This is a genomic window from Sinorhizobium sp., from assembly GCF_059070375.1.
Window position 1 is genome coordinate 286,806 of the sequence record NZ_JCACWC010000004.1, and the last position, 55,695, is coordinate 342,500.

The 55,695-nt window shown below is 63.1% G+C and carries 43 protein-coding genes and 1 tRNA gene (1 of these 44 cut by a window edge); 20 read left to right on the forward strand and 24 right to left on the reverse strand.

What is annotated here, in order from left to right; all coding sequences use genetic code 11:
- The 4 genes from AC5J09_RS27680 to AC5J09_RS27695 form a co-directional block, all read right to left on the reverse strand.
- Nucleotides 1-776, reverse strand: the 5' portion of a protein-coding gene (locus AC5J09_RS27680; RefSeq protein ID WP_018097260.1) for an ABC transporter ATP-binding protein. The gene continues 295 nt to the left of window position 1, outside the view; only the first 776 of its 1,071 coding nucleotides appear in the window; its start codon is at nucleotides 774-776; its stop codon lies beyond the left edge, outside the window.
- A 24-nt stretch (nucleotides 777-800) separates the two neighbouring features.
- Nucleotides 801-1,871 carry an ABC transporter ATP-binding protein gene (locus tag AC5J09_RS27685; RefSeq protein ID WP_018097259.1) on the reverse strand — a complete coding sequence of 357 codons (1,071 nt, stop codon included), beginning with the start codon at nucleotides 1,869-1,871 and terminating at the stop codon, nucleotides 801-803.
- Between the two features lie 38 nt (nucleotides 1,872-1,909).
- Complete coding sequence (glpD, locus tag AC5J09_RS27690) at nucleotides 1,910-3,421, reverse strand: glycerol-3-phosphate dehydrogenase (RefSeq protein WP_494299042.1); 1,512 nt, start codon at nucleotides 3,419-3,421, stop codon at nucleotides 1,910-1,912.
- A 128-nt stretch (nucleotides 3,422-3,549) separates the two neighbouring features.
- Nucleotides 3,550-4,314 (reverse strand): DeoR/GlpR family DNA-binding transcription regulator, encoded by a 765-nt coding sequence (locus AC5J09_RS27695; protein WP_018097257.1) that lies wholly within the window; start codon nucleotides 4,312-4,314, stop codon nucleotides 3,550-3,552.
- A 165-nt stretch (nucleotides 4,315-4,479) separates the two neighbouring features.
- Here AC5J09_RS27695 and AC5J09_RS27700 point away from each other — a divergent pair, with 165 nt between their 5' ends.
- From AC5J09_RS27700 to AC5J09_RS27730, 7 genes are all read left to right on the forward strand, one after another.
- Nucleotides 4,480-5,250, forward strand: a complete 771-nt coding sequence (locus AC5J09_RS27700; protein ID WP_494299043.1) for an SDR family NAD(P)-dependent oxidoreductase — start codon at nucleotides 4,480-4,482, stop codon at nucleotides 5,248-5,250.
- A gap of 119 nt (nucleotides 5,251-5,369) precedes the next feature.
- Nucleotides 5,370-6,266, forward strand: a complete 897-nt coding sequence (locus tag AC5J09_RS27705; RefSeq protein ID WP_010970351.1) for a LysR family transcriptional regulator — start codon at nucleotides 5,370-5,372, stop codon at nucleotides 6,264-6,266.
- Between the two features lie 174 nt (nucleotides 6,267-6,440).
- Complete coding sequence (locus tag AC5J09_RS27710; protein ID WP_494299044.1) at nucleotides 6,441-6,920, forward strand: formate dehydrogenase subunit gamma; 480 nt, start codon at nucleotides 6,441-6,443, stop codon at nucleotides 6,918-6,920.
- Nucleotides 6,917-8,473 (forward strand): formate dehydrogenase beta subunit, encoded by a 1,557-nt coding sequence (locus AC5J09_RS27715; protein ID WP_494299045.1) that lies wholly within the window; start codon nucleotides 6,917-6,919, stop codon nucleotides 8,471-8,473. Before AC5J09_RS27710 ends, AC5J09_RS27715 begins: the two co-directional genes overlap by 4 nt.
- Before the next feature lie 376 nt (nucleotides 8,474-8,849).
- Nucleotides 8,850-11,729, forward strand: coding sequence for a formate dehydrogenase subunit alpha (gene fdhF / locus AC5J09_RS27720; protein ID WP_018097252.1), 2,880 nt, complete (start codon nucleotides 8,850-8,852; stop codon nucleotides 11,727-11,729).
- Nucleotides 11,730-11,737: 8 nt separating this feature from the next.
- Nucleotides 11,738-12,610, forward strand: coding sequence for a formate dehydrogenase accessory sulfurtransferase FdhD (fdhD, locus tag AC5J09_RS27725; RefSeq protein ID WP_494299046.1), 873 nt, complete (start codon nucleotides 11,738-11,740; stop codon nucleotides 12,608-12,610).
- 17 nt (nucleotides 12,611-12,627) lie between these two features.
- Complete coding sequence (locus tag AC5J09_RS27730) at nucleotides 12,628-12,861, forward strand: formate dehydrogenase subunit delta (protein ID WP_018097250.1); 234 nt, start codon at nucleotides 12,628-12,630, stop codon at nucleotides 12,859-12,861.
- Nucleotides 12,862-13,162: 301 nt separating this feature from the next.
- Here the strand turns inward: AC5J09_RS27730 and AC5J09_RS27735 are convergent, their stop codons facing one another.
- The 3 genes from AC5J09_RS27735 to rocF form a co-directional block, all read right to left on the reverse strand.
- On the reverse strand, nucleotides 13,163-14,944 hold the full coding sequence (locus tag AC5J09_RS27735; RefSeq protein WP_494299047.1) for a methyl-accepting chemotaxis protein: 1,782 nt from the start codon (nucleotides 14,942-14,944) through the stop codon (nucleotides 13,163-13,165).
- Nucleotides 14,945-15,225: 281 nt separating this feature from the next.
- Entirely contained in the window at nucleotides 15,226-15,705 is a 480-nt protein-coding gene (locus tag AC5J09_RS27740; protein WP_003528560.1) for a chemotaxis protein CheW, read from the reverse strand.
- 174 nt (nucleotides 15,706-15,879) lie between these two features.
- The gene (gene rocF, locus AC5J09_RS27745) at nucleotides 15,880-16,803 is read right to left on the reverse strand and encodes an arginase (RefSeq protein WP_100674604.1); all 924 of its coding nucleotides are present in this window, start codon (nucleotides 16,801-16,803) and stop codon (nucleotides 15,880-15,882) included.
- A gap of 155 nt (nucleotides 16,804-16,958) precedes the next feature.
- On the opposite strand from rocF, the gene AC5J09_RS27750 reads away from it, so the two are divergent.
- Entirely contained in the window at nucleotides 16,959-17,393 is a 435-nt protein-coding gene (locus AC5J09_RS27750) for an Lrp/AsnC family transcriptional regulator (RefSeq protein WP_100674603.1), read from the forward strand.
- A 205-nt stretch (nucleotides 17,394-17,598) separates the two neighbouring features.
- Complete coding sequence (locus AC5J09_RS27755) at nucleotides 17,599-18,078, forward strand: VOC family protein (protein ID WP_275597239.1); 480 nt, start codon at nucleotides 17,599-17,601, stop codon at nucleotides 18,076-18,078.
- Between the two features lie 54 nt (nucleotides 18,079-18,132).
- Here the strand turns inward: AC5J09_RS27755 and AC5J09_RS27760 are convergent, their stop codons facing one another.
- The 4 genes from AC5J09_RS27760 to AC5J09_RS27775 all read right to left on the reverse strand — a co-directional run bounded on the left by AC5J09_RS27760 (nucleotide 18,133) and on the right by AC5J09_RS27775 (nucleotide 27,462).
- Nucleotides 18,133-18,525: a hypothetical protein gene (locus AC5J09_RS27760; protein WP_494299050.1), complete on the reverse strand. Its 393-nt coding sequence runs from the start codon at nucleotides 18,523-18,525 to the stop codon at nucleotides 18,133-18,135.
- 143 nt (nucleotides 18,526-18,668) lie between these two features.
- The gene (locus AC5J09_RS27765) at nucleotides 18,669-24,278 is read right to left on the reverse strand and encodes a translocation/assembly module TamB domain-containing protein (protein WP_494299052.1); all 5,610 of its coding nucleotides are present in this window, start codon (nucleotides 24,276-24,278) and stop codon (nucleotides 18,669-18,671) included.
- A 122-nt stretch (nucleotides 24,279-24,400) separates the two neighbouring features.
- Nucleotides 24,401-26,314, reverse strand: coding sequence for an autotransporter assembly complex protein TamA (locus AC5J09_RS27770; protein ID WP_494299053.1), 1,914 nt, complete (start codon nucleotides 26,312-26,314; stop codon nucleotides 24,401-24,403).
- A 272-nt stretch (nucleotides 26,315-26,586) separates the two neighbouring features.
- Nucleotides 26,587-27,462, reverse strand: a complete 876-nt coding sequence (locus AC5J09_RS27775; RefSeq protein WP_494299054.1) for an alpha/beta fold hydrolase — start codon at nucleotides 27,460-27,462, stop codon at nucleotides 26,587-26,589.
- A 206-nt stretch (nucleotides 27,463-27,668) separates the two neighbouring features.
- On the opposite strand from AC5J09_RS27775, the gene AC5J09_RS27780 reads away from it, so the two are divergent.
- Complete coding sequence (locus AC5J09_RS27780) at nucleotides 27,669-29,441, forward strand: adenylate/guanylate cyclase domain-containing protein (protein ID WP_324762433.1); 1,773 nt, start codon at nucleotides 27,669-27,671, stop codon at nucleotides 29,439-29,441.
- Nucleotides 29,442-29,518: 77 nt separating this feature from the next.
- On the opposite strand, the gene AC5J09_RS27785 is transcribed toward AC5J09_RS27780, so the two are convergent.
- Nucleotides 29,519-29,770, reverse strand: a complete 252-nt coding sequence (locus AC5J09_RS27785) for a YMGG-like glycine zipper-containing protein (RefSeq protein ID WP_003528572.1) — start codon at nucleotides 29,768-29,770, stop codon at nucleotides 29,519-29,521.
- A gap of 421 nt (nucleotides 29,771-30,191) precedes the next feature.
- Here AC5J09_RS27785 and AC5J09_RS27790 point away from each other — a divergent pair, with 421 nt between their 5' ends.
- The 4 genes from AC5J09_RS27790 (at nucleotide 30,192) to hemA (ending at nucleotide 35,506) form a co-directional block, all read left to right on the forward strand.
- Entirely contained in the window at nucleotides 30,192-30,680 is a 489-nt protein-coding gene (locus tag AC5J09_RS27790) for a (2Fe-2S)-binding protein (protein WP_324762432.1), read from the forward strand.
- A 101-nt stretch (nucleotides 30,681-30,781) separates the two neighbouring features.
- On the forward strand, nucleotides 30,782-33,127 hold the full coding sequence (locus AC5J09_RS27795; protein WP_494299055.1) for a xanthine dehydrogenase family protein molybdopterin-binding subunit: 2,346 nt from the start codon (nucleotides 30,782-30,784) through the stop codon (nucleotides 33,125-33,127).
- A 15-nt stretch (nucleotides 33,128-33,142) separates the two neighbouring features.
- Nucleotides 33,143-33,940 (forward strand): FAD binding domain-containing protein, encoded by a 798-nt coding sequence (locus tag AC5J09_RS27800; protein ID WP_494299056.1) that lies wholly within the window; start codon nucleotides 33,143-33,145, stop codon nucleotides 33,938-33,940.
- Between the two features lie 351 nt (nucleotides 33,941-34,291).
- Entirely contained in the window at nucleotides 34,292-35,506 is a 1,215-nt protein-coding gene (gene hemA, locus AC5J09_RS27805) for a 5-aminolevulinate synthase (protein ID WP_198516909.1), read from the forward strand.
- A gap of 153 nt (nucleotides 35,507-35,659) precedes the next feature.
- On the opposite strand, the gene dxr is transcribed toward hemA, so the two are convergent.
- Nucleotides 35,660-36,835, reverse strand: a complete 1,176-nt coding sequence (dxr, locus tag AC5J09_RS27810) for a 1-deoxy-D-xylulose-5-phosphate reductoisomerase (protein WP_494299058.1) — start codon at nucleotides 36,833-36,835, stop codon at nucleotides 35,660-35,662.
- A gap of 158 nt (nucleotides 36,836-36,993) precedes the next feature.
- Between dxr and AC5J09_RS27815 the strand changes: the two genes are divergently transcribed.
- The gene (locus AC5J09_RS27815) at nucleotides 36,994-37,719 is read left to right on the forward strand and encodes an META domain-containing protein (protein WP_494299060.1); all 726 of its coding nucleotides are present in this window, start codon (nucleotides 36,994-36,996) and stop codon (nucleotides 37,717-37,719) included.
- Nucleotides 37,720-38,126: 407 nt separating this feature from the next.
- On the opposite strand, the gene AC5J09_RS27820 is transcribed toward AC5J09_RS27815, so the two are convergent.
- The 5 genes from AC5J09_RS27820 to AC5J09_RS27840 all read right to left on the reverse strand — a co-directional run bounded on the left by AC5J09_RS27820 (nucleotide 38,127) and on the right by AC5J09_RS27840 (nucleotide 41,008).
- Complete coding sequence (locus AC5J09_RS27820; protein WP_018097235.1) at nucleotides 38,127-38,294, reverse strand: hypothetical protein; 168 nt, start codon at nucleotides 38,292-38,294, stop codon at nucleotides 38,127-38,129.
- 194 nt (nucleotides 38,295-38,488) lie between these two features.
- The gene (locus AC5J09_RS27825) at nucleotides 38,489-39,679 is read right to left on the reverse strand and encodes a calcium-binding protein (protein ID WP_494299061.1); all 1,191 of its coding nucleotides are present in this window, start codon (nucleotides 39,677-39,679) and stop codon (nucleotides 38,489-38,491) included.
- Nucleotides 39,680-40,056: 377 nt separating this feature from the next.
- Nucleotides 40,057-40,380, reverse strand: coding sequence for a BrnA antitoxin family protein (locus AC5J09_RS27830; protein WP_494299062.1), 324 nt, complete (start codon nucleotides 40,378-40,380; stop codon nucleotides 40,057-40,059).
- Nucleotides 40,377-40,622 carry a BrnT family toxin gene (locus AC5J09_RS27835; RefSeq protein WP_100674587.1) on the reverse strand — a complete coding sequence of 82 codons (246 nt, stop codon included), beginning with the start codon at nucleotides 40,620-40,622 and terminating at the stop codon, nucleotides 40,377-40,379. The genes AC5J09_RS27830 and AC5J09_RS27835 overlap by 4 nt, the downstream gene beginning before the upstream one ends.
- A 309-nt stretch (nucleotides 40,623-40,931) precedes the next feature.
- Nucleotides 40,932-41,008 (reverse strand) — tRNA-Arg (locus AC5J09_RS27840).
- A gap of 301 nt (nucleotides 41,009-41,309) precedes the next feature.
- Here AC5J09_RS27840 and AC5J09_RS27845 point away from each other — a divergent pair.
- The 4 genes from AC5J09_RS27845 to metH all read left to right on the forward strand — a co-directional run bounded on the left by AC5J09_RS27845 (nucleotide 41,310) and on the right by metH (nucleotide 47,900).
- Nucleotides 41,310-42,206 carry an ROK family protein gene (locus tag AC5J09_RS27845; RefSeq protein ID WP_026169173.1) on the forward strand — a complete coding sequence of 299 codons (897 nt, stop codon included), beginning with the start codon at nucleotides 41,310-41,312 and terminating at the stop codon, nucleotides 42,204-42,206.
- Between the two features lie 73 nt (nucleotides 42,207-42,279).
- Nucleotides 42,280-42,774, forward strand: coding sequence for a heme-degrading domain-containing protein (locus tag AC5J09_RS27850; protein ID WP_494299064.1), 495 nt, complete (start codon nucleotides 42,280-42,282; stop codon nucleotides 42,772-42,774).
- Nucleotides 42,775-42,784: 10 nt separating this feature from the next.
- Nucleotides 42,785-43,948: a mannose-6-phosphate isomerase Pmi gene (pmi, locus tag AC5J09_RS27855; protein ID WP_494299066.1), complete on the forward strand. Its 1,164-nt coding sequence runs from the start codon at nucleotides 42,785-42,787 to the stop codon at nucleotides 43,946-43,948.
- Nucleotides 43,949-44,126: 178 nt separating this feature from the next.
- Complete coding sequence (metH, locus tag AC5J09_RS27860) at nucleotides 44,127-47,900, forward strand: methionine synthase (protein WP_494299067.1); 3,774 nt, start codon at nucleotides 44,127-44,129, stop codon at nucleotides 47,898-47,900.
- 148 nt (nucleotides 47,901-48,048) lie between these two features.
- Here metH and AC5J09_RS27865 read toward each other — a convergent pair whose 3' ends face one another.
- From AC5J09_RS27865 to AC5J09_RS27890, 6 genes are read right to left on the reverse strand one after another with little or no spacing between them, the layout of a single operon-like run.
- Nucleotides 48,049-49,644, reverse strand: coding sequence for a GMC family oxidoreductase (locus AC5J09_RS27865; protein WP_494299069.1), 1,596 nt, complete (start codon nucleotides 49,642-49,644; stop codon nucleotides 48,049-48,051).
- Nucleotides 49,645-49,691: 47 nt separating this feature from the next.
- Complete coding sequence (locus AC5J09_RS27870) at nucleotides 49,692-50,684, reverse strand: branched-chain amino acid ABC transporter permease (RefSeq protein WP_100674582.1); 993 nt, start codon at nucleotides 50,682-50,684, stop codon at nucleotides 49,692-49,694.
- 1 nt (nucleotide 50,685) lies between these two features.
- Nucleotides 50,686-51,573 carry a branched-chain amino acid ABC transporter permease gene (locus AC5J09_RS27875; protein ID WP_018099717.1) on the reverse strand — a complete coding sequence of 296 codons (888 nt, stop codon included), beginning with the start codon at nucleotides 51,571-51,573 and terminating at the stop codon, nucleotides 50,686-50,688.
- A gap of 3 nt (nucleotides 51,574-51,576) precedes the next feature.
- Nucleotides 51,577-52,278 (reverse strand): ABC transporter ATP-binding protein, encoded by a 702-nt coding sequence (locus AC5J09_RS27880; RefSeq protein ID WP_100674581.1) that lies wholly within the window; start codon nucleotides 52,276-52,278, stop codon nucleotides 51,577-51,579.
- Nucleotides 52,275-53,063 carry an ABC transporter ATP-binding protein gene (locus AC5J09_RS27885; protein WP_324762424.1) on the reverse strand — a complete coding sequence of 263 codons (789 nt, stop codon included), beginning with the start codon at nucleotides 53,061-53,063 and terminating at the stop codon, nucleotides 52,275-52,277. The genes AC5J09_RS27880 and AC5J09_RS27885 overlap by 4 nt, the downstream gene beginning before the upstream one ends.
- A gap of 11 nt (nucleotides 53,064-53,074) precedes the next feature.
- Nucleotides 53,075-54,280 (reverse strand): beta-hydroxybutyrate-binding protein, encoded by a 1,206-nt coding sequence (locus AC5J09_RS27890; RefSeq protein ID WP_004435262.1) that lies wholly within the window; start codon nucleotides 54,278-54,280, stop codon nucleotides 53,075-53,077.
- A 251-nt stretch (nucleotides 54,281-54,531) separates the two neighbouring features.
- Between AC5J09_RS27890 and AC5J09_RS27895 the strand changes: the two genes are divergently transcribed.
- On the forward strand, nucleotides 54,532-55,479 hold the full coding sequence (locus AC5J09_RS27895; RefSeq protein ID WP_494299070.1) for a LysR family transcriptional regulator: 948 nt from the start codon (nucleotides 54,532-54,534) through the stop codon (nucleotides 55,477-55,479).
- Nucleotides 55,480-55,695: the final 216 nt, after the last annotated feature.

Here is a 55,695-nt window from a genome sequence, read left to right on the forward strand (position 1 = left end):
GCGGCCGTGTTGCCGGCGATCTCGGCCGGCAGGACGTTCATGCCCGGCGAGCCGATGAAGTAGCCGACAAAGGTGTGACGCGGCCGCTCGAAGAGCTCGGCCGGCGTGCCGATCTGGACGATCTGGCCGTCATACATGACGACGACCTTGTCGGCGAAGGTGAGCGCCTCGGTCTGGTCGTGCGTCACATAGACCATGGTGAAGCCGAACTGCTTGTGCAGCCGCTTGATCTGCGAGCGCAGGACCCATTTCATTTCCGGATCGATGACGGTCAGCGGCTCGTCGAAGAGGATGGCGCTGACGTCCGAGCGCACGAGGCCGCGGCCGAGCGAGATCTTCTGCTTCTGGTCGGCGGTCAGCCCGCGCGCAGTCTTCCTGGCCCAGCTGCCGAGTCCGGTCATCTCGAGGATTTCCTTGACGCGGCGGTCGACCTCGGTTTCGGGAACATGCCGGTTGCGCAGCGGAAAGGCGAGGTTGTCGTAGACGGTCATCGTGTCGTAGATGACCGGGAACTGGAACACCTGGGCGATGTTGCGCTGCTGCGTCGTCAGATGGGTGACGTCGGTTCCATCGAAGAGAATGCGCCCCTCGGAAGGGTTGATCAGCCCCGAAATGATGTTGAGCAGCGTGGTCTTGCCGCAGCCGGAGGGCCCGAGCAGAGCGTAGGCGCCACCGTCGTTCCACTCGTGATGCACTTCCTTCAGCGCGTAGTCCGCTTCCGATTTGGGCCTGGCGCCGTAGGCGTGGCGGATGTGTTCGAGATTGATGCGTGCCATGGTTTCCTCCCCGACGCCCTTTCCTCAGGCCGTCCCGCCGACCGCCCTGCCGTCCGGCCCGAAGGCCATGAGGTGGCGTGTGTCGACGAAGACATTGAGCGTTGCGTCCGGTTCGATCTCGTGAATGCCGGGTGCGAGCATGACCCAGCGTGCGCCCGCGAAGGCGACGTGAATGAAGCTTTCGGACCCGGTGATTTCCGAGATCGCCGTCTTGACCGTCAGCGGTTCGTCGCTGCCGTTCGGCTGGCCGAAAGAAAGATGGTGCGGCTGAAAGGCCACCGTGCAGGGGCCATCCCCGAGGGAACGAAGATGTGCGGGAACGGGAAGCACCGGCTTGCCCTCGAGCGCAAAATGCGTTCCCGCCTTCACGAGGCCGATGGTGTTCAGCGGCGGATCGGCGAATGTGCGGGCCGTGACGATGTCGACCGGCCGGCGATAGACGTCGATGGTGCGGCCGAACTGGGTGATCCTTCCCTCGCTCAGCGTGGCGGTGTTGCCGCCGAGCAGAAGCGCTTCCGACGGCTCTGTCGTGGCGTAGACGAAGATCGCGCCGGATGCGGCGAAGATCTTCGGCAGTTCCTCGCGCAATTCCTCCCGCAGCTTGTAGTCGAGATTGGCAAGCGGTTCGTCGAGCAGCACCAGATCGGCATTCTTGACGATGGCGCGGGCGAGCGCGGTGCGTTGCTGCTGACCGCCGGACAGGTTGAGAGGCGTGCGGTCGAGATAGGGCGTGAGCTTCAGGAGTTCCGCCGCCTTTCGCACTTCGCGGTCGACGGCGGCGCTGTCGGCGCGCTTGATCCGCATCGGCGAGGCGATGTTCTCGTAGACCGTCATCGCCGGATAGTTGATGAACTGCTGATAGACCATGGCGACCGAGCGTTTCTGCACGGGAACGCCGGTCACGTCGGCACCGTCGAGATGGATCGAACCGGAGGCGGGCTTGTCGAGACCGGCCATCAGCCGCATCAGCGACGTCTTGCCGGAGAGCGTCGGGCCGAGCAGCACGTTGAGCGACCCCCTCTCCAGCACAAGGTCGGTCGGGTGGATGTGCGTCTCTCCACCCACGACCTTGGATATCTTCTTCATTTCAAGCATTGAATTCTCCACCCCAACGGCAGTTCAGCCGTGGTACCTCAGGCGGCCGCGTTGACCGCGCCCCGCATATATTCCTCCAGTTCCGCGGTTTGCGCCCGCGAAAACTTCAGTCCCAGTTTCGTGCGGCGCCAAAGCACGTCCTCCGCGCGCAATGCCCATTCCTGACCGATCAGCCAATCCACTTCCGCCGCATAGAGATCCGCCCCGAAGTGCTTTCCGAGGTCGGCCTCGCTCGCGGCATTGCCGAGAAGCTGCGCCGCCCGCGTGCCGTAGAGCCGTACCAGCCGGCGGGCGTGGGAGGCGGCCAGAAAAGGATAGCGCGTCTTGAGCTTCGCGACCTCGTCGTCATAGCCGCCGGCCGGAAAATCGCCCCCCGGAAGCTGCGATCCGGCCGTCCACTTCCTGCCCTTTTCCCCGATGGTCTCGCCGATCTTCTCGAGCGCCGATTCCGCAAGCCGCCTGTAGGTGGTGAGCTTGCCGCCGAAGACGTTGAGCAGGGGTGCATCGCCGTTCTCGACGCGCAGCACATAGTCGCGGGTCGCCTCCTGCGCCTTGCTCGCGCCGTCATCGAAAAGGGGGCGCACGGCGGAATAGGTCCACACGATATCCTCTCTGCCCACCGGGTCGCTGAAATATTCGCTCGCCGCTTTGCAGAGATAATCGATCTCTGCATCGCTGATGCGCACGTCAGCCGGATTGCCGGTGAAATCGCGATCGGTGGTTCCGATCAGCGTGAACTCGTCCTGGTAAGGAATGGCGAACATGATCCGCCCGTCCGGGTTCTGGAAGAAATAGGCGCGCGGATCGTCGAACTTCTTCTTAACGACGATATGACTGCCCTGGACCAGGCGGACATTGCGGACGTCGTTGTTGCCGACCGCTTCGGAGAGAACCCGGTCCACCCAGGGGCCCGCGGCATTGACGAGCATGCGGGCGCGTATCGTCTCGCGCGCGCCTGTCGCCGCATTCTCGATTTCGATCGCCCAACGGCCGCCCTCACGGCGCGCCGAGACGACGCGGGTGCGCGCCATGATCCTCGCGCCGCGGTCGGCGGCGTCGCGCGCGTTCAGCACCACGAGGCGAGCATCGTCGACCCAGCCGTCCGAATATTCGAATGCTTTGGTGAAGAGGCGCTTCAGCGGTGCGCCTGCGGGATCGCGCGTCATGTCGAGCGTCTTCGTCGCCGGCAGAAGCTTGCGGCCGCCTATGTGATCGTAAAGAAAGAGGCCGAGGCGGATCAGCCAGGCCGGCCGCGGACCACCCTTGTGGAAGGGAAGCACGAAGCGCATCGGCCAGATGACGTGCGGCGCCATCGCCCAGAGGACTTCGCGCTCCATCAGGGCTTCGCGCACCAGGCGGAATTCATAATGCTCGAGATAGCGCAAGCCGCCATGGATGAGCTTGGTCGAGCCGGAGGATGTTCCGGAGGCGAAATCGCTCATCTCCGCAAGCGCGACGGAATATCCGCGGCCAGCCGCATCACGCGCGATGCCGCATCCGTTGATGCCGCCGCCTATGACGAAGACGTCGAATATCGTCTGCTCTGACACTCTTGTTTTCCCCTCCACACTCCGCGACACAAAATTTGTGCAATCGCGAAAGTGAAAGCAGTTAAAGCGAAAATATTTCGAATGTCAAACGAATGTTCCGGCTTCGCGCTCGGGAATCGGGGACCGGATCACACCTCGGTCTCGACCAGCCTCACATCCTGGTCCGCACAGATTTTCCGAACGTTTTCAACGATGCAGCGGTCGGTGATGAATGTCTGTACCTGCGAAATATGGCCGATGCGCACCGGCGCGGTGCGTTCGAATTTCGTCGAATCCGAAACGAGGATGACATGGCGCGCATTGGCGATGATCGCCTGCGCGACTTTCACTTCGCGATAATCGAAATCGAGCAGGGCTCCGTCGGGGTCGATCGCCGAGGCGCCGATCACCGCGAAATCCACCTTGAACTGCTTGATGAAGTCGACGGCGGCCTCTCCGACGATGCCGCCGTCGGAGCCGCGGACAACCCCGCCGGCGATCACCACCTCGATCGAGGGGAAGACCCGCAACCGGTTGGCTACGTTGATGTTGTTGGTGATGATCATCAGTTCCCGGTGGTCGAGGAGCGCCTCTCCCACCGCTTCCGTCGTGGTGCCGATATTGATGAAGAGCGAAGAATTGTCGGGGATGAGCGCGGCCGCGGCACGGCCGATCGCCTGCTTTTCCGCCGCGGCGATCTGGCGGCGGGATTCGTATCTGACGTTTTCCTTGCCGCTCGGAAAAATGGCGCCGCCGTGAATGCGGTTCAAAACCCTGGCGTCGCAGAGATCGTTCAGGTCCTTGCGGATCGTCTGCGGCGTAACGGAAAAGCGCTGGGCGAGATCCTCGACCAGCACGCGGCCTTCCGTTTTCGCCAGTTCCAAAATCTCCGCCTGTCGTCCGGTCAGATACATCCGCCCCTCGCGTTTCGTTTTCTTTCATAATATGCAAAAACGAAAGCGGCGCAATTTCAGATTAGAAATATCCGGCGCGTTCGATTTTCGTTGCGGCTCGCGCCCGATCTGCGCTGTAATCGGTGGGGGCACGCCAGTCTGACGTTATCGGGAGGAAGAAAGCGCATGTATCATCCGGCCTTGTTCCAGGGCATAAACGTGGTGGTTACCGGCGGCGGGAGGGGCATCGGCCTCGAGGTCGTGCGGCAGTTCCTCGATTGCGGTGCGCGCGTGGTGGTGCATATGGGGCGGACGATCGCCGCCGACCGCCCCGAATATCTCGACCTTGCAGCGGCCGAGGGCAGGGCGTTCCTCGCGGCGGCGGATTTCGTTGCCGACGGAGGCGTCGAGAGCCTCGCCGATGTGGTGAGGAGCCGCTTCGACAGCGTCGATGTCCTCGTCAACAATGCCGGCACGATGGTTGGCCGCTTTCCGGCGTCCGATCTCACCGATGAGCAATACCGCACGGTCGTGCAGCTCAACCAGACCTCGGTCGTCGAGATGACCCGGACGATGCTGCCGCTCCTGCGCAAGGGCAGACATCCTGCGATCGTCAACACGGTTTCGATCTCGGCGCGCATGGGCGGCAGTCCCGGCTCCTCGATCTACTCTGCCACCAAAGCTTTCGTCGCAACCTATTCGAAGGCGCTGGCGCGTGAACTTGCGCCGGACGGCATCCGTGTCAACTGCGTCTCGCCCGGCACGATCACGACGGATTTCCACGAGCGCTATTCGACCCCGGAGAAGCTGGAGGCGACGCGCAAGACCATCCCGCTCGGCCGGCTTGGGACGGCGGAGGATTGCGCGCCGGCCTATCTCTTCCTCGCCGCGCACGCGCTTTCGGGCTATATCACCGGCCAGGTCCTGGAGGTGAATGGCGGGCAGCTCATCGCTTAAGCGCGCGTCCGCCCCTCATCCGCTTGCCGGCACCTTCTCCCCGCCTGCAGGGAGAGGGCCAGTCCTCGGGTCAAACTCGAGGGAGAGGCGCAAAAACGTGTGCACTGAGTGATCCGGATATGATCGACAAGCTGGAATTCTTTCTCGCACTGGCCCGCGAACGGCATTTCGGCCGGGCGGCGGAGGAGTGCGGGGTGACCCAGCCGACGCTTTCGGCAGCGATCCGGCAGCTCGAAGAACAGCTCGGCGTTATTCTGGTCAATCGCGGATCACGCTTCCAGGGACTGACGCCCGAAGGGCAGCGGGTGCTGGAATGGGCACGGCGGATCGTCAGTGACAGCCGTACGATGCGCGAGGAGATGCGTGCAGCGCGAAAAGGTCTTTCGGGGCATATGCGCCTCGCCGCGGTGCCGACGACGCTCTCCATGGTGCCGCTCATCACCGCGCCCTTCCAGGAGAAGCATCCGGACGTCACCTTCTCGGTGCTTTCGACCACCTCGCTGCAGATCCTCGCGCTTCTCGAAAACCTGGAGATCGATGCCGGTCTGACCTATCTGGAGAACGAGCCGCTCGGCCGGGTGACGAGCGTGCCCCTGCAGATCGAGCAATATCATCTGGTTACGGCCGCCGGTACGGCGCTTTCGGATCGCGAAAGCGTGACCTGGAAGGAAGTGAGCGACATTCGGCTTTGTCTATTGACGGCCGACATGCAGAACCGTCGCATCATCAATCAGCACTTTGCCGAGGCGGGCGCGGTCCCGAAGCCGACCCTCGAATCGAATTCGATGATCGTGCTCTTTTCCCACGTCCGGACCGGACGGTGGGCGAGCATCATGCCCTATAACGTTGCGAAATCATTCGGTTTTCACGAGGACATACGGATGATCCCGATCGTCGATCCGGACGTCCGCCATACGGTCGGCCTGGTCGCCACCTATCGTGAGCCGTTCACGCCGCTCGTCTCCGCGCTGTTGCACGAGGCGCGTATCCTCGGTGAGCGCAACCAGGTTCAATAGAAATTTTCTATCGATCGACGGAACAGCCATATTGACCCATGAAAGCATAAGCGCGAAGCTTGTTTCATGGGCAAAGAGCGTGAAATCTCCGACCTTTGCCAACTGGTTGAGACAGCGGCACGACGACGGTGGGAGATCCTAGCGGCGCGGCCGCGAGCCGGGAGGGCTCCTTCAGTGAATATCCATCTGCCGCGCGCAGACGTGACCGAACGGACGCTGGCGATCGTCGGCGAGCTCAAGGGGCTCGAAGGCCCGCTTCTTCCCATCTTGCACGAAATCCAGGACGAGTTCGGCTATGTGCCGGAGGAGAGCCTGCCGGTGATCGCGCGGGAACTCAATCTGTCGCGCGCCGAAGTCTATGGCGTGGTTACCTTCTATCACGATTTTCGCGAGCACCCGGCCGGGCGCCATGTGCTGAAGCTCTGTCGCGCCGAGGCCTGCCAATCGATGGGCGGCGACCGGCTTGCGGAGCGCGCCAAGGCGCTTCTCGGGATCGATTTCCATGAGACGACGCCGGACGGCGCCGTGACGCTTGAGCCGGTCTACTGTCTCGGGCTCTGTTCCTGCTCGCCGTCGGCGATGCTTGACGGCGAGGTTCATGCGCGCCTCGACGAAACAGAGCTCGAGGCGCTGGTTGCGGAGGCGCGCCGATGACCGTCAGGATCTATATTCCCCGGGATGCGGCGGCCATTGCGCTAGGCGCCGAAAAGGTGGTGGAGGCGATGGCCGGCGAGATCGCCGCACGCGGGCTCGACGCCACGATCGTGCGCAACGGCTCGCGCGGCATGCACTGGCTGGAGCCGCTGGTTGAAGTCGAAACGGCCGCAGGGCGCGTCGCCTACGGTCCGGTGAAGGCGCGCGACGTCGCCTCTCTTCTCGATGCCGGGCTGATTTCGGGTGGCGCGCATCCTCTCTGCCTCGGCAAGACCGAGGAAATTCCGTTTCTCAAGCGACAGACCCGGCTTACCTTTGCCCGTTGCGGCGTCATCGATCCTCTCTCGCTCGAAGACTATCGCGCCCATCGGGGCTTGCTCGGTCTCGAGCGGGCGATCGCAATGCAACCGGCGGAGATCGTTGCCGAGGTCACGGAAAGCGGCCTTCGCGGCCGCGGCGGCGCCGGCTTCCCGACCGGCATCAAATGGAAGACCGTCCTGGAAGCACGAGGGCCGCGGAAATACATCGTCTGCAATGCCGACGAGGGCGACAGCGGGACCTTTGCGGACCGGATGATCATGGAAGGCGATCCCTTCGTGCTGATCGAGGGTATGGCGATCGCCGGTATCGCGACCGGTGCGACCAAGGGCTACATCTATACCCGTTCGGAATATCCGCATGCGATCGCGGTGATGAGCGCGGCGATCGAGATCGCCCGTGCCGCCGGTGTGCTCGGTGCTTCGGTGCTCGGCTCGGCGCACGCCTTCGACATGGAAGTGCGCACCGGCGCCGGCGCCTATGTCTGCGGCGAGGAGACCTCGCTCCTGAACAGCCTCGAAGGCAAGCGCGGGCTCGTGCGCGCCAAGCCGCCGCTGCCGGCACACAAGGGCCTTTTCGACCGCCCGACCGTCATCAACAACGTCATCTCGCTCGCCTCCGTGCCGGTGATCCTCGACAGGGGCGCCGGTTACTATCGCGATTTCGGCATGGGCCGGTCGCGCGGAACGATCCCGCTGCAGATCGCCGGCAACGTCAAGCATGGCGGCCTCTTCGAGACCGCATTCGGCCTGACGCTCGGCGAGATCGTCGACGAGATCGGTGGCGGCACGGCGAGCGCCCGGCCGGTCAAGGCCGTCCAGGTTGGCGGCCCGCTCGGTGCCTATTTCCCGCGGGCGCTGTTCGATACGCCTTTCGACTACGAGGCATTTGCCGCCAGAGACGGGCTCATCGGTCATGCCGGCATCGTCGTCTTCGACGACACGGCCGACATGTTGAAACAGGCGCGTTTCGCCATGGAGTTCTGTGCGGTCGAAAGCTGCGGCAAGTGCACCCCTTGCCGCATCGGTTCGACGCGCGGCGTCGAGGTGGCCGACAGGATCGCCGCCGGCATCGAGCCGGAGAAGAACCGCGAACTGCTCGCCGATCTCTGCAACACGATGAAATTCGGCTCCCTCTGCGCCCTTGGCGGCTTCACGCCCTATCCGGTGATGAGCGCCATGACGCATTTTCCGGAAGATTTTTCACCGGTGCCGTTCGCGGAGGCTGCGGAATGATGGCTGCGATGGCACTTGAATTTTTGCCCCTCACCCTAACCCTCTCCCCGCAGGCGGGGAGAGGGGACCGGAAGGGCACGGCATACCCCTTCTCCCCGCGTGCGGGGAGAAGGTGGCGGCAGCCGGATGAGGGGCGGAAGCCGGTATCGGCGGCGGCGCGTACCCCCCTCTGGCCTGCCGGCCATCTCCCCCACATGGGGGGAGAATGGATGCGGCGCGCTCGGCGTATTGACCGGAGCGCCCCACGTGCAGAAGCGTTTGTTTTGGAGCGAGTGGCCGGCCACGAGTCGATCTCCCCGCTTGTGGGGGAGATGCCCGGCAGGGCAGAGGGGGGTGAAGCCGCCCCCTTGAACGCAATTTCTCAGGAGGCCCGCTAATGTCTCTCATTCACGAAATCGACTACGGCACCCCTGCCTCCAAGTCCGAGAAGACGGTGACGCTGACGATAGACGGGCGCGAGATCACGGTTCCGGAAGGCACGTCGATCATGCGTGCGGCAATGGAAGCGGGCATCGAGGTGCCGAAGCTTTGCGCTTCCGACATGATGGATGCCTTCGGCTCCTGCCGGCTCTGTCTCGTAGAGATCGAGGGACGCGCCGGCATGCCGGCTTCCTGCACGACGCCGGTGGCGGCAGGCATCAGCGTTTCGACGCAGACGCAGCGGCTGAAGGATGTCCGCCGCGGCGTCATGGAGCTCTATATTTCCGACCATCCGCTCGACTGCCTCACCTGCGCAGCCAATGGCGATTGCGAGCTGCAGGACATGGCCGGTGCCGTGGGCCTGCGCGACGTGCGCTACGGCTATGACGGCGAGAACCATGTGACGGCGCGCAACAATGGCGAGATCAACGCAAAATGGGCGCCGAAGGACGAGTCGAATCCGTATTTCACCTATGATCCGGCGAAGTGCATCGTCTGTTCGCGCTGCGTGCGGGCCTGCGAGGAAGTGCAGGGCACCTTCGCGCTGACGATCAGCGGCCGCGGCTTCGATTCGCGCGTCTCCGCCGGCATGAACGAGGATTTCGTTTCCTCCGAATGCGTCTCCTGCGGCGCCTGCGTGCAGGCTTGCCCCACGGCGACGCTGACGGAAAAATCGGTGATCGAGATCGGCCAGCCGGAGCACTCGGTCGTCACCACCTGCGCCTATTGCGGCGTGGGCTGCTCGTTCAAGGCGGAGATGCGCGGCGAGGAGCTGGTGCGCATGGTGCCCTGGAAGGACGGCCAGGCGAATCGCGGCCATTCCTGCGTCAAGGGCCGCTTCGCCTATGGTTATTCCAACCACAGGGACCGCATTCTCAATCCGATGGTCCGCGAGAAGGTCACCGATCCCTGGCGCGAGGTCACCTGGGAAGAGGCTTTCGCGCATATCGCCTCCGAGTTCCGCCGCATCCAGTATCAGTATGGCCGCGATTCGGTCGGCGGCATCACGTCTTCGCGCTGCACCAATGAGGAAACCTTTCTGGTGCAGAAGCTGGTGCGCGCCGGCTTCGGCAACAACAATGTCGACACCTGCGCCCGCGTCTGCCATTCGCCGACCGGTTACGGCCTCAACCAGACCTTCGGCACCTCCGCCGGTACGCAGGATTTCGACAGTGTCGAGCACACGGATGTTGCGGTCATCATCGGTGCCAACCCGACCGACGGCCACCCGGTCTTCGCCTCGCGGCTGAAGAAGCGACTGCGCCAGGGCGCCAAGCTGATCGTCATCGATCCGCGCCGGATCGATCTCGTCCGCTCCGCCCATGTCGAAGCGTCGTACCACCTGCCGCTGAAGCCCGGCACCAACGTTGCCATCCTGACGGCGATTGCGCATGTCATCGTCACGGAAGGCCTTGCCAACGAAGCCTTCATTCGCGAGCGCTGCGACTGGTCGGAATTCGAGGATTGGGCGGCCTTCGTGGCAGAGCCCCATCACAGCCCGGAAGCAACCGAAGCCTATACCGGCGTTTCACCGGAACTTGTGCGCAGGGCTGCGCGGCTTTACGCCACCGGCGGCAACGGCGCGATCTATTACGGCCTTGGCGTCACGGAGCACAGCCAGGGCTCGACGACGGTGATGGCGATCGCCAACCTCGCCATGCTCACCGGCAACATCGGCCGGCCGGGCGTCGGCGTCAATCCGCTGCGCGGCCAGAACAACGTCCAGGGCTCCTGCGACATGGGATCCTTCCCGCACGAGCTTCCCGGTTACCGACATATTTCGGACGATGCGACGCGCGAGATCTTCGAGAAGCTCTGGGGCGTGACGCTCAATCACGAGCCCGGCCTGCGCATCCCCAATATGCTCGACGCCGCCGTCGAGGGCACCTTCAAGGGCCTCTACGTGCAGGGCGAGGACATCCTGCAGTCGGATCCGGACACCAAGCACGTCGCCGCCGGCCTTGCGGCGATGGAATGCGTCGTGGTGCACGATCTCTTCCTCAACGAGACGGCCAACTACGCCCATGTCTTCCTGCCCGGATCGACCTTCCTCGAAAAGGACGGAACCTTCACCAATGCCGAGCGCCGCATCAACCGCGTCCGGCGCGTCATGCGGCCGAAGAACGGCTATGCCGATTGGGAGGTGACGCAGAAGATGGCGCAAGCCATGGGGCTTGCCTGGAACTATCGCCATCCGTCCGAGATCATGGACGAGATCGCGGCGACGACGCCGAGCTTTGCCATGGTCTCCTACGACTATCTGGACAAGATGGGCTCGGTGCAGTGGCCGTGCAATGAGAAGGCGCCGCTCGGCTCGCCCATCATGCATGTCGACGGTTTCGTGCGCGGCAAGGGCAAGTTCATCCGCACCGAATACGTGGCGACCGACGAAAGGACCGGTCCGCGCTTCCCGCTGCTTCTGACGACCGGCCGTATTCTCAGTCAGTACAATGTCGGCGCCCAGACGCGTCGCACGGAGAACGTCGTCTGGCATGCGGAAGACCGGCTGGAAATTCACCCGCACGACGCCGAGCAGCGCGGCATCCGCGACGGCGACTGGGTCAGGCTCGCCAGCCGCTCGGGCGATACGACGCTCCGCGCGTTGATCACCGACCGCGTCGCGCCGGGTGTCGTCTATACGACCTTCCATCACCCCTCGACTCAGGCGAACGTCATCACCACCGACTTTACCGATTGGGCGACCAACTGCCCGGAATACAAGGTGACCGCGGTGCAGGTCTCGCCGTCGAACGGTCCCTCCGACTGGCAGCGCGATTATGACGAGCAGGCTCGCCGGTCGCGTCGCATTTCCGGCAAGCTGGAGGCGGCGGAATAGGAGCGAGAATGGCGGGCAAGCGAGTTTCGTCCTCTCCATCCGGAACGACGGCGACGGTGCCGGAGGCTGCACGGCGCGGCGGCATCCTCGTCGCGCAGGCGCGCGTCGTGCCCGAGGAAACGCCGGTCGCCTTCACCTATGGCGGTTCGACGCATGCGGTGATGATGGCGACCCCTGCCGATCTCGAGGATTTCGCCATCGGCTTCAGCCTGACCGAAGGGATCATCACCCGTCCAGAACAGATCGACGACATAGACATCGTCGTCGAGGACAAGGGCATCGATCTGCAGATCAGGCTCGAGGAAGAACAGAACGACACTCTGCGCCTCAGACGTCGCCACATGGCCGGGCCCGTCGGTTGCGGTCTCTGCGGTATAGAGTCGATCGAGGAGGCCGTTCGCCCGACGCCTGATGTCTCCGCCTCGCTGCTTCGCCTTTCCGATCAGGACGTGGTGGACGCAGTTGCGCTTCTCAATGGACAACAGCCGCTGCATTTCGAGACACGGGCGGTGCACGGTGCCGCTTTCTATGTGCCCGGACGCGGACTGATCGCGGTCCGCGAGGATGTCGGGCGTCACAACGCGCTGGACAAGCTGACCGGAGCGGCCGCGCGCGCCGGGTTCAGGGGCGCTCAGGGCGCGGTTGTCGTCACGTCCCGCGTATCGGTCGAGATGGTGCAGAAAACCGCGATCGTCGGGAGCCCGGTGATCATTGCCATTTCTGCGCCGACGGCGCTCGCCATCCGCACGGCGGAAGGGGCGGGCATGACCCTCATCGCACTTGTCCGCGGCGACGAGTTTGAAATCTTCACCCATGCGGAGCGCATCATCCGGAATGACGAGGAGCCTGCGTCCTTGTCCGCCCGCGTGCCGCTATTCTGAATGCGGAGCAATCGTCCATGTCTGAAAACCACCCCAACGCCAAGCTCGTCTATATGGCGAACCAGATTGCCACCTTCTTCCTGACCCAGCCGGCGGAGGGGGCGGCCGAGGGCGTGGCCACGCATATCAACAAATATTGGGAGCCGCGCATGCGCCGCAAGCTCTTCGAGCATATCGCGCATGGCGGTGAAGGGTTGAACCCGCTGGTGCTCGAGGCGGCTGAGAAGATCCGCCGTCCGGAGGCGGTTTAAGGCCTGTTGGTCTGGCTGGATTCCTGTGACAAGCACAGGAATGAGGAAATCAAATAAGCGGCGGCGGGTAGCCCGAATCTCGACACGCCCTTAGAGCGCTTCCAGGAAGTTTGTCCTTCGATCCTCGTTCCTGTGCCTTCACAGGAATCGAGCCAGCCCAAGTCCTTGGGCTGGAAAAGACCCTTTCCGCCCCACAGGCGCGTCGCTGCCCTCATCCCGGTGACAGGTAGAGGAGGGAGAAGCTTGTGCTCTTCCCGACGGGAGCCGTTGCGTTCGAAGAAGAGCGCGGGCGGGAGTGCGGTCAGAAATTCTCCCAGTTGTCCGAGGCGGGAGCGAGGGCGAGATTGGACCTCGTGCCGCTACGCAGCGCCTTTGCAGTTGCGTGCAGACGCGTGGGCGAATGGGGCGCTTCCATCCTGTTGTCGCTTGCGGGCGAAGCGTTCCGTCCGATGCGGAACTGACGCAGCAGGGCGTGCAACGCGTCCGCCTCCTGCGACATCCGATGGCTCGCGGCCGTGCTTTCCTCCACCATGGCGGCGTTCTGCTGCGTCGTCTGATCCATCGCATTGACCGCCTGGTTGATTTCCTTGAGACCGGTCGACTGTTCGCGGGCGGCTTCCACGATCGCCGAGACGTTGTGATTTATCTCCTGCACCTGCGCCAGGATGGTTTCCAGGGCGGTGCCGGTCTGGCCGACCAGCGAGACGCCGTTCCTCACATGCTCGCCTGAAGCGGTGATCAGGGATTTGATGTCCTTTGCCGCGCTGGCCGATCGCTGCGCCAGTTCGCGGACCTCCTGGGCCACGACGGCGAAGCCCTTGCCGGCTTCTCCGGCACGAGCCGCCTCGACACCGGCATTGAGGGCCAGCAGGTTCGTCTGGAAGGCGATGTCGTCGATGACGCCGATGATGTTGCTGATTTCGCGCGAGGATTGCTCGATCTGGCCCATGGCGCCGATCGCGCTTTTGACGACAAGTCCGGAGCGCTCGGCGCCATCCTTCGTCTTTGCGACCAGATTACCCGCTTCCTCGGCACGGCGGCTGGAATCCGCGACGGTCGTGGTGATCTCGTCCAGCGCTGCGGCCGTTTCTTCGACGGAGGCCGCCTGCTGTTCTGTACGTTTCGACAGATCGTCGGCTGCAGACCGGATCTCGCGTGCGCCGCCGGCGATCGCGCTTGCATTTTCGCCGACCGTCTGCATGGCCCGACAGAGGCGGACAAGCGCTTCGTTGAAGTCCTTGCGAACCATTTCCATGCTGGGAACGAAGGGCGTGTCGAGCGATTGAGCCAGATCGCCGTCGGCAAGCGCTCGCAAGCCGGCTCCGAGCGCATTGATCGCGGCCATGCGTTCGGTCACGTCTGTCGCGAATTTGACCACCTTGTAAACCCGACCGTTCGGATCGCGAATGGGGTTGTAGGCGGCCTGGATCCAGACCTCCTTGCCGGCCTTGCCATAGCGCACGAATTCGTTGGAGATGAATTCGCCCTGGGCCAGGCGCTTCCAGAAATCGGCATATTCGGCCGTGCCGGTATAACCGGGCTCGCAGAACATGCTGTGGTGTCGGCCCTGGATTTCGGAGAGCTGATAGCCGAGCGTGTTGCAGAAGTTCTCGTTGGCTGTGAGCACCTCGCCGGCAGGCGTGAACTCGATCATCGCCTGCGAGCGGGAAATGGCGTCGAGCTTGCCCGCATCTTCCGTGGCCCGCATCTTGACGGCGGTGATGTCGGTTGCGAACTTCACCACCTTGTAGGGCTTGCCGTTTCGGGAGACCGGGTTGTAACTCGCCTGGATCCAGATCTCCCGTCCGCCCTTGGCGAGGCGCCGGTAGCTGTTGCTGTCGAATTCGCCGCGGCCGAGGCGTGCCCAGAACTCACGATACTCCTCAGTCGCCACGTATTCCGGCGCGCAGAAGATGCGATGGTGCTGTCCGACGATTTCCTGCAGACTATAGCCGAGAGCCTTGCAGAAGTTCTCGTTGGCGTCGAGGACGTTGCCGGCGAGGTCGAACTGAATGATGGCCTGCGATTTGGACAAGGCTTCGATGATCTGCCGTGCGTCACGGCTTCTGGTAAATGAAAACATGATCCCCTCTGAAATTTTCGCGTCGAAACGGCCGCGGAGCGGACGCTTGTGATCTGCTTCGCCGTCCTTCAGGAAAGGGCGGCTGGCGGTTGCTGGGGAGATTTCGAAATCACGAAGGGCTTCATGCCGCTGTGCGATAAATTAGTAAAGCGAGCTTAAAATCGCGTTAAAATAGAATTTTTGCTTACATACTCGCAATAAGATGTGGTCCTTTGCCGCGCAGAGCGACTTAACTGTTTCAAGGAAATAGTGAGTCGCTCCCGATATGCAGATGCGCAGGCTCAGGCCGCCAGTTCTTCGGTTTCCCGCTCCTTGAACATGCGGGCGAGATTGAGGAAGCAGATCATGCCCGATTCATTGGCGATGATGCCTTCCGCAAAGCTCTTGTCGAAGGATGCGGTGACTTCAGGCACAGGCTGTACCTGACTGCCCTGCACGGTCAGAATGTCGGAAACGCGGTCGACGACGAGACCGATGACCATGTTGTGGACCTCGGCGACGACGATCGCGCTGCGTTCGTTGGTGACGGTCGATTTCATGCCGAGCTTATGGGCGAGATCGATGATCGGGATCACCGTCCCGCGCAGGTTCATCACGCCGATCACTTCCGGCGGGGCATGCGGGATGGGCGTCGAGGGGGCCCAGCCGCGTATCTCGCGGATCGTCGTGGTCTTGACGCAAAATTCCTGATCGTGGAGGCGAAACGCTATGATTTCGAGCGTCTCGCCGTCAAATCCGGCTGCTCTCTGCGTGCTTGTCATCGAAGGTCCTTCCAGCTTTCCGATCGTGGTGGTCCGCCGATGACATCCGGCGAGGCGCAAGCCGCTTCATGCGCGGAAAATCCGCCTTGCGCGCTGTATGCCTATACTAGGCGCGGATTCGTTAAGCCTTTGCTGAACGTTCCCCCCTCGCAGGAGAGTAGGCGGAGCATGGCTTCAGGCCGCGCGTGTCGGCCGGTCGAGGATACGGCGTCCGAAGAGGCTTGCCGTCAGTTCGACCAGGATGCGTGCGCTCTTTCCCCGGTCGTCGAGGAACGGGTTGAGCTCGACCACATCGAGGGAAGAGACGAGGCCGCTGTCGCACAACACTTCCATGATGAGGTGAGCCTCGCGGAAGGTCGCGCCGCCCGGGACCGTCGTCCCTACGCCGGGGGCAAGTTCCGGATCCATGAAATCGACGTCGAGGCTCACATGCAGCAGACCGTTGGCCGCGCGAACCTCATCGACGATCTGGCGGATGATATGGGCCATGCCCATCTCGTCGATGGTCCGCATATCGAAGACATTGACGCCGTGCTCGGCAATTTCCTCGCGCTCACGTGCGTCGACCGAGCGGATTCCGACCTGATAGACCTTCTTCGGGTCCACCAGCGGCCGGTCCTTCGGGAGGATCGGAGCGAACTCCGCTTCGCCGCAGAAGAAGGCGACGGGCATGCCGTGCATGTTTCCCGAGGGCGAGGTCGCCGGCGAGTTGAAGTCGGCATGCGCGTCCAGCCATAGGACGAAGAGGGGCCGGCCGACGTCCTGGGCATGACGCGCCATGCCGGAGACGCTGCCCATCGAGAGCGCGTGGTCGCCGCCGAGAATGATGGGGAAATGTCCCTTGCGCGCGGTTTCATGCACGGCTTCGTCGAGCGCGCGCGCGAAAGCTGCGACGGATTGCAGATTGTTGGCGCCGGGATGATTGGCGAGATCGCGTGCCGGCAGCGGCCTCAGATCCCCCTCGTCATTGACCGTATGGCCGAGTTCGGCGAGGACCGTGTCTATGCCTGCGATTCTGAGCGCCGTCGGCCCCATGGCCGCGCCACGGCGGCCCGAGCCTTCCTCGATGGGTGCGCCGATCAATGTGATGGTTTTCATGTCCGCCTCGTCCCTTCGCCCGGTTGCCGGGAAGCTCGGTTCCCGTGAAGTTCGGCGGATTATCGTCAAAAAGCGTGGCGGCAAAAAGATGGAAAACTGTCGATTGGAAAGATAAGATGCGCAAAGTGTAAAGGCTCTTTTGACGAAGTGATAAGATGGATGATCTCGATCAGGCGCTCATCGGCGCTCTCCGGCAAAATTCCCGTATGCCCGTCTCCGCGCTTTCGGCGATGACCGGCGTCTCGCGTGCCACGGTCGCTGCGCGCATCGACCGGCTCGTCGCGAATGGGACCATTGCCGCTTTCACCATCCGCACGGGCGCGGAAATCCCCGCCTCCGGAGTCAGGGCCGTGGTGATGATCGAGGTTCACGGAAAGATGGCGGACCGCGTCGCCGAACAATTGCGCGGGCTGCCGCAGGTCCGGGCGCTGCACAGCACCAATGGAAGGTGGGATTTCATTGCCGAACTCGAGGACCGGGATCTCGCGAGCTTCGATGAGACCTTGCGGCGCATCCGTTTGATCGACGGCATCAACGTCACCGAAACGAACATTCTGCTGAAGACCAGCAAGTTGACCGGGTCTTCGTGAGGCGATCGCCGCGGCGCGAATTGGAGACGCGCGGCCGTTTTTGTTCTTGATTTGTTCTTATCTTCGGATAAGATGTTCCTCTCAGCAAACAAGAGAGGCATGAGCACCGGCGCGGTCTCCGCGGCATTCGGTCTCATTTTGAACGATGGCGTATTTGATCGCGGGTTCCACCCGCGAGACATCATTGCGATCCAGGGAGATTGCCATGGCTAGTTATTCCGGCGGCCCGTCGGTGCGGCAGATCTGCATAAAGCTCTTCGTCAGGCATGGTGACGAGGAGCGGGCGATTGCGTTCTACCGCGATGTCTTCGGCGCCGAGTTGCTGCAGCGGCACGAGTGGAGCGGCATTCTGACGAGTGCCGACCTCTGCATCGGCGACTCGGTCTTCCGGGTGGCCGGCGCCAATCCACGCCGGGACGCCGAACCGAGGCTCGGCGGGCCGCGATCGCCGCACGCGCTCGGAACAACCGCGGCGATCCTGGAACTGCACGTCGACGACGTGGACCGCGTGCTCGAAAGGGCGATGGGCTCCGGCGCCAGTCTGCGCAATGTCGCCGAAACGCTGCCGACCGGCGACCGGGTCGGCGCCCTCATCGATCCGTTCGGTCATATCTGGGCGCTGTTCACGGCAACGGACGAGAGCGAGGTACTGGATGCGTTCGGGGTCGATCGCAACGCGGCGTGAAGGGGCGCTCCTTCACGCCTGACCCGAGCTCGCCTGTTCGCGGACGGAAAACCGTTACACACTTTTCCTGGAAGTGCTTTGGAAGCGGGTGAATCCCGCAAGTGGTTTCATGATGTGTCCGCGGCCGTCGCCGAAGAATTGGGATAGGCCGGCTGCGACCTCGTTGCTCGGATTGCCGTAGACCTCGAACTTCTCGACGCTGCAATGCTTCGATACCGCTCGGATGTGGGGGTCCGATATTTCCCAATGGCGCAGAACGTCTTCGCTATTCCGGTAGAGCTGAAAGCTAACCGCACGCATCTCCTGCTCGTCGACAAATGTCTGGACCATGAGTTGAGGTCCGTTTCGCTCGACGAACTCGATCGCTTGCTTCACCGCTTCGCGAAAAGGTTCCAGGCTGCCTTCGGTGATCTTCATCACGTTCCGGAAGAGTATCTGCTCAGTCATATCGTACCTCCGTGTCCGTTACACGGAGTGATTTCTGCGACCTCAACCGTGCTTGAGGTCAAGACTCCGGTTCGAAAAATAATGGGACGACCCAGACGATGAACCCGTCCGCCGGATCGGCCGGCGGGCGGCATCGTCAGGCCTCAATACTCCCTTTCGAAGAAGATGCCTCCGGCGGCCGAGCCGTCGCCGGCCGCTTCTCCCTTCAGCTTCACGCCGCGGCCGATGTCGAGGTTGATGACCGCCTTGCTGGAAGCGGAGTCCGAGCCCTGCTGCAATTCGAGATAGGTGCGGTCGTTGAGATATTTGCCGGCGCGGACCTGGGCGCCGCCGCTCTCGTCGGTCGTGATGTCGAGATCGTCGACGCCGAGCTTGTTGCGCAGGCCGTCGAGCAGCGACGTCGATCCGCCGCCGGCAAGCTGGCCCACGGCCGAGGCGAGCTGCGCGATCTGGAAGGCGGAGAGATTGTTCAGCGACCGGTTGAAGATGAGCTGCGCCAGGATCTCGTCCTGCGGCAGGGCGGGCGACGAGGAGAAGGTCACCGTCGGGTTGTTGGCCGGGCCTGCAACGTTGACCGTGATCGTCGTCGATCCGGCGCTCGAGGTCGCGTCGAGATCGAGCGTCGGGATGAGGTCGCCGCCGAAGCCGATGTGACCGTCGGTGAAGGTCAGGCGCTTGCCGAGAATCTCCAGGCGCCCGCGACGCATGTCGAATCCACCGGAAACGATCGGCTGGACGGCGGTGCCGCGGATGGTCAGATCGCCGCCGAGTTCGGCATCGATGCCGCGACCGCGTACGAAGAACTGGCCCGGGGAACTGACGGCGAGATCGAAGGCGATCGCGCCGCTTGCCTCGGTGCCGGCGGACGTATCCCGGCGCAGATCTTTCGTCATCCGCTGTACGCGTGCCGGGGCGTTGCGGTGCTTGATGTCGATCTGCGAGAGCGAGGCCGGCAGCTTCTCCGGTATGGTGATCGCGGCCCTGCGGATCGTCAGCCTTCCGCCAAGTACGGGCGTCGAGACGAGCGGCCCGTTGAGCGTCAGGTCGCCTGCAAGGTTGGCGGTGAACAGCGTGCCGTCGACATAGGTCGCATCGTTGAGCCGGATTTTGAGGTCCGCCGGGAAACCTGAACCGGGAACGATGCCCACGGTGCCGCTCGCCTCGATCGATCCGCCGCTGGCCAGATTGGCCGAGAGCCGAGAGATGGTCGCCTGCCTGCCGTCCAGTGCGACATTGGCGGTGAGGTCGTTGAGGGCGAGATTGCGGCGAACGTCCACGAGCCGGGCGCCGGCGGTCGAGACCGTGCCGGCAATCTGCGGCGCCCTGGCCGGGCCGGAGAGCGAAAGGTCGACCTTGGCCGATCCGGTCAGGGTGAAACCCTGTTGCGCCATGATATTGGCGAGCAGCGCGAAAGGTACGTCGCCGGCGAATTTCATCGAGATCGGCATGTCGCCGCCAAGCTCGACATTGCCGCCGCCCCGGAAGGAAAGGTCTCCGGGCCCGGAGACCGTGGCATCGACGGTGACCCTGTTGTCGGCGAAGCGCCCGTTTGCAGCAATCGCCAGCGACGATACGCCGGCGCCGCGCGCCGCTGCGACCGAGGCGTTGCTCCATCTGAGGTCGTAGACGACCACCGGAGCCGCCGCAGTTCCGTCCACGTCCACCGTCCCGGCGATCGTGCCTTCCGCCCCGAGCGTCGGGGCGAAGGTGTTGATCAGTGCGGCAGGCAGCTCGTTGAGTCTTGCCGAAATATCGAGCGTCGGTCCGGCAGAGCCGGCGACGGTGATCGTTCCCTTCGAAGCCTCGATGGTCAGGGCATCGAGGAGCACCGTGCCGTTCTCGATCGCGACGACGGTCGGGCGTGCAAGCTTCAGCGGTATCCGCTTGGGCGTTGCCGCGAAAGAGGCGAGACGGACTTCGGTGCGGCCGCCGCTTGCGACCATGTCGCCTTTGGCCGAAAGAGGGCCGCCGTCATATCTGCCGTCGACGGTAAAGCCGGTTCTGCCGCCCTGCTGATCGAAGGTGAGATTGAAGCCGGTGACACGGTTTTGACCCTGAGCGACGTTTTCCGCCTTGACGCTTCCCCGGATCGCGAGTGCCGCCACATCGGCGACGCTGATATCGGCGACCGGCTTTGTGATCGTCAGATCGCCACGCTTGATTCCGCTGCCGTTCGCTTTCAGCGTAAGGGAGGTCACACCGCCCACCGTTTTGATCGCTGCCGAGCCGGAGAGGTCTCCCGAGACCTTCTCGCCGGCCATGGCGGCAAGAAGGCCGAGATCGGGCAGATTGAAGTCGATCGTGCCCTCGGGCTTGAAGTCTGCCGTCAGATCGATCGCACCCGTCAATCTGTTGTCGCCGACCTTCGCCTCCAGGGTCGGGATCGAAGTGCGGCCGTCCTTCGAGACCACCTCGGCCTTCACGTCGATCGCCTGGCCGTCCAGAGCTCCCGTCGCCGTCAGCTTCGCCTGCGGACTGCCGGCTTTCGCCGTCGCATCGGCTGTGATCACGAAATCCGAAAGCGTGCGTCCCGCGAGGACCGCGCCGCTGGAGGTCACTTCCGCCTTGACGCCGAGCGCGTCGAGCGGCCCGGACAGGTCGGCGGTGAAGGCGGCCTTGCCTTCGGCCTCGGCGAGCAGCTTGCCGAGATCCGGTAATGCGCCCTCTATCTTGGCGGTCAACGCGCCCTCGGCAAGGGCGGCCGAACCGGTGGCGTTGACCGTCCCGGATTTGACTTCGAGTGCGCTCAGTTCGACGGCGCCGCCGGCCCCTGTCTCGACCTTGCCGGAGACGGTGATCGGCGCATCGAATTTTGCGCCGATGCCGGGCGGCAGCGCGGCGGGTTCGGCAACGAACTGGAAATTCGCCTCGGCCGTGTTGCCGGCGCGGTCGAGGCTAGCCGTCACATCGCCGCGAAAGCCGGCGCGTTCGATGACCAAGGGGTCGAGGCGGATGGTGTCGTCAGCGACGGTCACGGTTCCCTTCGCCGACAGGTCTTCCGCCGTTATGCCGGCCGACCGCACGGAGGCTATCGAGGCGCCGCTCCAGGTGAGATCGTAGCGGACGACCGGTGCCGCGCCATTCCCGGCAATGTCCACCTTGCCCGCAATCGTGCCCTCGGCCCCGAGCGTCGGCGCGACGGTGTGGATCAAGGTGGCTGGCAGTTCGCTGATATCCGCCGAAATATCAAGGGTCTCGCCTGCCGTACCGGTAACGGCGACCGTACCCGTCGATGCCTGGATCGTCAGCCCATCGATATGCACGACGCCGTTCTCGATGGCGATGACGGTCGGCCGGGCAAGCTGCAAGGGGATGCGCTTGGCTGTCGCCGAGGCCGATGCAAGGCTTATTTCGGTCCGGCCGTCACGGCTCGCGAGATCGCCGGTCGCTGCGAGCGGAGAGCCCTCATATTCGGCACCGACCGAGAAGCCGGTTCTTTCCGCCTGTTGCTCGAAGGCGATATCGATGTCCGTCAGGCGGTTTTCGCCTTGGACGACGCTTTCGGCCCTGACACCGCCCTTGATCGCCAGGCTGGCAAGATCGGCGACGTCGACGTCGACCACGGGCTTGGCAATGGTCAATGCGTCCCGCCTGATGCTTTCGCCGCGGGCCGTCAGCGCGAGCGACGTGACGCCGTCGGCGGTCCGGATTGTCGCGGAGCCGGCAAGGTCGCCCGATGCCTGCTGCCCGGCCATGGCGGCAAGGAGGCCGAGATCGGGCAGGTTGAAGTCGATCGTCCCATTCGGCTTGAAGTCGGCTGTAAGCTCCATCGCACCGGTCAGCCGGTTTTCGCCGATCTTTGCCTCGAGGGCGGGGATCGAGGTGCGGCCATCCCGGGTGACGACGTCGGCGCGGACGTCGATCGCCTGGCCGTCGAGGGTACCGGTTGCCGTCAGCTTCGCTTCGGGGCTCCCCGGCGTCACGGTAGCGTCGGCATTGACGACGAGATCGTCCAGTGTGCGGCCAGCGAGCGTCGCTCCGCTTGAGGTTATCTCTGCTTCGATGCCGAGCTTGTTCAGAGGGCCTGAGGCGACCGCGTGGAAGGCGGCCGAGCCTTTCGCATCGGCGAGCAGCCGTCCGAGATCGGGCAGCGTCCCCTGGATGTCCGCAGTCAATGTGCTTCCGGCAAGCGCAACGGAGCCGGAGGCGTCGAGCGCACCGGACTTTATGTCGAGTTCGCTCAACCGGACGCTGCCGTCCTGTTCCACGACCGCATTGCCCGCAAGGGCGATGGTCCTGTCGAACTTGTCGGCGAGCCCCGGCGGCAAGACCTCTCTGACGGCAAAGGCCTTGAATGCCGCCTCGATCGTCGTTTCGACGCGATCGAAGCTGCCGGTGACCGTGCCGCCGATGCTCGCGCTTTCGATCTCCAGCGGGTCGAAACGGATGTCTTCCGGAGTAACGGCGATGGTGCCGTCGAGCTTCAGGGGCGCCTGCACCGCCCGATCGAGATCGGCATTTGCAAAGCGGCTCTCGGCGATTTCTACGGTCGTCTTCAGGGGACCGGACCGGGTCGCCAGATTGAAGGCGTCGCTCTGTGCCGACAGCCGGATGCCGCCCAATCGTCCCTGCGGCAGGTTCACGGACGGCACATTGGCGGCGATGTCGAGGATTGCCGACTGCCCGTCGCCGATCAGCGACAGGTTTGCGGTGTCGACGAGCGCCTGCAACTCGCCGTCTTTCAGCGGCCAGCGGAAATCGAATGGCCCGCTCGTACCGGCGAGCCTTGCCTGGAGGTTGTTCTCGCCGCGGCTGTCGACCGTGCCGGAGACATCGAGCGTCATGGCGCCGGTCGAAATCTTGCCCGCATCGATCCGGACCTTGCTCGTGCCGTCGAAGGCGGCCCTCAGGTCGATCCTGCTCTCCCCTTCGAAGAGCGGCCTGAAGGCCGGTGGCGTCAGCGTGGCGAAAGCGCCGCCGCCGGATACGGTAAGCATGTGCATTCCGTCGGCCGCGAGCACGTGCTGCCCGTCGAGCCGAAGGATCTCGCTTCCGTCGAGCGTAACCGTACCCGAGCCCGCCCAGTCGGAAAGCGGTCCCTGTCCGGTCACGGTCATGTTGACGGCAGGTTCTCCCGGCAGGCGGAGCAGCCTCGCCAGAAGGCCGCCCTTCGGCTCCGCGAGCTCGGCTTCAAGCTTCAGCTGGTTGCCGGCCGGGTTGAAGACGAGATCGGCGGTCGCGCGCGCATCAGGGCGGTCCCGTTCGGCGGCATCGAGCACGAGAGCGATGCTGGAATTCGTCGCGTAGAGCTTGCCCATGGCCGTCAGGAAATGATCTTCGCCGGCGATCTGTTTGCCGAGCACGATTTCCTTGAGGTCGAAGGCATCGATCTTCACGTCCACCGGAAGGGCAAATGTCGAGCGCACTTCCTGGGTCTCGGTCGAGGGGACGGGCAACCGTTCGACGCGGACCGTGCCGGCCGAAATCCTGCTGGCGTCGAAGCGAAGCGAGAATAGTTCTGCGGGCGACCAGTCCACCGAAAGGTCGCGGACCTCCGCATAAATGCCTTCGCCATCGAAGAGCGTAATGGTGCCGGCCGTGAAGTCGCCGGTCAGAAGCGCGCCCGGGTCTGCGATGCGTACGATCTGGTCGGGGGTTGCCGCATATTTCTCGATCGCCCAGGCGACGACGCGGGCGCCGGGCACCGTGAAGCCCAGAAAGCCGACGAGCAGGAGGAGCACGACCACGAGCGTGCCGAGGGCGGCGAAGAAGTACCGCAGCGCAGATCGAAGGAAAAAGGTGACCTGATTCATGTCCTATCCATAGTCCATGTTGCGCCGCTCTGGAATCGGTAGAGTGCCGGCACATCGCCCGGCAGGCGGGACTTCGCTCATCTTACCACGCTGTCGCGCGCATGCAGCAAATAGTCCGGGCATCAGAAGGACTGGCCGATACCGGCATAGATTCCGTAAGTGGTGCCCCCCGGATATTTGTTGAGCGGCACGGCGAAGTCGAGCCGGATCGGGCCGAAGGGCGTCGCATAGCGCAGACCGATGCCCGCGCCGGCCCGGATGTCGGAGAAATTGGGCGCCGTGTTTTCCGAAACGGTGCCGGCGTCGATGAACGGCACGATGCCGATCGTATCGGTGACGGCGATGCGGGCTTCGAGGGAGCCGCTCACATAGGAGCGTCCGCCGGTCAGTTCGTCATCGGCGTCGCGGGGGCTGATCTCCTGATAGGAATAGCCGCGCACCGACCCGCCACCGCCGAGGAAAAACCGCCGGGTCGCGGGAATATCGGAGAGTTCGTCGCCACCGATGAGCACGCCGGCGCCGAGCTTGCCGGCCAGCACGAAGCGCTTTTCCGTTCCAAACGCGTAATAGCCGGACGCGGAAGCTTCGAAGGAGCTGAAAAAGGTCTTTCCTTCGATTTCGTAGCTCGGTTTGGCATTGATCAGCGCCCGGTAACCCTCCGTCGGGTTCAGCTTGTCGTCGCGTGCGTCGCGGACATATTCGAACGGGAGGGCGGCGGTGATATAGGAATTCGAACCGAAAGCGTCGTCGACATCCGCCCAGCCCACTTCCGAGCCGACGGAGAACGTGTCTTCGGGCGAAAGCTCGAAAGCGGCGCCAGCCGCCGCGGTAACCGTTTTGGCACTATAGGCGTCCGGATCGACGATCGCGGCCTTGACGCTTGCGGTAAAGGTCGATGCCGGCCCGAAGGCGCCGGGTTTCGCAAAGAGAATGCCGGCCGAATAATCGAGTCCGGCGACATCCGTGGTCTCGCCGAGGCGGTCGACCGAGCCTTCGATCCGAAGCGATTCTGCGCGTCCGAAGAGATTGCGGTGTCCCCAATAGCCCTGAAGCCCAAGGCCGTCCGTGGTCGAGACCTGTCCGCCGAAACCGAAATAGCGGTGCTTGCCTTCGGACACCTGGATGTTCATCGGGATCGTGCCGTCGGGCGCGAGCCCGTCGGCTTCGTTGATGGTGACGCTGGAAAACACGTTCAACTGCCGCAGCCGCTCGGCGGCCTTGCGAATATTCTCCGGCGAATATGGGCGGCCGTGGTTCAGGCGGGAATAATCCTTGACGAAATCCGGGTCGACCGTTCTGGCGCCGCTGACGGTCAGGTCGCCGACGGGCGCGACCGGCCCGCCATCGGCGCGGATCGTTACATCGACCGTGGAAGTCGCGTGATCGGCAACGACGCTGCGCTCGGCGAGCTTGGCCAGCGGCCTGCTCTGTTCCTTGAGATCGTTCACGATCTGCTCGCCCGCCTTGATGATCAAGGTCGAGTCGGCGCGGGCGCCACGCTTGAGGTCGTAGGCGGCTGGGTCGAGCCGCGCGGCGTCTCCCTCGAGCCTGACCGAGCCCAGCGTGAATGCCGGCCCGGGAGCAACGCGAACCACGACCGGTACGGGCTGGCCGTCGGGGAAAGCCGGGTCCGGGGGGAGGCTATCGATGTCCTGGCCGTTGACCAGAATGCTGACGGTGCCGCCGTAACGCGCCTTTTCGTAGAGGACGGCGAGGAGTCGATCGCGGTCGTCGCGCGCCTTGATCGCCAGGCCAAGGTCGCCCGAGACCGGTTCTTCCTGATCCTGAACGAGCCGCGAGCCGTTTTCCAGCGCCTCCCGGAGCTCCTCGTCATCCGTTCCCGGCTCGAAAGTCAGCGTATAGCGAACCGGGTCTATGACCTGAACTTCTTCTTCCGCGCTTTCGAAAAACCGCATGCCGAAAATCTTGAACGCGTGGGCCTGCTCGACGGAAACCGGGCCGAGCACGGCCGATGCCACGATTGTGAGCGCGGTCGCTGTCTTCCAGTGCGCAATACTCGATCGTGGTGGAGACATTCCTCTCCGCATCCCGTTTCAGGCGACTCTGTACCAACTGCCTGCATACGCGGCGTCGGCCAAGCTAGCAGGACATAGTTTTCCATCTGTTAACGATGACCGCTCGCCGCATCCACCCCGAAGCGGCGATTCGAAGACGATTTTTTGGCAGAAAGGACTCCCCTGTGGTGCTTCAGGCACAACGGAATACTTTTAAGCGGTAAGCGGCTTCTGCCGCGAAGCAGGCCCGCACCGACGGTCAGCTTACGAAGCGACCGGTGGAAGCGGGGGCGTCATTTCGCCGAAGCGCGCGAAAGGAAATCTCGGCAGAGGGAGACGACCTCGGACAGGTTGGTCTCCAGCAACCAATGGCCGCCGTCGATGAGATGCAGTTCGGCATTGGGCAGGTCGCGGAGATAGGCTCGGGCGGAGGCCTCGGGCATGTAGCCGTCCTGCGGACCCCAGACGATCAGCGTCGGCGGTCGATGTTCGCGCAGGTAACTCTGATAGCGCTCGAACCAGGCGAGATTTTCCCGCAGCCCCGCGATCACGTCTATGGCGATCTCACGCCGCCTGGCCGTTGTCATGGACCAATGGAGCTTCCACAGGTCGGGAGAAATCCGCTCGGCAAGCTCGGGCCGGACGTCGTTGAGGTATTCGTCGCGGTATCCTTCCTCGCTTACGGCTTCGCCGAGTTTGGCCCGGCCCTCCGGCGTGGGATTGCGGAAATACTCCTGCAACGGTGCGTATTTAGGTCCGAGCTCATCCTCGTAGATGTCGCCATTTTGAATGATCAGTGCGGAAATGCGCTCCGGCCGGCGAATGGCCAGCCGAAGGCCGATCTGAGAGCCGAAGTCATGTAGATAAAGTGCGAAACGATCGAGGCCCAGGCGCCGGATGAAGGCTTCGAGAAAGTCTGCGAAGCCGTCGAAGCCGTAGGCGAAGTCGTCCGGCGTGTCGCTGTATCCGGATCCGGGGAAATCCGGAGCGACAAGCCTCCACCGGTCGGCCAGCAGCGGCATGAAATTGCGAAACTCGTAGGATGAGCACGGGTAGCCGTGGGGAAGGAGCACGATCGGCGCGTCCGGCGGTCCTGCCTCGCGGTAGAAGACCCGGATGCCGTCCAGATCGAGGAAGCGGTGTTTCACGGAGCCTGGCGAATTGATCATAGGAGCACCTCGCATGCGCTGACCAGTGCCGAACAATGAGCGCATGCGATGGTTCCATGCCTGTCGGCAGACGGCTCAGCAGCTTCTTTTCAAGTGGATGCTAATTTAGGTAGGCGATCACGTCGGGGTGCTATAGAATCGCCCTGGCCCGCTTGAACCCGGGAGTCCGGAAGAAGGTGCTCCCGCCAAACGTTTGTTGGCAACCGATGGAACAGAGACTAGCCGCAGTGCTGGCAGCCGATATGGCAGGCTATAGCCGCCTGATGGAGGCCGATGAAGCCGGTACCATCGCCCGCCTCAGGACTCATCGGATAGAACTGATCGATCCGGCCATTGCAAAGAACAAGGGCCACCTCATCAAGACCACGGGCGACGGCATGCTGGTCGAATTCCAGAGCGTGACTGACGCGGTAAAATGCGCCGTCGAGATCCAGAGCCGCATGAAGCGGCGCAATGCCGACGTGGCGCAGGACCGGCGGATCGAATTCAGGATCGGCATAAATCTCGGCGACATCATCTTCGAGGAGGACGACATCTTCGGCGACGGCGTGAACATCGCCGCCCGTATCGAGCAGCTGGCCGATGTGGGCGGCATCTGCGTGACGGCTGCGGTGGCGACGCAAGTCGCCGACCGGATCGATGTCCCCATCGAGGATCTGGGCGAGAAGATGCTGAAGAACATCAGCCGCCCGATTCATCTCTTCCGAGTCGGGATCGAGGGGCCTGTCCTGCCATCCTTCCCGGAGGCTACGGATGCGCCGCGCTCCGTTTCCAAACCTTCGATCGTGGTGCTGCCGTTCGACAATATGAGCGGCGATCCCGACCAGGAGTTTTTCGCAGACGGCCTGACGGAGGACATCATCACCGAGCTGTCCCGCCGGCACGAGCTGTTCGTCATCTCGCGCAACTCCAGCTTCGTCTACAAGAACCAGCCGGTAAACGTGCGCGAGGCGGCCGAGAAGCTCGGAGCGCAATATCTGGTGGAGGGCAGCGTCCGCAAGATCGGCGACCGGGTGCGCGTGACGGTCCAGCTCATCGACGCGGTCAACGACGCTCATATCTGGGCCGACAAATACGACCGGAGACTGGACGACATCTTCGCCATCCAGGACGAGGTGACGGCGGCGATAGCGGCAACGCTCCCGGGGCGCGTCGAGGCCGCGCAGCGGGACCTGCTCGCCCGCACGAAGCCGGCCAATATGGCCGCCTACGAATGTGCCCTTGCCGCCAAGGTGCTGCATCACCGGAGCACGGTCGCGGATAACGAGCAGGCCCGGGCCCTCATCGACAGGGCTGTCGCGCTCGATCCCGACTATGCGCATGCCCATGCCTGGCGGGCCTGCATCCTCGGGCAAGCCTGGGTCCACGGCTGGTGCGAAGACAAGGATGCGGTCTGGGCCGAGATCGTTGCGGAGCTGGACCGGGCGCTGGCGCTCGACGACAACGACGCCGACGTGCATCGCATCCTCGCGGCGGTAAACGTGAACAACAATGCGTTGACGACGGCGCGCTACCATCAGGAGCGTGCCCTTTCCCTCAATCCCAATTACGACCTGGTTGTGGTCCAGCAGGGCGAACTGCTGACCTGGCTGGGGCGACCGGAAGAGGGGGTCGAGTGGATCCGCAAGGCCATGCAGCTCAATCCTCATCATCCGGAACGCTTCTGGAGCCACCTCGGCAAGGCTCATTTCGCCGCCCGGCAGTATGGAGAGGCGGTCGAGGCCTTCATGCACCTCTCGGTGATGGACCACGTCCAGCATGCATTCGTCGCGGCCTGCTACGGCTGGCTCGGGGATGACATTGCGGCTCACGCCCATATGGAGAAGGTCCGGGCGCTCGCCCCGGATTTCGACCTCGACGCGTTTCTCGCCACACAGCATTACGTCCAGGAATCGGACCTGCAACACCTCAGCGAAGGGCTTGTCAAAGCGGGAGCGAAGGGCGGATCGGCGGCGGCGAACGGGATCGCAGCGCAATAGCGCACCTTCGGGAACATTCCGGCGGACATGAAAGGCCCCGGAACGTTCCGGGGCCGTCGATCCGGCCGTTGCGGCACTCAGCAGCGGTCGATGTAGCGGCGGCCGTAGCGGTCGCGGTAGTAGCACTGGCCCGGCTGGTCGGTGACGTGGCCGATCACGGCGCCGGATACGCCGCCGATCGCCGCGCCGACAGCCGCGCCGCGGACGTCACCGGTAACCGCGCCCCCGATGATTGCCCCCGATACGGCGCCGATACCGGCACCCTTTTCGGTTTGCGTGCAGCTCGCGACCGACAGGGCGACCAACACAAGCGCGATGGCTTTCTTCATGATGTCCTCTCCGATTTCGACGGATTCAGCGTCCGCCTCGTCCGTCCTATAGTGATGGGAGGGTGCGAACCGCGGCCCTCCACTTGAACTTGCATTCGGAACATAACCCGCCGCCGAGGAAAATGCACGGATACGGCGAGATCGTTCTTATGCCACATAATGCGATCTTTCCTGAACGGAACATGAAGGCGCTGTTGCCGGGGTTACATACGTGCTCGCATTTTTTTGCCCCCTGTGGCGCGAAACGGTTGCGGCGGCCCGAAAAAAAGACAAATGTTACAACGTCGCCACGCGGGCTCGGGAGGAGTGGACCGCTGGCGGAAGGGCAATCGATATCGGTCGGCGCGTACTTCGAGTCGCGTGAACGCATCTCACCCGATTTGAAGCCGCGCTCGACTCTGGACCGACCCGGAGGAGCGAAATGGCGAAAATAACGATGACGGTCAACGGCCGCCAGGTAAGTGGTACCTGCGACGACCGAACGCTGCTGGTGCACTTTATCCGCGAAAATCTCGGCCTGACCGGGACGCATGTCGGCTGCGACACGACGCAGTGCGGCGCTTGCGTCGTTCACATGGACGGGCAATCGGTGAAAAGCTGTTCCATCCTTGCCGCCCAGGCGGCCGGCTCGACGATCACGACGATCGAGGGCCTGGCGTCGAACGGCGAGCTTCACCCGGTCCAGGCGGCTTTCAAGACGTATCACGGACTGCAATGCGGCTTCTGCACGCCGGGCATGGTCATGACCGCCGTCGACATGATCCGTCGACATGGCGGCAATCTTGACGAGGCGACGGTACGCGCCGAGCTGGAAGGCAACATCTGTCGCTGCACCGGCTATCACAACATCGTCCAGGCGATCCTGGCCGCCGCGGCCGGGACGGGCGGCGTTCGCCAGGCGGCAGAATGAGGAAACCCAAAGGGAGCGCGATGCCAGACGAGCATCGCACGTGATTTTCGTCATTCCGCTGGAGCGGAAATTCGTTGCAGGACTTCGGGAGGAGATAGGCAATGGGCGTTGAAGGCATCGGCGCGCGGGTGGCGCGCAAGGAAGACAAGCGCTTCCTGACCGGCAAGGGGCGTTATACGGACGACATGGTCGTGCCCGGCATGAAATATGCGGTTTTCGTGCGGAGCCCGCATGCGCATGCGACCATCAGGAGCATCGACCCGACGTCGGCCAAGGCGATGCCGGGCGTGATCGACGTGCTCGACGGCAAGCAACTGCTGGCTGACGGGATCGGCAATCTCATCTGCGGTTGGATGATCCACTCGAAGGACGGCTCACCGATGCGCATGGGCGCATGGCGGCCGCTTGCCCACGAGACCGTGCGCTATGTCGGCGACGCGGTGGCGATCGTCGTCGCCGACAGTGTCGCGCAAGCCCGCGACGCGGCGGAAGCGGTGGTCGTGGATTACGAAACCCTGCCGGTCGTCACCGATACGCTCCAGGCACTGGGCGAGGGCGAGCCGCAGATCCATCCGGAAGCGCCGGGCAATCTGATCTTTGATTGGGAGCTTGGCGACGCGGGTGCGGCCGACCAGGCGATCGCTGCTGCGGCGCATGTCACGGAACTGAAGATCATCAACAACCGCCTGTCGCCGAATGCGATGGAGCCGCGCGCGACACTCGGTATCTATGATGCCGGCGACGACCATTTCACCTGCTATACCACCAGCCAGAACCCGCATCTTGCCCGGCTGGTGATGAGCGCCTTCTACAATGTCGCGCCCGAGAACAAGCTCCGGGTGATCGCTCCGGACGTCGGCGGTGGCTTCGGCTCCAAGATTTTCATCTATCCGGAAGAGATCGTCTGTCTGTGGGCCTCGAAGCGTACCGGCGTGCCGGTGAAATGGACCGCGGACCGCACCGAGGCCTTCCTGACGGACGCGCACGGCCGCGATCATGTGTCGACGGTGAAGATGGCATTCGACAGCAGCAATCGGATCACCGCGCTGAAGGTCGACACCATCGCCAATCTCGGCGCCTATATGTCTCTCTTCTCCTCCTGCGTGCCGACCTATCTCTATGCGACGCTCCTCTCCGGGCAGTATGCGATCCCGGCGATCCATGCCAATGTCCGCACCGTCTATACCAATACGGCGCCGGTCGACGCCTATCGCGGCGCCGGGCGGCCGGAGGCCACATACCTGCTGGAGCGCACGATCGAGACGGCCGCGCGCGAGCTCGGCGTTTCCCCTGCGGAACTCAGGCGCATCAACTTCATCCGCACCTTCCCCCATCAGACGCCGGTGATCATGAACTACGATGCGGGCGATTACGAAGCGTCGCTTAAGGGGGCGATGGAGGCGGCCGACTGGGACGGGTTCGCCGCGCGCAAGGCGGAAGCCGAGCGGCGGGGAATGAAGCGCGGCATCGGCATGAGCTGCTATATCGAAGCCTGCGGACTGGCGCCTTCCGCCGCCGTCGGCTCGCTCGGCGCCGGCGTCGGCCTGTGGGAATCGGCCGAAGTCAGGGTCAACGCGGTCGGCACGATCGAGGTGATGACCGGCTCGCACAGCCACGGCCAGGGACACGAAACGACCTTCGCCCAGGTGGTTGCGGAGCGTTTCGGCGTACCGATCGACAGCGTCAATATCGTCCATGGCGATACCGACAAGGTGCAGATGGGCATGGGAACCTATGGTTCCCGCTCCGGTGCCGTCGGAATGTCGGCCGTCTTCAAGGCGCTCGACAAGGTCGAGGCCAAGGCCAAAAGGATTGCGGCCCATCTGATGGAGGCGGACGAGAGCGACATCGTCATCGAGGACGGCGCGCTCAAGGTGGCCGGCACCGACAGGTCGGTCCCCTGGTCGCAGGTGGCGCTTGCTTCCTATACGGCCCATAACCTGCCGCCCGGCATGGAGCCGGGCCTCAAGGAGGGCGCCTTCTACGATCCCAGCAACTTCACCTTCCCGGCGGGTTGCTATATCTGCGAAGTGGAAGTGGATCCGGAAACGGGCCAGACGAAGATCGTGCAGTTCGTCGCGGCGGACGATTTCGGAAATATCATCAACCCGCTGATCGTCGAGGGCCAGGTGCATGGCGGGCTGGCGCAGGGCATAGGCCAGGCGCTGCTCGAAGGGGTGCATTACGACCAGAGCGGGCAGCTGCTGACGGCGAGCTACATGGACTACGCCATGCCGCGCGCCGACGACCTGCCTTCGTTCACGGTGACGACCTCGAACACGCCCTGCCCAAGCAACCCGCTCGGGGTCAAGGGCTGCGGCGAGGCGGGGGCGATCGGCTCGCCGCCGGCGCTGATCAACGCCATCACGGACGCGATCGGCACCAACGAGCTCACCATGCCGGCGACCTCGCAAAAGGTCTGGGCGGCGGTGCATAGCGCGCATTGATCGGGAGGACTTGAGATGTATGAGACCAACTATCATCGGGCCTCCTCGGTCGAAGAGGCAGCGAAGCTGATGGGGACCGCCGCGGAGGGAAAATATCTTTCCGGCGGCATGACGCTCATCCCGACGATGAAGCAGCGGCTCGCCGCCCCGAGCGACCTTGTCGATCTCAGGCACATTGCCGAGATGAAGGGGATCACCGTCGACGGCCGGTCGATCAGGATCGGCGCGGCGACGACGCATGAGGAGGTCGCGACCTCCGCCGCGCTTGCCGCGGTCTGTCCGGCCATTTGCGGGCTTGCCAGCCACATAGGTGATCCGCATGTCCGCCACATGGGTACGGTCGGCGGCTCCATCGCCAACAACGATCCGGCGGCGGACTATCCGGCCGCGATGCTGGCGCTCGATGCGGTGATCGTCACCGACAGGCGCGAGGTCAAGGCTGAAGACTTCTTCACCGGTCTCTTCGAAACGGCGCTCGAAGACGGTGAGATCGTGACGGCCGTCCGCTTCGAAGCGCCGGCGAAAGCGGCCTATCGGAAGTTCCCCAATCCGGCATCGCGCTATGCGATGACCGGCGTCTTCGTCGTCCGTCGTGACGATGGCGCAGTGCGCGTTGGCGTGACCGGAGCCGGGTCGGACGGCGTCTTCCGCCATCCGGACCTCGAGGCGGCGCTTGCCGCCAACTGGTCGCCGGGTGCCGTCGACAATGTGAAGGTGGACGATTCGAACCTGCTTTCCGATATTCATGCAAGCGCTGCCTATCGCGCCAATCTCGTCAAGGTGATGACGAAACGCGCCGTGGCGGCCGCCTGACGGACCAACTTTGGTATCGAAAAAGGGCGACAGCGGCCGTCCTTTTTCCGCAATTGCTTGACTTCGATCGATGTTCGGGAGAATGAAGTTTTGCTAGCCATTTTGGAATGGTTCAAAACTGGACTCTCGGACTCCATGTCGAGGTCGAGCCTGATTACCGCGGAAAGGTTTGAAAATGTGTCGTCATTTTCCATCGCCTTTCCCGCTTGCCAGGCACGACACGCGCCGCGCAGAATAACCGGGGTCTGGGGGCCGAGAGGCCTTTTGCCGCAGCCCGCGCGTCGGAGCCTGTCCGGGGTTGACCACTGATCGCTTTGTAGGAAGAAAGGCGACAGGGCACTGGAGATGATGATGGATTTCGAGAGTTTCTTCAAAAACGAGCTGGATGGGCTGCATCAGGAAGGCCGTTACCGGGTTTTCGCCGATCTCGCCCGCCATCGCGGCAGCTTCCCCAAGGCGACGCGCTACACGGCCGATGGCGCCCGGGAAGTGACCGTATGGTGCTCGAACGACTATCTCGGCATGGGCCAGTGTCCCATCGTCACCGAGGCGATGAAGAACGCGATCGATGAATGCGGCGCCGGCGCCGGCGGCACCCGCAACATCTCCGGCACCAACCATTACCATGTGCTGCTCGAGCGCGAGCTCGCCGACCTGCACGGCAAGGAATCGGCTCTTCTGTTCACCTCCGGTTACGTTTCGAACTGGGCCGCGCTCGGGACGCTCTGTTCCAAAATTCCCGGCGTTATCGTCTTTTCGGATGCCGGCAACCACGCTTCGATGATCGAGGGCATCCGCCACTCGAAATGCGAGCGGGTCATCTTCAAGCACAATTCGGTGGCGGACCTCGAGGCTAAGCTTGCAGCCGCCGACCCGCGCGCGCCTAAAATCATTGCCTTCGAATCCGTCTATTCGATGGATGGCGACATCGCGCCGATCGAGGCATTCTGCGATCTCGCCGACAAATACGGCGCGATGACCTATCTGGACGAAGTTCATGCGGTCGGCATGTACGGCCCGCGTGGCGGCGGCATTGCCGAGCGCGAGGGGCTGATGCACCGGCTGACGGTCATCGAAGGCACGCTCGGCAAGGCCTTCGGCGTCATGGGCGGCTACATCACCGGATCGGCGGCGCTTTGCGACTTCATCCGCTCCTTCGCTTCCGGTTTCATCTTCACCACGGCGCTGCCGCCGGCGCTCGCCGCCGGGGCGCTCGCCTCCATTCGCCACCTGAAGGAAAGCCAGGTCGAACGCTTCGCGCATCAGGAGCGCGTGCGCCGGCTTCGTTCGCTGCTCGACCAGCGCGGTATTCCGCATATGGTCAATCCGAGCCATATCGTGCCGGTCATCGTCGGCGATGCCGCCAAGTGCAAGTGGATCTCCGACCTGCTGCTCGACAATTTCGGCATCTACGTCCAGCCGATCAATTACCCGACCGTGCCGAAGAAGACCGAGCGCCTGCGCATCACGCCGACCCCCCTGCATTCTGACGCCGATATCGACCATCTGGTCGGTGCGCTGCATTCGCTCTGGTCGCGCTGTGCGCTGGCGAGGGCCGTGGCGTAAGCTCCGGCGAGCTCTGGCGGGGAGAGGGACCTCCTCGCCCGAACCTCTGTTTCGTAGCAGCGCTCGTGTGGTGCAAGGAGCTGCCACTTGTCCCCTTCGCCCCGCCTACGGGCCAGCAGGCTGGATGAGGGCGGATTCACCCGCAACAACTCTCTACCGGATCATCTCGGCAGCCGCCCGCCGCGCTTTTTCATCCGCGGCAAAGACGTCGTCCATGTTCGCCGCAGCCGGCAGGCCGGCAAGCGCGTCCATCACTCTCTCGACGATTTCCGCCATGGCCAGGAAGCCGACGTGGCCTTTGATGAACGCCTCGAGTGCGGTCTCCTTGGCGCCGTTCAGCACGGCACCCTGGACGCCGCCTTCCTCCATGGCGCGGCGCGCGAGCCTCAGCGCCGGGAAGCGGACTTCGTCCGGGGCTTCGAAATCGAGCCGGGCGAGCCTGGCGAAGTCCAGGCGCTCGACCGGCAGACGGCAGCGCTCGGGGTAGGAAAGCGCATAGCCGATGGCCGTGCGCATGTCGGGGCAGCCGAGCTGGGCGAGGACGGACCCGTCCGTATAGCCGACCATCGAGTGGATCACGGATTGCGGGTGGACGATCACCTCGATCTGGTCCGGCCTCAGGCGGAAGAGGTGGCGCGCCTCGATCATCTCGAGCGCCTTGTTGAACATGGAGGCGCTGTCGATCGAGATCTTGAGGCCCATGGACCAGTTCGGATGGGCGCGGGCCGTATCCGCCGTCACATGCCGCATTTCGTCGAGGGTGCTGGTGCGGAACGGACCGCCGGAGGCGGTAAGCACGATGCGCTCGACGGCATGGCGCTGGTCGTTCTCCAGCACCTGGAAGATCGCATTGTGCTCGCTGTCGACCGGCAGCAGCCGTCCGCCGCCCGCGCTGACGGCTTCGATGAAAAGGCTGCCGGCGGAAACGAGGCATTCCTTGTTGGCGAGTGCGATGTCGGCGCCGCGGCGGGCGGCGGCAAGTGTCGGGCCAAGACCGGCATTGCCGACGATCGCCGCCATAACCCAGCCTGCGTCCCGTTCGGCCGCCTCGATCAGGCCGCTGCGCCCGGCGGCGACGTCGATACCGCTGCCGCTCAGCGCCTCCCTGAGTTCGCCGTAGCGATGCTCGTCGGCGGTGACTGCGAGCTCCGCGCCGACGCGGCGGGCCTGCTCCGCAAGCAACGGGATGTTGCCGTTGCCGGTCAGCGCGGCGATGGCGAATCGATCGCACCCGCCGAGCCGTTCGACCACGTCGAGCGTATTGGTCCCGATCGATCCGGTGGAACCCAGTATCGTCAGACGGCGCTTGAAATCATCGCCGGATGCCATGCCAAAATCCCGTATTCTTCTCGTTCTAATGATTTTATTAGGCTCTACAGCCGAATACTGCCGGCAACAAGGGTGAAGTCATCGCCCTTCTCCAAGAGGCAGCGCTCGGGTAAGAATCGTTAACACCGTCGAACGATGATTTGTCTGAGGAGTTTTCGATGCTGCAAGCCCTGACCGCCGCATCTTGCGCCTGCGTGCTGATCGAGCTTGCCTCCATGCAGACGGTGGCTGCCGAAAAGGTGCCGGAGGCGCTCGTCGGCTCGTGGCTTGCCGAGGACATAGGCGGCCGGGGCGTGATCGATGATCTTCAGACGACGCTCGAGATTCGTGAGGACGGCACCTATGGCGGCATGGCCGGCTGCAATCATTTCACCGGAACGTTCGGCCTCTCCGGCGCGACGATCACCTTCGGGCCGGCTGCCGCCACCCGCAAGATGTGCGTACCGGCGGTCATGGACCAGGAGCGGAAGTTCTTCGAAGCGCTTAAGACGGAGCTTGTCTGGCGAATAGAGGGATCCAAGCTCTTTCTCGGCGGGCGAAACGAGGAGAGCGTGCTGCAGCTAACCTCGATGCAGTCGCGGAACGGCAACCGCGCAGAACTGACGATCGAAATTCCGGACGCCGGCGCAGTCGACCGGCGGACGGTTCGCTATGCCTGCGGCGACAAGACGATCGAGGCCGAATACATCGACGCCGGGTCCGCGTCGCTCGCGACCTTCACCATTGAAGGCACGTTCATCGTGGCATCGAACGTGATTTCCGGATCGGGCGCCAGATATGCCGGCGGCAGATATGTCTGGTGGACGAAGGGTGGCGAGGCGACGCTTTTCGATAGGATGAAGGGCGAGGAGGACCCGGGGATAGCATGCAAGGAAGTGGAATAGCGGTGCCGCCTCGACACAGGCCGGACGGGATTGTACGTCTGAACCATGCTGCATTGGCTCGACATCGATTACCGCACGCTATTTCGCTTGGGAGATGGAGGCCGGATGGAAGGGGAGAACGATCCGGAGGGATCGGGCAACGGCGAAGGCCTTCAGGGGGCAGGGCTTCGGAGCAGCCGCTACCGCCGGCTGGTCGCGCTTGCCTGAACTGCGCTCTCGTACCCTGTTCTACAGCACGGATCGAGAAAATCACGCATCGCAGCGCGTTGCCGCCCGCCTCGGCCTTCGGCTTCGAGGAGCAAGCTTGAGGGTAGGCTAGAGCCTTTCTCCGAATCGCGGAAACTCTCTAACCCCTTGTTTTCCGCAATGCCGGGGGGAAAACCGCTCAGCACGGGAACATGCGGAACTCACGCGCTGCTGTTTGTGTCGCTACCTTCGTCCAATTCATGGAATTGGATAAAGCCATATTGCTCCAGCCACTCGCGAAGGATGAGGCGGATTATTTCGTCCCGGGTCATCTGGAGTTCTTCGCAGGCCAGAGCGAGGGCCAACTCAACGTCATCCGCGAAGATCATCGCTTCACCTGCATAGTACAACCACGAGATAGAAGGGTCTCACAGCACAGGTTGCAGTCAAGGATTACGGAGCGTGCTCAATGGGATAAGCCAAAATGGGCTAAGACTATCGGCCATTTAATATCGGACTTAAGTCTCAAAGGAACGCACCGCGCGTGCGATACGCGCGGTGCTCGAACTTTCATCCGCTTCGATCAGGCGAAGAGAAAATCGGTGCTGCTGAAGTGGGAGGCGGCGAGGGTATTCGTCGGATCGTCGACATGGATCGACAGCGCATTGCCCGTCGAATCGTAGCCTTTCAACATCACGTCTCCGCTGGCGTCATCATACGCGAAAATCGTACCGGCCGTGCCGGAGCTCGAATATTGCTTGATTCCGAGGTTCTCCAGGACAAGCAGATCGGTGCCGTCCTGAAAGTCCATCACGGAGTCCCGTCCGACGAGCGAACCCGCGCCCTTGAAGACGAAGCGGTCGGCATCGGCGCCACCCCACAGGATGTCGCTTCCCGCGTCGCCAAGAAGGGTATCTCTGCCCGCGTCGCCGCGAAGCGTGTCGTTTCCGTCTCCGGCAATGACAAGGTCGTTGCCGAGGCCGCCAGCAAGCACGTCGTCGCCAGCTTCGCCCGTCAGGATATCGTCTCCGGCATCCCCGAATGCCCGATCGTTGCCGGCGCCTGCGGCAATCCGATCGTTACCGTTACCGCCGTGGGCTTCGTCGATGCCGCCCTCGGAGTCGAGCACGTCATTCCCATCACCGCCATCGAGGTAGTTGTTCCCGTCGCCGCCATCGACGATGTCGTCGCCGATGCCGCCATAGACCCGGTCGTTTCCGGATTGGCCCTTCAGGGCGTCGTTGCCCTCTTCGCCGTAGATCGTATCGTTGCCGGCACCACCACTGACCGCCTGCTGCGTCAGCTTGCCCGTCGCGGGATCAATGCGGTTGTTGAAGCCGTCGTTTCCAGAGCCGGCATAGATGATGTCGTCTCCCACTCCGCCGTCGATGTATTCCTCGCCGGCGCCCCCATAGATCCGGTCGTTGCCGGCGTCTCCGAGGATATGGTCATGGCCATCGCCGCCGTTGATGATGTCATTGCCGTCTTCGCCGGAAAAGATATCGTTGCCGAGCCCGCCGATCAGCGTGTCGGCGCCGGCGCCGCCGTCGAAGCTGTCATTGCCGTCGCCGCCTTCCGCGTAGTCATCGCCCGCTCCGGCCTTGAAAAAGTCGTTGCCAAGCCCACCATAGAGCAAGTCGTTGCCAAGCCCGCCGTCGAGATAGTCGTCACCGGCATTACCCCAAATGGAATCACTGCCATCATAGCCGCGGATCGTGTCCGCAAGATTCGTACCCATGAGCTTGTTGGCGACGTTGGTTCCATTGATGTTCATTCGTTTACTCCCTGCTGTTCTGACGGCGGGGGTGGTGAAGTTCGAATGAGGCGTAACGGTGACACGCCTTACGCCGGAATTGCGCGCGTGGAACAAGCTGTTGTTTACGCGAAAGGAAAAGGGCGGCAGTTGTGTGGATAACGTTTTTTCCCGCCTCTCGGAGAGCTTTCAGCTACCGGAAAGTTCGGGAGCAAGCGGAAGCCCTATCCCTTTGACGAATGCTGAAAGGCTTGGCCGATTGCGGATTAATGCTTCGCAAGCGTAACGGTCATAAGGCTCTTTCCAGCCCCGCCGTAACCTGACTTAAAGGCGGCAGAAGGCAACAGCAGCGGCAGGCCTATGACCAGACCGTCAGGTAAGAGTGCGGGAGAAGTAAGCTAGCCGGCCTTCTTCAACCCGGCGGCCTTGCGAAGGTCGTCATTCATTCGGCTCTGCCAGCCTTTGCCGGTCGCCTTGTAATGCTCGATAATGTCCGGATCCAAGCGGATGGATAGCTGCTGCCTGGGCTTCTCGATGGCTGGCCGGCCCCTGGCACGCTTGATACTCTCGGCGAGGTCGGGAAAAGCCTCGGCGAAGGGCTTGGCTTGCCCAAGCTGCTCGTCGGTAGCCTCGGGAGCATCCGGGTCGCTGGCTATCTTGCGCTGAATTTCTGCCTCCTCCTTGTCGGAGATATGGCGAATGCGGCGGGATGGGTTCGTCATAGTAAGCTCCTTTCCTTCCGGCTGGCGTCACGCATGGAGATAATCGAAATACCTTCCGAGCCAAGGCGACCGAAGACCACGGCAATCACGCCATTGCGCAGGACGCCGATTGCCATGAAGCGGCCTTCCTTGGCCGGGACCACTACGGACGAAGAGAAGAACTCCATGTCGAGCTCGGCGAAATCATAGGCGTGCTTGCCGATGTTGGTCTGGCGCTTGGTTTCGTCGTACGTGATCTTCATGTATTTTTTGTATCACGTTTAATTCCGAATGCAAAAAAGTGATACGGAAAATGTGATACCGAAAAGCGAGGCTTTTGGATGACCGACGAAACCCGAAATAACGGCTTCCATCCTGCCGAAGGACCGCAACGTCAACATCAATATGGAAAACTGAGGGATGACCGGCTTATCATGTCGCATGGAGTCGCCAGCAAGAGGTTGGTAATGCTTGGAAATCAAGGGAGATCGTTGCGAGGCCGTGCGACACGGCTTTAAGCGGACCTCTCTGCGGCCGCATCAGCTAAGTTCGTGAATTTATTGATACGAAGATGGTGATCCCGGCGCGATTCGAACGCGCGACCCCCAGATTAGGAATCTGGTGCTCTATCCTGCTGAGCTACGGGACCACTCGGAATAGACCCATACAAAAGCGAGGCTCTTTCGCCAAGTGTTTTTCGGCGATCGCAGCCGATTTGCAGGCGCTCCCGAAGATGGGGGCCAGATCCCGATGAATTGAGGCCGCGTCGACCCAAAATCATGAACGTGATCGATTCAAGTCGTTTGAGCGGGACGCGGGCGGCAAACCGCACACAGTTTTCCTCATCCCACTAGCGTCCCCGATACGGTGGATGCTAAGCAAGGCCCGCGGCGCCGGAGGAGAGGCTGCCGCGTTCCTCGCCAACGATCTTTATCCCAAAGACCAGATATATGTTTATCGGAATTGACTGGGGCGGCACGAAAATGGAGGTCATCGCGCTCGATCGCGACGGCGAGACGCGTGCCCGCCATCGTGTCCCGACACCCACCAGCGGCTATGAGGATTGTGTCCGTGCCGTCGTAGAGCTCGTCGCCTCGGCCGAAAGCACCGCCGGCGAGCGCGGCTCGATCGGCATCGGCATACCCGGCAGTCCCAATCCGCGCACCGGCATCGTGCGCAATTCCAATGCGGTGCTCATCAACGGCAAGCCGCTCGGGCGGGATCTTGCGGCTGCGCTCGGACGTGAGGTGCGCCTGGCCAACGACGCCAATTGCCTTGCGGTCTCCGAAGCCGTCGACGGGGCGGGCAAGGACGCGGGCGTCGTCTTCGGCGTGATCGTCGGTACGGGCCATGGCGGGGGTCTGGCGATCGGCAAGAAAGTTCACGCCGGCTACCAGGGCGTCGCGGCCGAGATCGGCCATTATCCGCTGCCCTGGATGACGAAGGACGAATATCCGGGGCACAGGTGCTGGTGCGGCAAGCTCGGTTGCCTCGACATGTATGCCTGCGGCACCGGGCTGGAACTCGACTACCGCATGACGACCGGGACGGACCGGCGCGGGCGGGACATCATCGAGGCGAAGCGCGCGGGCGATCCGGTGGCAATCGGTGTCTACGAGCGCTTCGTCGACCGGCTGGCCCGCAGCCTCGCGCTGTTGACCAACATCGTCGATCCCGACGTCTTCGTACTCGGCGGCGGCATGTCCAATGTCGACGAGATTTACGGCGAGTTGCCGGCATCGATCACCAGATATCTCTTCGGCGACAGTTTCGAGACGCCGATCCGCAAGGCGGTGCACGGCGACAGTTCCGGCGTGCGCGGCGCCGCCTGGCTCTGGAAGGATTAATTGCCAGGCGGGGAATTTTGCAGGATCGCGCATCGCACTCGTCCAGTTCGACCACTGACCAAGCGGAGGCATTATGAACATAGACAATGATCTGCGCCGGATTGCGCTGCAGGAGCAGCAATTGCAGTTCGAGCGCTTCGATCTCGAGACGGCCTGGAAGCTGGGCGCAACGCTTCGCCGGATGGCCGCGGAACGCAAGCTCGGCTGCGTCATCGACATCACGCTCTTTTCCATGCAGGTCTTCTATGCGGCCCTCGATGGGGCGACGCCGGACAATCCGAACTGGGTGCGCCGCAAGCGCAACACGGTGTTCCGCCTGTTCAAGAGCAGCTACGCCACCGGGCTCAGCCTCCTCAAGCAGCAAACGAATTTGCAGGCGAAGCTCGGCCTGCCGGATGCCGAGTTTGCCGCCCATGGCGGCAGCTTCCCGATCGTCGTCAAGGGAACGGGCTGCATCGGCGCCGTCACCGTTTCCGGCCTGCCGCAGCGGGAGGACCATAACCTCGTGGTCGAGGCGCTGGCAGAACTTCTCGGCGCGGATCACGACCCGCTGAAGCTGGAAAGCTGACGGAGAGCGGATGGGCATGGATATTCATCTCCAGGCAGGCGAACTCGCGGGCTGGCTGAACGATGCTGCCTTGCCGCTCTGGCGGCAGAAAGGCTTCGACGGGGAGGGTGGCGGCTTCGTCGAGACGATCGACATGAAAGGCGAACCGACGCGGGCCGACCGCCGCTCCCGCGTGCAGCCCCGGCAGGTCTACTGCTTCGCCGCGGCCGGCCGGCGTGGCTGGAATGGAGACTGGCGCACCGCCGCCGAAGGCGGCCTTCTTTATTTCGATCGCGTCTACGGACAGCCTGGCGGCTTTTACGGGGCGCTGGCGAATGCCGACGGCAAGCTCATCGACGCTTCCTTCGACCTCTACAACCAGGCTTTTGCCTTGCTTGCCTTCGCCCATCTGGCGGAAGTCCTGCCGGAGCGCGGAGCCGAGATGGTGGGGCGCAGCGACAAACTCAGGCGGCAGCTCGAAGCCCGTTGCAAGCATCCGCTCGCCGGCTTCGAGGAGGACGAGCCGCCGCGCCTGCCGCTCGGCTCCAATCCGCACATGCATCTCTTCGAAGCCTGCCTCGCAAGCGAGGAGGCGGAGGGATTCGACCGCGTCGCCTGGGCCAATCTCGCCGACGAGATTGCGCATCTGGCCATGGACCGGTTCATCGACGCCGAGAGCGGGGCGCTGCGTGAATTCTTCGACCACGACTGGGCGCCGTTCCCCGGTGAAAAGGGCCGTATCGTCGAGCCGGGGCACCATTTCGAATGGGCATGGCTGCTCCTGCGCTGGGCGGAACGGCGCGGCAATGCGCAGGCGATCGTCGAGGCGCGGCGGCTTTTCGATATCGGCGAGAAATATGGAACATGCCCCGAGCGGGACGTGATCGTCATGACGCTCCTCGACGATTTCTCCGTTGCCGATCGGACAGCGCGGCTTTGGCCGCAGACGGAGTGGCTGAAGGCGGCGATCCGATTTGCGGCGTTGACGGAAGGTGCGGAGAAAGAGCGTTATCTGGCTTCTGCTGGACGCGCCATGGGGGCGCTGCAGCGCTTTCTGGACGTGCCTGTCCGCGGCCTCTGGCGCGACAAGCAGAAGGCGGATGGCACCTTCGTCGAAGAACCGGCGCCAGCAAGCACCTTCTATCATATTCTTTGCGCGATCTATGAACTGGAAGATTGCCTCAAGCGGATGTGACCGGCGGAAGACCGCACACACTTCTCCTCATCCCGCTCTCTTATCGGCCCCCGCACCCGCGGCGGGCCGCTTTTTATTCACCCATCCGCAGTTGTGACCGTCACGTATGTTGACATAAAGATATGTTTATGTGAGTAAATCGATAATTCTTTGTCGTTTTCAGAACGGGAGATCTCCCATGTCCGCCGCCGACGCCCTCTTTGGAAACGTCTCGCCCAAGCCGGATGGTTCGGAAATTTTCCGGCAGCTCGCCCAGGCGGCGGCTGAACGCATCCTCATCATGGATGGCGCCATGGGAACGGAGATCCAGCAGCTCGGTTTCGTGGAGGATCACTTCCGCGGCGAACGCTTCGGTGGGTGCGCCTGCCATCAGCAGGGCAACAACGACCTCCTGACGCTCACTCAGCCGAAGGCGATCGAGGACATTCATTACCACTACGCCATCGCCGGCGCTGATATCCTCGAAACCAACACCTTCTCCTCGACGCGGATCGCCCAGGCCGATTACGGCATGGAGGACATGGTCTACGATCTCAATCGCGACGGCGCGCGGCTGGCGCGGCGGGCGGCGAAGCGGGCCGAGGCGGAGGATGGCCGGCGGCGCTTCGTGGCAGGCGCGCTCGGCCCCACCAACCGCACCGCGTCTATCTCGCCGGACGTCAATAATCCCGGCTATCGGGCCGTCAGCTTCGACGATCTGAGGCTCGCCTATGCCGAGCAGGTGCGGGGCCTCATCGACGGCGGTGCCGACATCATCCTAATCGAGACGATCTTCGATACGCTGAATGCCAAGGCGGCGATCTTCGCCACGCAGGAAGTCTTTGCCGAAAAGGGGGTCCGCCTGCCGGTGATGATCTCCGGAACGATCACCGATCTCTCCGGCCGTACCCTCTCAGGCCAGACGCCCACGGCCTTCTGGTATTCGGTGCGCCATGCGGAGCCGTTTACGATCGGGCTCAACTGCGCGCTCGGCGCCAATGCGATGCGGGCCCATATAGACGAGCTCTCGGCGGTCGCCGACACGCTCGTCTGCGCCTATCCGAATGCGGGCCTGCCGAACGAGTTCGGCCGCTATGATGAAAGCCCCGAGCAGATGGCGTCGCAGGTCGAGGGCTTCGCCCGCGATGGCCTCGTCAACATCGTCGGCGGCTGCTGCGGTTCCACGCCGGCCCATATCCGCGCCATCGCCGAAGCGGTTGCCAAATATCCACCGCGCCGGGTGCCCGAGATCGATCGCCGCATGCGGCTTTCCGGCCTCGAACCCTTCACGCTTACCGACGAGATCCCCTTCGTCAACGTCGGAGAACGCACCAACGTCACCGGCTCGGCGAAGTTTCGCAAGCTGATCACGGCCGCGGACTACGCCGCCGCACTCGATGTGGCGCGCGATCAGGTGGCGAACGGCGCCCAGATCATCGACGTCAACATGGACGAAGGCCTGATCGATTCGAAGGGCGCGATGGTCGAGTTCCTGAACCTCGTCGCCTCCGAGCCGGATATCGCCCGCGTACCGGTAATGATCGATTCGTCCAAATGGGAGGTGATCGAAGCCGGGCTCAAATGCGTTCAGGGCAAGGCGCTGGTGAATTCCATCTCGCTCAAGGAGGGCGAGGAGGCTTTCCTGCACCATGCGCGCCTCGTGCGCGCCTATGGCGCCGCCGTCGTGGTGATGGCCTTCGACGAGAAGGGCCAGGCCGATAGGAAGACCCGCAAGGTGGAAATCTGCCGGCGGGCCTATCGGCTGCTGACACAAGAGGTTGGCTTTCCCCCGGAGGACATCATCTTCGACCCGAATATCTTCGCGGTCGCGACCGGCATCGAGGAGCATAACAATTACGGCGTCGACTTCATCGAGGCGACGCAAGAGATCATCGCGACACTGCCGCATGTCCACGTCTCCGGCGGCGTGTCGAACCTCTCCTTCTCCTTCCGCGGCAACGAACCGGTGCGCGAGGCGATGCACGCCATCTTCCTTTATCACGCGATCCAGGCCGGCATGGACATGGGCATCGTCAATGCCGGACAGCTTGCCGTCTATGACGCGATCGACCCGGAGCTGCGCGAAGCCTGCGAGGACGTGGTGCTCAACCGCCGGGCCGATTCGACCGAGCGCCTCCTGGAGATCGCCGAGCGCTATCGCGGGAAGGGCGGGAGCCAGGGCAGGGAGAAGGACCTTTCCTGGCGCGAATGGCCGGTGGAGAAGCGGCTCGAACATGCGCTCGTCAACGGAATTACCGAATTCATCGAAGCCGATACGGAAGAAGCCAGGCTTGCCGCCGAGCGGCCGCTGCATGTCATCGAAGGGCCGCTGATGGCCGGGATGAACGTCGTGGGCGATCTCTTCGGTTCCGGCAAGATGTTCCTGCCGCAGGTGGTCAAGTCCGCCCGGGTGATGAAGCAGGCCGTTGCGGTGCTGCTCCCCCATATGGAGGAAGAGAAGCGCGCCAATGGCGGCGGCGAGGCGCGCGAGAGTGCCGGCAAGATCCTGATGGCGACCGTCAAGGGCGACGTGCACGACATTGGCAAGAACATCGTCGGCGTCGTGCTCGCCTGCAACAATTACGAGATCATCGACCTCGGCGTCATGGTGCCCTCGGCTAAGATCCTCGAAGTGGCGCGCGAACAGAAGGTCGACATCGTCGGTCTTTCCGGCCTCATCACGCCGTCGCTGGACGAGATGGCACATGTCGCTTCCGAGCTCGAACGGGAGGGCTTCGATGTCCCGCTGCTGATCGGCGGGGCGACGACCAGCCGCGTGCACACGGCGGTGAAAATCAATCCGCGTTACAGCCTCGGCCAGACGGTCTATGTCACCGACGCCAGCCGCGCGGTCGGCGTCGTGTCGAGCCTGCTCTCGCCGGAAGTCCGCGACTCCTACAAGAAGACGGTCCGCGCGGAGTATCTCAAGGTTGCCGACGCACATGCCCGCAACGAAGCCGAGAAGCGCCGTCTGCCGCTTTCGCAAGCGCGGGCGAATGCCCTTCGGATCGACTGGGACGCTCACCAGCCAAAGGTGCCGTCCTTCCTCGGCACGCGTATTTTCGAGGGCTGGGACCTCGCCGAACTGGCCCGCTATATCGACTGGACGCCGTTTTTCCAGACCTGGGAGTTGAAGGGGGTGTTCCCGAAGATTCTCGATGACGAGCGCCAGGGGGCTGCCGCTCGCCAGCTGTTCGAGGATGCGCAGGCGATGGTCGAAAAGATCGTGGCCGAAGCATGGTTCGCCCCGAAGGCCGTGATCGGCTTCTGGCCGGCCGCCGGCATGGGCGACGACGTCCGCCTCTTTACCGACGAGGTGCGCGAAGCCGAGCTTGCCACCTTCTTCACGCTTCGCCAGCAAATGGTGAAGCGTGACGGCCGGCCGAATGTCGCCCTTGCCGACTTCGTCGCACCGGCGGCGAGCGGCAAGCGGGACTATGTCGGCGGTTTCGTGGTGACGGCCGGCATCGAGGAGGTGGCGATCGCCGAACGCTTCGAGCGGGCGAACGACGACTATTCCTCGATCATGGTCAAGGCGCTTGCGGACCGCTTCGCAGAGGCCTTTGCCGAGCGCATGCATGAATATGTCCGCAAGGAGCTTTGGGGCTATGCTCCGGACGAAGCCTTCACGCCGCAGGAACTGATCGCCGAACCCTATGCGGGCATCCGCCCTGCGCCCGGCTACCCGGCGCAGCCCGACCACACGGAGAAGGAGACGCTTTTCCGGCTCCTGGATGCGGAAGCCGCTATCGGCGTCAGGCTCACCGAAAGTTTTGCGATGTGGCCGGGTTCTTCGGTATCGGGCCTCTATGTCGGCCACCCCGATTCCTATTACTTCGGTGTCGCAAAGATCGAGCGCGATCAGGTGGAGGACTATGCCGATCGCAAGCGCATGAGCGTCCGCGATGTCGAGCGCTGGTTGTCGCCGATCCTCAATTACGTGCCGATGCCGGAGACGGAAGCGGCGGAGTAGGCCGCAGAATTCATCCGTCCGGACGTGCGTCGTTTTCAGGTGTTGGCTAAAGCATTTCAAGGTTTCAAGGAAACGCTGAAATGCTCCAACCATTTGATTCAACGCACTTCCGGACGGAAAGCCGTTACACACTTTTCCTGGAAGTGCTCTAGCGGCCCACGGCCAGTATCATCTGAGCCGCCTTCTCGGCGATCATGATCGTCGGAGAATTGGTGTTGCCGGAGGTGATCGTCGGCATGATCGAGGCATCGGCGATGCGCAGGCCGGCAATGCCGCGCAGCCGCAACTCGGGATCCACGACGCTATCGGGGTCGCCACCCATGCGGCAGGTACCGACGGGATGGAAGATCGTCGTGCCGATGTCGCCTGCCGCGCGTTTCAGCTCCTCGTCCGTCTCGCAGTTCGACCCGGGCTTGAACTCGACGGGATTGTAGCGGGCGAAAGCGGGCTGCGCGACGATGCGGCGGGTGAGCCGGATCGACTTCACGGCCACCTCCCGGTCGGCCTCAGCCGTCAGGTAGCGCGGGCGGATGTCCGGCGCCGCGGCGAAATCCGGGCCTTTCAGATGGACGGAACCGCGGCTTTCCGGCCGCAGATTGCAGACGCTCGCGGTGATGGCGGGAAAGGGGTGTACCGGCTCGCCGAATTTTTCGAGCGTCACCGGTTGTACGTGATACTGCAGGTCCGGCGTTTCCTTCTCCGGGCCCGATCGCGTGAAGATACCGAGCTGGCTCGGCGCCATGGCCATCGGGCCGGAGCGGCGGACAAGGTATTCGAGGCCGATCGCGGCCTTGCCGAAAAGTGAAGTCGCCTTTTCATTGAGCGTCGGGACGCCGGTCACCTTGTAGGCGAGACGCAATTGCAGATGGTCCTGCAGGTTTTCGCCGACACCGGGCAGCTCGTGGCGGACCTCGATGCCGTTTTCGCGCAGCACGTCAGGCCGGCCGATTCCGGAGAGTTCGAGGATATGCGGCGAGCCGATCGCCCCGGCCGAAAGCACGGTTTCACGGCGTGCCCGGGCGCTTTTCGTGATTCCGTCATGCTGGAACTCGACGCCGGCGATGCGGCCGTCTTCGAGAATGAGCCGGCGGACATGGGCTTTCGTCAGGATCGTAAGGTTCCGCCGGTTCCTGGCAGGTTTCAGGAAGGCCTTGGCTGTATTCCAGCGGATGCCGGACCGCTGGTTGACGTCGAAATAACCGGAGCCCTCGTTGTTGCCGCGGTTGAAGTCGTCGGTCTCCGGAATGCCCGCTTCGGTCGCAGCCTTCTGGAAGGCGTCGAGCACCGCCCAACGGACGCGCGCTTTCTCGACCCGCCATTCGCCGCTTGCGCCGTGCATGTCGTCGGCGCCGCGATAATGGTCCTCGGATTTCCTGAAGAACGGCAGCACGTCGTTCCAACTCCAGCCGGGGCAGCCGAGCTGGCGCCAGAGGTCGTAATCTCGCGCCTGCCCGCGCATGTAGATCATGCCGTTGATCGAGGAGCAGCCGCCGAGCACCTTGCCGCGCGGGTAACCGAGAGACCGGCCGTTGAGGCCCTCCTCCGCCGCCGTGGTGAAGCACCAGTCGGTGCGCGGATTGTTGATGCAATAGAGATAGCCGACCGGAATGTGGATCCAGTGATAATTGTCGCTGCCGCCGGCCTCGAGCAACAGCACGCGGTGGTCCGGGTTTTCCGACAGGCGGTTGGCGAGCACGCAGCCGGCGCTGCCCGCTCCGACGATGATGAAGTCGAACGTGTCCATTGGTTTTCTCTATGTCGAGGCCCGACGTGGTTCGGACCGATGCATGGTCAATGCTTGTGTCGATGCTCGAAGCCGAGCCTGCGGCCGAGCCGGGAGTTGTAGAACTCGCCGACGATGCCGCGGCGGAACAGAAGCACGCAGACCATGAAGACGATGCCGGTTATGATCGTGACCGGAAATTCCGATGTCGCCAGATAGTTCTGCAGCGTCACGACGAGACCCGCGCCGAAGAGCGGCCCGATCAGCGTTCCGATGCCGCCGAGAAGCGTCATCAGGATGACCTCACCGGACATCTGCCAGCTGACGTCGGTCAGCGTCGCGAACTGGAAGACGAGTGCCTTCAGACCGCCGGCAAGCCCGGTAAGCGCCGCCGACATCACGAAGGCTGCGAGTTTGTAGTTCCTGACCGAGTAGCCGAGCGAGATCGCGCGCGTCTCGTTCTCGCGGATCGACTTCAGGATCATGCCGAAGGGCGAATTTATGATCCGCCAGATCATGGCGATGCCGATGACGAAGACGGCGAGCACGAAATAATACATGTTCGTCGGCTGCGAGAGATCGATGAAACCGAGGAGATGGCCGCGGGGCACCGACTGGATGCCGTCCTCGCCGCGGGTGAACCCGGCCTGGAGGCAGAAGAAATAGAACATCTGGGCCAGCGCCAGCGTGATCATGGCGAAGTAGATGCCCTGCCGGCGGATCGCGAAGAAACCGACGACCGCGCCGAGAAGTGCAGCGCCGACGACGCCGAAGAGGACGCCGAGTTCGGGCGGCACGCCCCATTCCTTGACGGCATGCGCGGTGAAGTAGGCCGCGCCGCCGAAGAAGGCGGCATGGCCGAAGGAGAGCAGCCCGGTATAGCCGAGCAGCAGATTGAAGGCGCAGGCAAAGAGCGCGAAGCACAGGATCTTCATGAGGAAGACGGGGTAGAAGAACAGAGGCGCAAGCAGCAGGCAGGCAAGGCCGACGCCGAGAAACACCGTCTGAACGATGGCCGGCGAGCGTTCCTTCTGCTTCGCGAGTTCGAGTGTCAGCGTCATATCAAGCATCCCGACCGAAGAGACCCGCGGGCCTCAGCAGGAGAACGATGGCCATGATCACGAAGATCACGATATTGGAGGCCTCCGGATAGAAGACCTTGGTCAGTCCTTCGGCGATACCCAGCAGATAACCGGTGACGATCGCGCCCATGATCGAGCCCATGCCGCCGACGACGACCACTGCGAAGACGACGATGATGATGTTCGATCCCATCAGCGGCGAGACCTGGTAGATCGGTGCCGCGAGAACTCCGGCAATTGCGGCGAGCGCCGCGCCGAGCCCGTAGGTCAGCGTCAGAAGAAAGGGCACGTTGATGCCGAAGGATTGCACCAGGACCGGATTTTCCGTAGCGGCGCGCAGATAGGAGCCGAGCTTGGTCTTCTCGATCATGAGCCAGGTGCCGAGGCAGATCACCAGCGAAAAGACGATGACCCAGCCGCGATAGATGGGCAGGAACATGAAGCCGAGATTGGCTCCGCCCGTCAGCAGCGCCGGCGTCGCATAGGGCTGGCCGGACGCGCCGTAGAGATAGCGGAAGGTGCCTTCGATGGTTAGCGCCAGGCCGAAGGTGAAGAGGAGGCCGTAGAGCGGATCGAGCGTATAGAGCCGTCTCAGCATCGTGCGCTCGATAACGGCGCCGATGAGGCCGACGAGAAGGGGCGCGAGAATGAGCGCCGGCCAATAGCCGATGCCGAAATAGGATAGCAGCAGCCAGGCCATGAAGGCGCCGAGCATATACTGCGCGCCGTGGGCGAAGTTGATGACGCGCAGGAGCCCGAAGATGATGGCGAGGCCGAGGCTCAGGAGCGCATAGAAGGAGCCGTTGATGAGCCCGATCAGCAGCTGCCCGAGGAAGGCCTGGAGTGGAATTCCGAAAATCATCGTCATGGTCTACACCCCGAGCACATCATGCAGCATGTCCATGCGCGCGGAAAGCTCCGAAACCGGAAACTCGCCGGCCACACGCCCATGGTCCATCAGGTAGAAGCGGTCCGCGACCTTGCTCGCGAAACGGAAGTTCTGTTCCACCAGGAGAACGGTGATGCCGCGTTCCTTCAGCTTCTTCAGGACCTCGCCGATGCGCTGCACGATCACCGGGGCAAGCCCCTCGGTCGGCTCGTCGAGCAGCATCATCCGGACGCCGGTCCGCAGGATGCGGGCGATCGCCAGCATCTGCTGCTCGCCGCCGGAAAGCTTGGTCCCGGCGCTGTTGCGGCGCTCGTGCAGATTGGGAAAAAGCTCGAAAATCTCGTCGATCGTCATGCCGCCTTTCGCGACCGCCGGTGGCAGCAGGAGATTTTCGTAGACGGTAAGCGTCGAGAAGATGCCGCGCTCCTCGGGGACGAATCCCAGGCCGCGATGGGCGACGCGGTGGAGGGGCACGTGGATGAGGTCCTCGCCGGCGAAGCTGATTTCACCTCTGCGTTCGCGCACGATCCCCATGATCGCGCGCAGGGTCGTCGTCTTGCCGACGCCGTTGCGGCCGAGCAGCGTGACCATTTCGCCTTCGCCGACGGTCATGTCGACGCCATGCAGGACGTGGCTTTCGCCGTACCACGCGTTAAGGCCGGCCACCTTGAGAAGCGGTTTCATCTGGAGGCCTCCTCCGTGCCCATATAGGCTGTGCGGACGCGCGGATCCTCCGAGACCGTCGCATAGTCGCCTTCCGCGAGGATCTCGCCGCGCTGCAGGACGGTGACGTGGTGGCAGAGCGTCGCGACGACCGAGAGGTTGTGCTCGACCATCAGCACTGCGCGCTCGCGCGCCACTTCGCGGATGATCTCGGCGACCATGCCGACGTCCTCGTGCCCCATGCCGGCCATGGGCTCGTCGAGGAGCAGAACCTTCGGCTCGAGCGCCAGCGTCGTGGCGATTTCGAGTACGCGCTTGCGACCGTAGGAAAGGTCCGCGGCGAGGGCGTTCGCCTCCTTGTCGAGACCGACGGAACGGATCAGCTGCTCGGCCTTGCCGTTGAGAGTGTCGAGCGACGACAAGGATTTCCAGAACTGCGTCGCAAGGCGGTTCGGCCGTTGCAGCGCGACGCGGACATTGTCGAGCACGGTCAGGTGCGGGAACACCGCCGAGATCTGGAACGAGCGTACCAGACCCATGCGGGCGACCTTGTCGGGCGCGGTCCTGGTGATGTCCTCGCCGAGCAGGGTGATCGTGCCATGGGTCGGCTGCAGGAACTTCGTCAGGAGATTGAAGACGGTGGTCTTGCCGGCCCCGTTCGGGCCGATCAGCGCATGCACGCGGGCATGATGGATATCGAGGTCGACGTCCTTGACGGCGGTGAAGCCGCCGAAGTCGCGGCGGAGCCCGCGGGCGGACAGTACCACCCGCGGCGCTCCATTCTCCAAAGGCATGGCGACGGTCATCGTCTTGCCGGTCAGGACTTCACGAGCTCGCAGCCGCTCTGGGCCGGGTCGATGAAGGCTTCCTTGCCGGGAATGGTCGCGAGAACCTTGAAGTAGTCCCAGGGCTCCTTGCTCTCGTCCGGCTTCTTGACCTCGAGAAGATACATGTCGTGGATCATCCGCCCGTTCGGCGCGACCGTTCCGTTCTTTGCAAAGACGTCGTCGACCGGAAGAGCGTGCAGCTCTTTGGCGACAGCTTCCGTCTCGTCGGTTCCGGCCTTCTCGATCGCTTTCAGATATTGCAGGACGGCCGAGTAGGTGCCGGCATGAACCATATTAGGCATTTTGCCGGTGCGCTCCATGAAGCGCTTGCCGAACTTGGCGCTCTCCTCGTCGCGGTTCCAGTAGAAGCCTTCGGTGAGCGTCAGCCCCTGCGCCGCATCGAGGCCGAGACCGTGGACCTCGGCCAGCGTGAAGAGCAGGGCCGCCAGGCGTTGCCCGCCCTGGACGATGCCGAACTCGGCCGCCTGCTTGATGGCGTTCGAGGTGTCGAGACCGGCATTGGCAAGACCGATCACCTTGGCTCCCGAGGACTGGGCCTGCAGCAGGAAGGAGGAAAAATCGGTGGTTGCAAGCGGATGGCGGACGGCTCCGACGACGGTGCCGCCGTTCTCCTTGACATAGTTGCCGGTGTTTTCTTCCAGCGAATAGCCGAAGGCATAGTCGGCGGTCAGGAAGAACCAGCTGTCGCCGCCCTGCTTGACCAGCGCGCCGCCGGTGCCGACCGCGAGCGAGTGGGTGTCATAGGCCCAATGGAAGCCGTAGGGGCTGCACTGCTTGCCGGTGAGCTCCGTCGTTGCGGCCCCGGTGACGATGTCGATCTTCTTCTTTTCTTTCGAGATCGCCTGCACGGCAAGCGCAACGGAGGAGGTGGTCAGCTCCATGATGCTGTCGACCTGCTCGGTGTCGTACCATTGCCGCGCAATGTTGGAGGCGATATCGGGCTTGTTCTGATGGTCGGCGGTCACCACCTCGACCGGGACGCCGAGCACTTTGCCGCCGAAGTCTTCGACGGCCATCAGCGCCGCCTCGTAGGAGGATTTGCCGCCGAAATCGGCATAGACGCCGGATTGGTCGTTGAGAATGCCGATCTTGACCTTGCCGTCGGATGCGTCGGCAAGGGCGGCGGTGCTGCCGGCGAGCACCATTGCGAGCGTGGCGATCAGTTTCTTGTGCATTTGTCCTCCTCCCAAAGGTTCTATGTTCTAAAGGGCGATGCGAAGCCGCCGTGCGGATACACATAGGGCTCAGCCGTGTCCTTTCGAGACCTCGGCCGCCTCCCCACATCGCTCTGTTCAAATTTGACCAGACATGCTCCTCAAATGTCGGCCGCGATGTTTACCATCCAGAAAATTCTGCTTGGAAGCAAGCCGGTCGACCCGTAAATTGCAAACAGCATCTGTTCATTTTTGAACAGAAGGGGAGGGACATGAATCCGAATTTTACCTGGGACGATCTGCAGTTCTTCCTCGCGGTCGCGCGAACGGGCCAGCTCTCGACGGCAGCGCGACGCCTGCGGACGAGCCACGCGACCGTCTCGCGCCGCATCGACCGGCTGGAATTCGCACTCAAGGTCAAGCTCTTCGAGCGCAACCCCCGCGGCTACGTGCTGACGACCATGGGCCAACGCTTCGTCGAAACGGCCGAGCGCATGGAGCGGGAGACGGAGCAACTGCAGCTCGACATCAGCGACGGCATGACGGCGCAACGCGGTGTCGTACGGCTGAGTACGCTCGAGGGTTTCGGCAACTTCTTCCTCGCGGACCGGCTTGGGGAGTTCGCCGAGCGCTATCCGAACATCTCGCTCGAGCTCGTGGCGATCCAACAGATCATGTCGTTGTCGCGCAAGGAGGCCGATATCGCGGTGGCGCTCGCCGCACCGAAAGCCGGAGCTTACCATGCCGAAGTGCTGACGCCCTATACGCTGCATGTCTATGGGGCACGCAGCTATCTCGCCGGTCAGCCGCCGATCCGCACACGCAGCGATCTCGGCTCCCACCGCTTCGTCGGTTATATCGACGACATGATCTTCACGCCGGGGCTCGATTATCTGGGCGAGATACAGCCGGGGCTGCGCGCCCATTTCCAAAGCTCGAGCATCCTCACCCAGTTGAAGGCGGTGCGCCAGGGATTAGGTCTTTGCGTGCTCCCGCACTTCATGGCGCAGGACGAACCCAACCTCGAGATTGTGTTGCCGGATGAAATCGAGCTGAAACGGACCTATTGGCTGATTTGCCACCGCGATCTGATCGCGATACCCCGGGTGAGGGCCGTACGGGATTTCCTGGTGGATGCCGCGGCCGAAAACCGAGGCTGCTTCCTGCGTGAGACGGCGCTCGCATTGACCGGTCCACGACGGGTTCTTGAACGTCAATAGCTCGTTAACCATATAGGCGAGGCAAACGCAGGGCCTTTCCGGATGCGAGGGTCCCAAATGGATGCCCAGCCTGCCGGTTTCCGGCCCGGTTCGCGGACGCAGGAATAAACACCCTTTAAAAACAGTGACTTACGATTTTCTGCTGATTTTTTGAAAATCGTTGTTGACGTGTCGGAGGGTGGGGGTCTATAAGCCCGATCACTGACGAGGGCGGCG

Bases quoted from the DNA above. Each gene is read 5' to 3' on its own strand.
- AC5J09_RS27685 (WP_018097259.1), bottom strand. From the start codon at position 1,871: ATGCTTGAAATGAAGAAGATATCCAAGGTCGTGGGTGGAGAGACGCAC.
- AC5J09_RS27695 (WP_018097257.1), bottom strand. From the start codon at position 4,314: ATGTATCTGACCGGACGACAGGCGGAGATTTTGGAACTGGCGAAAACG.
- AC5J09_RS27700 (WP_494299043.1), top strand. From the start codon at position 4,480: ATGTATCATCCGGCCTTGTTCCAGGGCATAAACGTGGTGGTTACCGGC.
- AC5J09_RS27705 (WP_010970351.1), top strand. From the start codon at position 5,370: ATGATCGACAAGCTGGAATTCTTTCTCGCACTGGCCCGCGAACGGCAT.
- AC5J09_RS27715 (WP_494299045.1), top strand. From the start codon at position 6,917: ATGACCGTCAGGATCTATATTCCCCGGGATGCGGCGGCCATTGCGCTA.
- fdhF (WP_018097252.1), top strand. From the start codon at position 8,850: ATGTCTCTCATTCACGAAATCGACTACGGCACCCCTGCCTCCAAGTCC.
- fdhD (WP_494299046.1), top strand. From the start codon at position 11,738: ATGGCGGGCAAGCGAGTTTCGTCCTCTCCATCCGGAACGACGGCGACG.
- AC5J09_RS27730 (WP_018097250.1), top strand. From the start codon at position 12,628: ATGTCTGAAAACCACCCCAACGCCAAGCTCGTCTATATGGCGAACCAG.
- AC5J09_RS27735 (WP_494299047.1), bottom strand. From the start codon at position 14,944: ATGTTTTCATTTACCAGAAGCCGTGACGCACGGCAGATCATCGAAGCC.
- AC5J09_RS27740 (WP_003528560.1), bottom strand. From the start codon at position 15,705: ATGACAAGCACGCAGAGAGCAGCCGGATTTGACGGCGAGACGCTCGAA.
- rocF (WP_100674604.1), bottom strand. From the start codon at position 16,803: ATGAAAACCATCACATTGATCGGCGCACCCATCGAGGAAGGCTCGGGC.
- AC5J09_RS27750 (WP_100674603.1), top strand. From the start codon at position 16,959: ATGGATGATCTCGATCAGGCGCTCATCGGCGCTCTCCGGCAAAATTCC.
- AC5J09_RS27755 (WP_275597239.1), top strand. From the start codon at position 17,599: ATGGCTAGTTATTCCGGCGGCCCGTCGGTGCGGCAGATCTGCATAAAG.
- AC5J09_RS27760 (WP_494299050.1), bottom strand. From the start codon at position 18,525: ATGACTGAGCAGATACTCTTCCGGAACGTGATGAAGATCACCGAAGGC.
- AC5J09_RS27765 (WP_494299052.1), bottom strand. From the start codon at position 24,278: ATGAATCAGGTCACCTTTTTCCTTCGATCTGCGCTGCGGTACTTCTTC.
- AC5J09_RS27770 (WP_494299053.1), bottom strand. From the start codon at position 26,314: ATGTCTCCACCACGATCGAGTATTGCGCACTGGAAGACAGCGACCGCG.
- AC5J09_RS27775 (WP_494299054.1), bottom strand. From the start codon at position 27,462: ATGATCAATTCGCCAGGCTCCGTGAAACACCGCTTCCTCGATCTGGAC.
- AC5J09_RS27780 (WP_324762433.1), top strand. From the start codon at position 27,669: ATGGAACAGAGACTAGCCGCAGTGCTGGCAGCCGATATGGCAGGCTAT.
- AC5J09_RS27785 (WP_003528572.1), bottom strand. From the start codon at position 29,770: ATGAAGAAAGCCATCGCGCTTGTGTTGGTCGCCCTGTCGGTCGCGAGC.
- AC5J09_RS27790 (WP_324762432.1), top strand. From the start codon at position 30,192: ATGGCGAAAATAACGATGACGGTCAACGGCCGCCAGGTAAGTGGTACC.
- AC5J09_RS27795 (WP_494299055.1), top strand. From the start codon at position 30,782: ATGGGCGTTGAAGGCATCGGCGCGCGGGTGGCGCGCAAGGAAGACAAG.
- AC5J09_RS27800 (WP_494299056.1), top strand. From the start codon at position 33,143: ATGTATGAGACCAACTATCATCGGGCCTCCTCGGTCGAAGAGGCAGCG.
- hemA (WP_198516909.1), top strand. From the start codon at position 34,292: ATGGATTTCGAGAGTTTCTTCAAAAACGAGCTGGATGGGCTGCATCAG.
- dxr (WP_494299058.1), bottom strand. From the start codon at position 36,835: ATGGCATCCGGCGATGATTTCAAGCGCCGTCTGACGATACTGGGTTCC.
- AC5J09_RS27815 (WP_494299060.1), top strand. From the start codon at position 36,994: ATGCTGCAAGCCCTGACCGCCGCATCTTGCGCCTGCGTGCTGATCGAG.
- AC5J09_RS27820 (WP_018097235.1), bottom strand. From the start codon at position 38,294: ATGATCTTCGCGGATGACGTTGAGTTGGCCCTCGCTCTGGCCTGCGAA.
- AC5J09_RS27825 (WP_494299061.1), bottom strand. From the start codon at position 39,679: ATGAACATCAATGGAACCAACGTCGCCAACAAGCTCATGGGTACGAAT.
- AC5J09_RS27830 (WP_494299062.1), bottom strand. From the start codon at position 40,380: ATGACGAACCCATCCCGCCGCATTCGCCATATCTCCGACAAGGAGGAG.
- AC5J09_RS27835 (WP_100674587.1), bottom strand. From the start codon at position 40,622: ATGAAGATCACGTACGACGAAACCAAGCGCCAGACCAACATCGGCAAG.
- AC5J09_RS27845 (WP_026169173.1), top strand. From the start codon at position 41,310: ATGTTTATCGGAATTGACTGGGGCGGCACGAAAATGGAGGTCATCGCG.
- AC5J09_RS27850 (WP_494299064.1), top strand. From the start codon at position 42,280: ATGAACATAGACAATGATCTGCGCCGGATTGCGCTGCAGGAGCAGCAA.
- pmi (WP_494299066.1), top strand. From the start codon at position 42,785: ATGGGCATGGATATTCATCTCCAGGCAGGCGAACTCGCGGGCTGGCTG.
- metH (WP_494299067.1), top strand. From the start codon at position 44,127: ATGTCCGCCGCCGACGCCCTCTTTGGAAACGTCTCGCCCAAGCCGGAT.
- AC5J09_RS27865 (WP_494299069.1), bottom strand. From the start codon at position 49,644: ATGGACACGTTCGACTTCATCATCGTCGGAGCGGGCAGCGCCGGCTGC.
- AC5J09_RS27870 (WP_100674582.1), bottom strand. From the start codon at position 50,684: ATGACGCTGACACTCGAACTCGCGAAGCAGAAGGAACGCTCGCCGGCC.
- AC5J09_RS27875 (WP_018099717.1), bottom strand. From the start codon at position 51,573: ATGACGATGATTTTCGGAATTCCACTCCAGGCCTTCCTCGGGCAGCTG.
- AC5J09_RS27880 (WP_100674581.1), bottom strand. From the start codon at position 52,278: ATGAAACCGCTTCTCAAGGTGGCCGGCCTTAACGCGTGGTACGGCGAA.
- AC5J09_RS27885 (WP_324762424.1), bottom strand. From the start codon at position 53,063: ATGACCGTCGCCATGCCTTTGGAGAATGGAGCGCCGCGGGTGGTACTG.
- AC5J09_RS27890 (WP_004435262.1), bottom strand. From the start codon at position 54,280: ATGCACAAGAAACTGATCGCCACGCTCGCAATGGTGCTCGCCGGCAGC.
- AC5J09_RS27895 (WP_494299070.1), top strand. From the start codon at position 54,532: ATGAATCCGAATTTTACCTGGGACGATCTGCAGTTCTTCCTCGCGGTC.